The 57,671-nt window shown below is 62.9% G+C and carries 53 protein-coding genes and 1 pseudogene (2 of these 54 cut by a window edge); 44 read left to right on the top strand and 10 right to left on the bottom strand.

What is annotated here, in order from left to right:
• From M2427_RS31115 to M2427_RS31140, 6 genes are all read left to right on the top strand, one after another.
• On the top strand, positions 1–416 hold the 3' portion of the coding sequence (locus M2427_RS31115) for a carbohydrate ABC transporter permease (protein ID WP_280710630.1). 493 nt of this gene lie to the left of the window's left edge; only the last 416 of its 909 coding nucleotides appear in the window; the start codon falls outside the window, past its left edge; it ends in the stop codon at positions 414–416.
• A gap of 6 nt (positions 417–422) precedes the next feature.
• Entirely contained in the window at positions 423–1,508 is a 1,086-nt protein-coding gene (gene ugpC, locus M2427_RS31120) for a sn-glycerol-3-phosphate ABC transporter ATP-binding protein UgpC (protein ID WP_280710631.1), read from the top strand.
• 26 nt (positions 1,509–1,534) lie between these two features.
• Positions 1,535–2,296, top strand: a complete 762-nt coding sequence (locus tag M2427_RS31125) for a sugar phosphate isomerase/epimerase (RefSeq protein ID WP_280710632.1) — start codon at positions 1,535–1,537, stop codon at positions 2,294–2,296.
• Between the two features lie 13 nt (positions 2,297–2,309).
• Positions 2,310–3,470, top strand: coding sequence for a Gfo/Idh/MocA family oxidoreductase (locus M2427_RS31130; protein WP_280710633.1), 1,161 nt, complete (start codon positions 2,310–2,312; stop codon positions 3,468–3,470).
• Positions 3,471–3,623: 153 nt separating this feature from the next.
• Positions 3,624–4,679, top strand: a complete 1,056-nt coding sequence (locus tag M2427_RS31135) for a sugar phosphate isomerase/epimerase (protein ID WP_280710634.1) — start codon at positions 3,624–3,626, stop codon at positions 4,677–4,679.
• Positions 4,680–4,693: 14 nt separating this feature from the next.
• Positions 4,694–5,869, top strand: coding sequence for a Gfo/Idh/MocA family oxidoreductase (locus M2427_RS31140; RefSeq protein ID WP_280710635.1), 1,176 nt, complete (start codon positions 4,694–4,696; stop codon positions 5,867–5,869).
• A 42-nt stretch (positions 5,870–5,911) separates the two neighbouring features.
• On the opposite strand, the gene M2427_RS31145 is transcribed toward M2427_RS31140, so the two are convergent.
• The 7 genes and pseudogenes from M2427_RS31145 to M2427_RS31175 all read right to left on the bottom strand — a co-directional run bounded on the left by M2427_RS31145 (position 5,912) and on the right by M2427_RS31175 (position 12,933).
• Entirely contained in the window at positions 5,912–6,223 is a 312-nt protein-coding gene (locus M2427_RS31145; RefSeq protein WP_280710636.1) for a hypothetical protein, read from the bottom strand.
• 124 nt (positions 6,224–6,347) lie between these two features.
• A pseudogene (locus tag M2427_RS31150) lies at positions 6,348–6,536 on the bottom strand (ABC transporter substrate-binding protein); the annotation flags it as partial.
• Positions 6,537–6,802: 266 nt separating this feature from the next.
• Positions 6,803–7,582 carry an SDR family oxidoreductase gene (locus tag M2427_RS31155; protein WP_280710637.1) on the bottom strand — a complete coding sequence of 260 codons (780 nt, stop codon included), beginning with the start codon at positions 7,580–7,582 and terminating at the stop codon, positions 6,803–6,805.
• Positions 7,583–7,592: 10 nt separating this feature from the next.
• Positions 7,593–9,020, bottom strand: a complete 1,428-nt coding sequence (locus tag M2427_RS31160; RefSeq protein ID WP_280710638.1) for an amidase family protein — start codon at positions 9,018–9,020, stop codon at positions 7,593–7,595.
• A gap of 7 nt (positions 9,021–9,027) precedes the next feature.
• On the bottom strand, positions 9,028–10,617 hold the full coding sequence (locus tag M2427_RS31165) for an ABC transporter substrate-binding protein (protein WP_280710639.1): 1,590 nt from the start codon (positions 10,615–10,617) through the stop codon (positions 9,028–9,030).
• An 82-nt stretch (positions 10,618–10,699) separates the two neighbouring features.
• The gene (locus tag M2427_RS31170) at positions 10,700–12,001 is read right to left on the bottom strand and encodes an amino acid deaminase (protein ID WP_280710640.1); all 1,302 of its coding nucleotides are present in this window, start codon (positions 11,999–12,001) and stop codon (positions 10,700–10,702) included.
• Entirely contained in the window at positions 11,998–12,933 is a 936-nt protein-coding gene (locus M2427_RS31175) for an SMP-30/gluconolactonase/LRE family protein (RefSeq protein ID WP_280710641.1), read from the bottom strand. The genes M2427_RS31170 and M2427_RS31175 overlap by 4 nt, the downstream gene beginning before the upstream one ends.
• A gap of 201 nt (positions 12,934–13,134) precedes the next feature.
• Here M2427_RS31175 and M2427_RS31180 point away from each other — a divergent pair, with 201 nt between their 5' ends.
• From M2427_RS31180 to M2427_RS31315, 28 genes are all read left to right on the top strand, one after another.
• A complete protein-coding gene (locus M2427_RS31180) occupies positions 13,135–13,893 on the top strand; it encodes a GntR family transcriptional regulator (RefSeq protein WP_280710642.1) in 759 nt (252 codons plus the stop codon).
• A 285-nt stretch (positions 13,894–14,178) separates the two neighbouring features.
• Positions 14,179–15,243: a HoxN/HupN/NixA family nickel/cobalt transporter gene (locus M2427_RS31185; RefSeq protein ID WP_280710643.1), complete on the top strand. Its 1,065-nt coding sequence runs from the start codon at positions 14,179–14,181 to the stop codon at positions 15,241–15,243.
• Positions 15,224–17,536: a TonB-dependent receptor gene (locus M2427_RS31190; protein WP_280710644.1), complete on the top strand. Its 2,313-nt coding sequence runs from the start codon at positions 15,224–15,226 to the stop codon at positions 17,534–17,536. Before M2427_RS31185 ends, M2427_RS31190 begins: the two co-directional genes overlap by 20 nt.
• 39 nt (positions 17,537–17,575) lie before the next feature.
• Entirely contained in the window at positions 17,576–18,895 is a 1,320-nt protein-coding gene (locus tag M2427_RS31195; RefSeq protein ID WP_280710645.1) for a DUF3422 domain-containing protein, read from the top strand.
• A gap of 68 nt (positions 18,896–18,963) precedes the next feature.
• Positions 18,964–19,977 carry a HupU protein gene (locus tag M2427_RS31200; RefSeq protein ID WP_280710646.1) on the top strand — a complete coding sequence of 338 codons (1,014 nt, stop codon included), beginning with the start codon at positions 18,964–18,966 and terminating at the stop codon, positions 19,975–19,977.
• Positions 19,974–21,413 (top strand): nickel-dependent hydrogenase large subunit, encoded by a 1,440-nt coding sequence (locus M2427_RS31205; RefSeq protein ID WP_280710647.1) that lies wholly within the window; start codon positions 19,974–19,976, stop codon positions 21,411–21,413. The genes M2427_RS31200 and M2427_RS31205 overlap by 4 nt, the downstream gene beginning before the upstream one ends.
• 199 nt (positions 21,414–21,612) lie before the next feature.
• Complete coding sequence (locus M2427_RS31210) at positions 21,613–22,704, top strand: hydrogenase small subunit (RefSeq protein WP_280710648.1); 1,092 nt, start codon at positions 21,613–21,615, stop codon at positions 22,702–22,704.
• A gap of 29 nt (positions 22,705–22,733) precedes the next feature.
• Positions 22,734–24,524, top strand: a complete 1,791-nt coding sequence (locus M2427_RS31215; protein ID WP_280710649.1) for a nickel-dependent hydrogenase large subunit — start codon at positions 22,734–22,736, stop codon at positions 24,522–24,524.
• Between the two features lie 9 nt (positions 24,525–24,533).
• On the top strand, positions 24,534–25,280 hold the full coding sequence (gene cybH, locus M2427_RS31220; protein WP_280710650.1) for a Ni/Fe-hydrogenase, b-type cytochrome subunit: 747 nt from the start codon (positions 24,534–24,536) through the stop codon (positions 25,278–25,280).
• A gap of 16 nt (positions 25,281–25,296) precedes the next feature.
• Positions 25,297–25,875, top strand: a complete 579-nt coding sequence (locus tag M2427_RS31225) for a HyaD/HybD family hydrogenase maturation endopeptidase (RefSeq protein ID WP_280710651.1) — start codon at positions 25,297–25,299, stop codon at positions 25,873–25,875.
• Positions 25,876–25,902: 27 nt separating this feature from the next.
• Positions 25,903–26,199 (top strand): HypC/HybG/HupF family hydrogenase formation chaperone, encoded by a 297-nt coding sequence (locus M2427_RS31230; protein ID WP_280710652.1) that lies wholly within the window; start codon positions 25,903–25,905, stop codon positions 26,197–26,199.
• 205 nt (positions 26,200–26,404) lie between these two features.
• Entirely contained in the window at positions 26,405–26,851 is a 447-nt protein-coding gene (locus M2427_RS31235; protein WP_280710653.1) for a hydrogenase accessory protein, read from the top strand.
• Complete coding sequence (locus M2427_RS31240) at positions 26,848–27,711, top strand: hydrogenase expression/formation protein (RefSeq protein ID WP_280710654.1); 864 nt, start codon at positions 26,848–26,850, stop codon at positions 27,709–27,711. Before M2427_RS31235 ends, M2427_RS31240 begins: the two co-directional genes overlap by 4 nt.
• A complete protein-coding gene (locus tag M2427_RS31245) occupies positions 27,708–27,917 on the top strand; it encodes a rubredoxin (RefSeq protein ID WP_280710655.1) in 210 nt (69 codons plus the stop codon). The genes M2427_RS31240 and M2427_RS31245 overlap by 4 nt, the downstream gene beginning before the upstream one ends.
• Entirely contained in the window at positions 27,914–28,423 is a 510-nt protein-coding gene (hybE, locus tag M2427_RS31250; protein ID WP_280710656.1) for a [NiFe]-hydrogenase assembly chaperone HybE, read from the top strand. Before M2427_RS31245 ends, hybE begins: the two co-directional genes overlap by 4 nt.
• Positions 28,420–29,511, top strand: a complete 1,092-nt coding sequence (locus M2427_RS31255; RefSeq protein ID WP_280710657.1) for a nickel-dependent hydrogenase large subunit — start codon at positions 28,420–28,422, stop codon at positions 29,509–29,511. The genes hybE and M2427_RS31255 overlap by 4 nt, the downstream gene beginning before the upstream one ends.
• Positions 29,504–29,845 carry a hydrogenase maturation nickel metallochaperone HypA gene (hypA, locus tag M2427_RS31260; protein ID WP_280710658.1) on the top strand — a complete coding sequence of 114 codons (342 nt, stop codon included), beginning with the start codon at positions 29,504–29,506 and terminating at the stop codon, positions 29,843–29,845. The genes M2427_RS31255 and hypA overlap by 8 nt, the downstream gene beginning before the upstream one ends.
• Complete coding sequence (gene hypB, locus M2427_RS31265) at positions 29,845–30,780, top strand: hydrogenase nickel incorporation protein HypB (RefSeq protein ID WP_280710659.1); 936 nt, start codon at positions 29,845–29,847, stop codon at positions 30,778–30,780. Before hypA ends, hypB begins: the two co-directional genes overlap by 1 nt.
• A gap of 2 nt (positions 30,781–30,782) precedes the next feature.
• Complete coding sequence (hypF, locus tag M2427_RS31270; RefSeq protein ID WP_280710660.1) at positions 30,783–33,035, top strand: carbamoyltransferase HypF; 2,253 nt, start codon at positions 30,783–30,785, stop codon at positions 33,033–33,035.
• Positions 33,035–33,271, top strand: coding sequence for a HypC/HybG/HupF family hydrogenase formation chaperone (locus tag M2427_RS31275; RefSeq protein WP_280710661.1), 237 nt, complete (start codon positions 33,035–33,037; stop codon positions 33,269–33,271). The genes hypF and M2427_RS31275 overlap by 1 nt, the downstream gene beginning before the upstream one ends.
• Positions 33,268–34,410, top strand: a complete 1,143-nt coding sequence (hypD, locus tag M2427_RS31280) for a hydrogenase formation protein HypD (protein ID WP_280710662.1) — start codon at positions 33,268–33,270, stop codon at positions 34,408–34,410. The genes M2427_RS31275 and hypD overlap by 4 nt, the downstream gene beginning before the upstream one ends.
• Positions 34,407–35,447 carry a hydrogenase expression/formation protein HypE gene (hypE, locus tag M2427_RS31285; RefSeq protein WP_280710663.1) on the top strand — a complete coding sequence of 347 codons (1,041 nt, stop codon included), beginning with the start codon at positions 34,407–34,409 and terminating at the stop codon, positions 35,445–35,447. Before hypD ends, hypE begins: the two co-directional genes overlap by 4 nt.
• Positions 35,448–35,455: 8 nt before the next feature.
• Complete coding sequence (locus M2427_RS31290; protein WP_280710664.1) at positions 35,456–37,156, top strand: hydrogenase maturation protein; 1,701 nt, start codon at positions 35,456–35,458, stop codon at positions 37,154–37,156.
• Positions 37,153–38,610 (top strand): sigma-54 dependent transcriptional regulator, encoded by a 1,458-nt coding sequence (locus tag M2427_RS31295; protein ID WP_280710665.1) that lies wholly within the window; start codon positions 37,153–37,155, stop codon positions 38,608–38,610. The genes M2427_RS31290 and M2427_RS31295 overlap by 4 nt, the downstream gene beginning before the upstream one ends.
• Complete coding sequence (locus tag M2427_RS31300; RefSeq protein ID WP_280710666.1) at positions 38,585–39,952, top strand: ATP-binding protein; 1,368 nt, start codon at positions 38,585–38,587, stop codon at positions 39,950–39,952. The genes M2427_RS31295 and M2427_RS31300 overlap by 26 nt, the downstream gene beginning before the upstream one ends.
• A 571-nt stretch (positions 39,953–40,523) precedes the next feature.
• Positions 40,524–41,822 (top strand): extracellular solute-binding protein, encoded by a 1,299-nt coding sequence (locus tag M2427_RS31305; protein ID WP_280710667.1) that lies wholly within the window; start codon positions 40,524–40,526, stop codon positions 41,820–41,822.
• Positions 41,822–42,757 (top strand): sugar ABC transporter permease, encoded by a 936-nt coding sequence (locus M2427_RS31310; RefSeq protein WP_280710668.1) that lies wholly within the window; start codon positions 41,822–41,824, stop codon positions 42,755–42,757. Before M2427_RS31305 ends, M2427_RS31310 begins: the two co-directional genes overlap by 1 nt.
• Complete coding sequence (locus tag M2427_RS31315; RefSeq protein ID WP_280710669.1) at positions 42,754–43,599, top strand: carbohydrate ABC transporter permease; 846 nt, start codon at positions 42,754–42,756, stop codon at positions 43,597–43,599. The genes M2427_RS31310 and M2427_RS31315 overlap by 4 nt, the downstream gene beginning before the upstream one ends.
• 41 nt (positions 43,600–43,640) lie before the next feature.
• On the opposite strand, the gene M2427_RS31320 is transcribed toward M2427_RS31315, so the two are convergent.
• Positions 43,641–44,537 carry a LysR family transcriptional regulator gene (locus M2427_RS31320; RefSeq protein ID WP_280710670.1) on the bottom strand — a complete coding sequence of 299 codons (897 nt, stop codon included), beginning with the start codon at positions 44,535–44,537 and terminating at the stop codon, positions 43,641–43,643.
• 132 nt (positions 44,538–44,669) lie between these two features.
• On the opposite strand from M2427_RS31320, the gene M2427_RS31325 reads away from it, so the two are divergent.
• The 10 genes from M2427_RS31325 (at position 44,670) to M2427_RS31370 (ending at position 57,144) form a co-directional block, all read left to right on the top strand.
• Positions 44,670–46,043 (top strand): MFS transporter, encoded by a 1,374-nt coding sequence (locus M2427_RS31325; RefSeq protein WP_280710671.1) that lies wholly within the window; start codon positions 44,670–44,672, stop codon positions 46,041–46,043.
• A 31-nt stretch (positions 46,044–46,074) separates the two neighbouring features.
• Complete coding sequence (locus M2427_RS31330; RefSeq protein ID WP_280710672.1) at positions 46,075–47,775, top strand: FAD-dependent oxidoreductase; 1,701 nt, start codon at positions 46,075–46,077, stop codon at positions 47,773–47,775.
• Positions 47,776–47,829: 54 nt separating this feature from the next.
• Positions 47,830–48,159, top strand: a complete 330-nt coding sequence (locus M2427_RS31335) for a hypothetical protein (RefSeq protein WP_280710673.1) — start codon at positions 47,830–47,832, stop codon at positions 48,157–48,159.
• Between the two features lie 138 nt (positions 48,160–48,297).
• Entirely contained in the window at positions 48,298–50,031 is a 1,734-nt protein-coding gene (locus M2427_RS31340) for a thiamine pyrophosphate-requiring protein (RefSeq protein WP_280710674.1), read from the top strand.
• 86 nt (positions 50,032–50,117) lie between these two features.
• Positions 50,118–51,731, top strand: coding sequence for a tannase/feruloyl esterase family alpha/beta hydrolase (locus tag M2427_RS31345; RefSeq protein WP_280710675.1), 1,614 nt, complete (start codon positions 50,118–50,120; stop codon positions 51,729–51,731).
• Positions 51,732–52,016: 285 nt separating this feature from the next.
• Positions 52,017–52,964 carry a PDR/VanB family oxidoreductase gene (locus tag M2427_RS31350; RefSeq protein WP_280710676.1) on the top strand — a complete coding sequence of 316 codons (948 nt, stop codon included), beginning with the start codon at positions 52,017–52,019 and terminating at the stop codon, positions 52,962–52,964.
• A 17-nt stretch (positions 52,965–52,981) separates the two neighbouring features.
• The gene (locus M2427_RS31355) at positions 52,982–54,322 is read left to right on the top strand and encodes a Rieske 2Fe-2S domain-containing protein (RefSeq protein WP_280710677.1); all 1,341 of its coding nucleotides are present in this window, start codon (positions 52,982–52,984) and stop codon (positions 54,320–54,322) included.
• Positions 54,319–54,795 (top strand): aromatic-ring-hydroxylating dioxygenase subunit beta, encoded by a 477-nt coding sequence (locus tag M2427_RS31360; protein ID WP_280710678.1) that lies wholly within the window; start codon positions 54,319–54,321, stop codon positions 54,793–54,795. The genes M2427_RS31355 and M2427_RS31360 overlap by 4 nt, the downstream gene beginning before the upstream one ends.
• A 7-nt stretch (positions 54,796–54,802) precedes the next feature.
• Entirely contained in the window at positions 54,803–56,413 is a 1,611-nt protein-coding gene (locus M2427_RS31365; RefSeq protein ID WP_280710679.1) for an ATP-dependent acyl-CoA ligase, read from the top strand.
• Positions 56,414–56,415: 2 nt separating this feature from the next.
• Positions 56,416–57,144 carry an SDR family oxidoreductase gene (locus tag M2427_RS31370; RefSeq protein ID WP_280710680.1) on the top strand — a complete coding sequence of 243 codons (729 nt, stop codon included), beginning with the start codon at positions 56,416–56,418 and terminating at the stop codon, positions 57,142–57,144.
• Between the two features lie 4 nt (positions 57,145–57,148).
• On the opposite strand, the gene M2427_RS31375 is transcribed toward M2427_RS31370, so the two are convergent.
• Complete coding sequence (locus M2427_RS31375; protein ID WP_280710681.1) at positions 57,149–57,631, bottom strand: MarR family winged helix-turn-helix transcriptional regulator; 483 nt, start codon at positions 57,629–57,631, stop codon at positions 57,149–57,151.
• On the bottom strand, positions 57,631–57,671 hold the 3' end of the coding sequence (locus tag M2427_RS31380) for a MarR family transcriptional regulator (RefSeq protein ID WP_280710682.1). It continues 454 nt past the right edge of the window; the window shows 41 of its 495 coding nt (coding positions 455–495); its start codon lies beyond the right edge, outside the window; the stop codon is at positions 57,631–57,633. Before M2427_RS31380 ends, M2427_RS31375 begins: the two co-directional genes overlap by 1 nt.

The raw sequence follows: 57,671 nt of genomic DNA on the forward strand, positions 1-57,671 counted from the left end.
CCATCGTGATCATCCACACGATCTTCGGCCTTCCCACCATGACACTGCTGTTCCGCAATTACTTCGCGTCGCTGCCAGTCGAGTTGTTCAAGGCGGCCCGTGTGGACGGTGCCGGCTTCTACCAGATCTACGCGCGGATCATGATGCCGATGGCGACCCCCATGATCGTGGTCGCGGTGATCTTGCAGACCACGGGAATCTGGAACGATTTCATCCTCGGGCTCGTCTTCGCCGGCCGCGATAATCTGCCGATGACGGTACAGCTCAACAACATCGTCAATTCGACGCAAGGCGAGCGCGCCTACAACGTCGACATGGCTGCGACGTTGCTGACTGCGCTGCTGCCGCTCGCCGTCTATTTCGGCTCCGGCCGCTGGTTCGTGCGCGGCATCGCCGCGGGCGCCGTGAAAGGCTGACGCATCATGCAGAAATCGGACGTCGATATCAGAGACCTGCAGATCGGCTTTGGCGGCCTGAAAGTGCTGGAGAATCTCAATCTGCATGTCGGTGAGTCCGAATTCCTCGTGCTGCTCGGGCCCTCCGGCTGCGGCAAGTCGACCTTGCTGAACGCGATCGCCGGGCTGATCGAGGCCAAGGGTGGCGAGATCCATATCGGTGGCCGCGATGTCACATGGGCAGAACCGAAGGACCGCGGCATCGCGATGGTTTTCCAGAGCTACGCGCTCTATCCGCGCATGAGCGTGCGCCGAAACATGTCGTTTGGGCTGACGGTCGCGGGCACACCGCGCGACGAGATCGAGCGCCGAGTCGGAGAGGCCGCGCAGATGCTGCGGCTCACCAATCTCCTCGACCGCCGTCCCGGCGAGTTGTCCGGCGGGCAGCGGCAGCGCGTCGCGATCGGACGGGCGCTGGTGCGCCATGCCGGCGTCTATTTGTTCGACGAGCCGCTCTCCAACCTTGACGCTCAGTTGCGCGCAGAGCTCAGGGTCGAGATCAAGCGGCTGCACGCGCGGTTGGGCGCCACGATGATCTACGTGACGCACGATCAGATCGAGGCGCTGACGCTGGCGGATCGCATCGCGGTGATGCAGGGTGGTGTGATCCAGCAGCTCGACACGCCGAAGAAGATCTATCGCGAGCCCGTCAACCGCTTCGTCGCTTCTTTCGTCGGCTCCCCCGCAATGAACTTCATTCCCGGACGGCTCGCACGCGGCAGCGAGGTGGCGTTCATCGCAGGCGCAAACCGGCTGAGCTTGAGCGGCTATGCCTTCCGCGGCCAGCCGACCGAGGCGCCGGCGGTACTCGGCATCCGGCCCGAGCATGTCGAGTTGACTGAGTCCAGCGACCCGTCCGCAGCGTCCGCGCGCATCGAGATGATCGAGCCGATGGGCGCCGACACGCTGATCTGGTGTCGCCTTGCCGACGGCACCGCATTCTCTCTTCGCCATGATGCCGACGCGCAAGTGCGTGTGGGAGACACGCTATCAGTCCGATTTCTCGCCGATGCCCTGTCGCTGTTCGATGAGACGAGCGGACAGCGCCTCTAGATCCTCCATCCAGCAGAAAGCGAGACATGACCAAGCCGATCGAACGATTTTCCATCCAGCTCTATTCTGCCCGCTCCATCACTCCGCTCGAGGGACAATTCGCGCTGCTATCCAGCCTCGGCTACACGAAGGTGGAGCCCTGGGGCGGACTGTTCAACGATCCCGAGACGCTCAAGAGACTCCTCGATACCCACGGGATGACTGCGCCGAGCGCCCATGTTGGCCTGGACCGGTTGCGCGAGGATGCAGTCGGCACAGCCAAGATGTGCAAGGGACTCGGCATCGAGACCATCTTTGCGCCGGCCCCACCATTGGGTGAGCGCGAGGGCGGAGAAAAGGAATGGCGCGGTATCGGGCGCGAGCTTGCCGAGATCGGAAAGGTGGCGACCGGTGAGGGGCTTAAATTCGGCTGGCACAACCATCACTGGGAATATGGCCGCAGCGATAGCGGCAAGACCTATCTCGAATGCCTGTTCGAGGAGGCCCCCAATCTCGTCTGGGAGGCCGATCTCGCCTGGATCGTGCGCGGCGGCGGGGATCCGGTCGCCGAGATCAGGAAGCATGCACGGCGCCTGGTCGCGTGTCACATCAAGGATCTTGCGCCATCGGGACAGTGCGTCGACGAGGACGGATGGGCCGACCCCGGGCACGGTATCATGGACTGGCCGGCGCTGCGCGCGGCGATGGAGGAGGCCGGGGTCTCTCTGTTCGTCGCCGAGCACGACAAGCCGAACGATGTCGCCCGATTCGCGCGCCGGGCGCGCGAGACCGTGACCGCCTGGACGTAACGGGGAGGGAAGCATGAACAAGCTTGGAGTCGGCATCGTCGGATGCGGCAACATCTCGACGATCTACATGCGCAACATGCCGAAGTTCCGCGATCTCAGGCTCGTCGCCTGCGCCGATCTTCGGTCTGAAGCCGCGCAAGCCCAGGCGGCGCAGTTCGGGATCGAGGCACTATCGATTGACGCGCTATTGGCGCACCCGGACATCCAGATCGTCGTGAACCTGACCACGCCGGACGCACATTTTGCGATCAGCCATGCTGCGTTGACCGCTGGCAAAAACGTGTTCGGCGAGAAGCCGTTCACCGTCGAGGCCGACGACGCAGCGACCTTGGTCGCGGAAGCGACCCGTCGCGGCCTGAAGATCGGCTGCGCGCCGGATACGTTTCTTGGCGGCGGCGGACGGATTGCACGCGAGTTTGTCGATACGGGCCGGATCGGCAGAGTGCTCTACGGCACCTGCTTTCTGATGTCGCATGGCATGGAGCACTGGCACCCCGATCCGACCTTCTTCTTCAAGCGTGGCGGCGGGCCGATCCTCGACATGGGACCCTATTACCTTGCGGCCCTGATCAACCTGTTGGGGCCGGTCGCACGGGTGCAAGGGCGTGCGAGCTCCGGCTTCACCTCGCGACTCGTGACCTCGAAGGGACCGATGAACGGCAGGACCATCGCGGTTGAAACCCCAACGACGGTCATGTCGCTGCTGCATTTCGAGTCAGGCGCCGACATCATCTTTGCGATGAGTTGGGACGTCTGGAAGCATGGACATCCGCCGATCGAGCTATATGGCACCGAGGGCTCCCTGCGGGTCCCTGACCCCAACTTCTTCGGCGGAGCGGTGCAATACACCGAGAAGGGGGGCGACTGGATTTCGGTTCCTGCCGACGACCGGCCGTTTGGCAAGCCCAACTGGCGTTCGCCGAATTGGGCAGATCACATGCCTGATCAGGCCAACTATCGTTGCCTGGGCGTCGCCGAACTCGCAAGTGCAGTGATGCGCAGCACGCCACATCGCTCCTCCGGCGCGCTGGCGAGCCATGCGCTGGAGGTGATGCATGCGATCCTCAAGGCCGGCGTCGAAGGCGGAGAGATCGCAGTGCGCTCGCGCGTCGAGAGGCCAGCGCCACTGTCCGACGTCGATGCAATGTCGTTGTGGGCCGGGGAGACGTTTTGAGGCGCGCAATCCCGGGACGCGCCTGCCAATCTCGCCATCGGAGGGACGTGCGCGTCCTGTCCCTGGAACGACCAAGGGAAGATGAGCTTTGGTGGAGTATCGAACTTTGTGGGCGCTTGCTGCTGGAGAGACCACGGTACAAGGAAGCATTCGATGAAGATGATCAAGGGACCTGCGATATTCCTGGCTCAGTTCGCGGCCGACACGGCGCCATTCAACTCCTTTGAGGAGATCTGCGGATGGGCCGCCTCGCTCGGCTACATCGGGGTTCAGATCCCGACTTGGGATGAGCGGCTCTTCGACCTCAAGAGGGCGTCGGAATCGCAGGACTATGCCGATGAGGTGAAAGGGATCGCGGCGCACCACGGGCTTGCGATCACCGAACTCTCGACCCATCTCCAAGGTCAGCTCGTTGCGGTTCACCCGGCCTATGACGCCGCATTCGACGGCTTTGCCGCTCCGGAAGTGCGTGGCAACGCCAAGGCCCGAACCGAATGGGCCGTCGACCAGGTCAAGCGTGCGATCTTGGCCTCCAGGCGGCTCGGGCTCAATGCTCACGCAACCTTCTCCGGCGCGCTTGCCTGGCCTTACATCTATCCATGGCCGCAACGTCCGGCGGGCCTCGTCGAGGCAGCGTTCGACGAGCTCGCAAAGCGTTGGCGGCCAATCCTTGATCACGCCGACGAGCACGGTGTCGATCTCGCCTACGAGATTCATCCAGGCGAGGACCTTCACGACGGCATCTCCTACGAGATGTTCCTGGAGCGGGTGAACAACCACAAGCGCGCGAATCTCCTTTACGATCCGTCGCACTTCGTTTTGCAGCAGCTCGACTATCTCGACTACATCGACATCTATCACGAGCGCATCAAGGCGTTCCACGTCAAGGACGCGGAGTTCAACCCGACGGGCCGGCAGGGTGTCTATGGCGGGTTCCAGAGCTGGGTCGACCGTGCCGGTCGCTTCCGCTCGCTCGGCGATGGCCAAGTCGATTTCGGCGCAATCTTCTCGAAGCTCACGCAATACGATTACGACAGCTGGGCCGTGCTCGAATGGGAATGCGCGCTGAAGCATCCTGAGCAAGGTGCGCGCGAGGGTGCCGAATTCATCAAAAGCCATATCATACGGGTCACCGAGAAAGCCTTCGACGATTTCGCAGGCTCCGGCACCGACGATGCAGCGAACCGCAAGATGCTCGGCATCTCCTGAGCGGGAGGAACGTTATGGCTATCGAAGCAAGCAATGAAACTGGCGGTCATCGTCGCATCCGGCTCGGCATGGTCGGCGGCGGTCAGGGGGCTTTCATCGGCGCTGTCCACCGCATTGCCGCCCGCATCGACGACCAGTTCGAGCTGGTTGCCGGTGCGCTGGCATCCGATCCGGTTCGCGCCAAGGCCTCCGCAAAGGAGCTCGGCATCGCCGACGACCGTGCCTACGGATCGTTCGAGGAGATGGCGAAGGCGGAAGCTGCGCGTGCGTACGGCATCGAGGCGGTGTCGATCGTGACGCCCAATCACATGCACAGCCCGGTCGCGAAAGTCTTCCTGGAAGCCGGCATTCATGTGATCTGCGACAAGCCCCTCACGACGACCGTCGCCGAGGCCGAGGAGCTGGTGGCCCTGGCCAAAAAGACGGGCAGGGTTTTCGTGGTGACGCACAATTACACGGGATACCCCATGGTCCGGCAGGCTCGGGCCATGATCGCAAACGGCGACCTTGGCGAAATCCGGTTGGTTCAGGCCGAATATCTGCAGGATTGGTTGACGGAGCGATTGGAGGTCAGCGGTCAGAAGCAGGCGGCGTGGCGGACGGATCCAGCCCGGTCCGGCGCCGGCGGATGTATCGGTGACATCGGCACTCACGCTTACAATCTTGCCTGCTTCGTCACCGGGCTTGAGCTCGACGAACTGCTCGCCCAGCTGTCGACGTTTGTCGAGGGGCGACGTCTCGATGATGACGTCCAGATCCTTCTCAAGTGGAAGGGCGGCGCCAAGGGTATGCTGTGGGCGAGCCAGGTTGCCGTCGGCAATGAGAACGGCCTCACGCTGCGCGTCTACGGCAGCAAAGGCGGTCTCGAATGGGCGCAGGAGAATCCGAACCATCTGTGGTTCACGCCCTACGGCCAGCCCAAGCAGCTGCTGACCCGTGGCGGAGCCGGCGCGTTGGGCGAGGCGAGCCGCGCCACGCGCGTCCCCTCGGGCCACCCCGAGGGCTACCTGGAAGGTTTCGCAACAATCTATGCCGAGGCAGCGCGCGCTATCCGGGCGGCAATCGCCGGTGAAAAGCCGGATCCCGAGGTCATCTTCCCGACCGTTGAAGATGGGCTTGCAGGCGTGAAGTTCATCGATGCTGCGGTGAGATCCGCGGCATCCAGAAGCTCCTGGGTTCGGATGACGTGACCGCGCCGCCTTTAACTCGCCTCGAATTTCGATCGAGCGGATCTACCAGCGGATGACTTCCCCGCTACGAACGCTCTCATCGGCGGCAAAGATGATGCGGAGCGAGTTGATCGCGTCCTCGTGATGCTCGGACAGGTCAACCTCGCCACGAACAGCACTCAGGAACAGCCGCTGCTCGCGCTCGCATAACTCCTGATGGCCGGGTTCGTCTGCTGTCGAGATCATCTCGTCCGGCTTTGCAAAATGGCCATCGGCGCCGCGCGCCGCGTGATGGATGCGAAAGGCGTTGGTACGCGTGTGCGTGTCATGGTCCGCCGAATGCGCGGCCGCATCGGTGCTCTCTTTCGCGACCATCGAAACGCTGCCATCAGGGCCGATCAAGTCCTTCACGAAATGAGCGGTCTCGCTCATCATCGGACCCCAGCCGAGCTGGCGCAGTGAAGAGGAGGACGGGACGCGCCCCGTCCTCCTCCTCGGATCACTTCTTCATCGCCTCGATGATGGCGAAGCTGTAGGCGCCTTCGGGCTTCTTGGTGATGACGGGATCGGAACCGCCCGACATCAGGGTCGCCACCGTGCGCTCGTAGTCCTTGACGTCGAGCTTGCCGTCGGCGTCGCCGAGCAGCTTGTCGATCTCGCCCATCATCCGCTTCTGATCCTTCTCGGTTTATCTCAATGCACTCGACCAGGTCGCGGCCTTGCGCCGGTCATTCGATGCGTTGTTCGCGCAGTACGACTTCCTGATCACGCCGTCCGCCGCGGCGATGCCGTGGCCAGCCACCGAATCCCATCCTGCTGCCATCGACGGCCAGCCGCTCGGTTCGCGCGGCCGGGCGCTTGAGGTCCGGCGTCCCGCTTTCGAAATCACCCGCCCGAACGAGGCGGACGCCTCGTCCGATGACAACAGCTTTGGCCGATCATCGACCGGTACGTTCAACGCCGATGGGACAATTGCGTCACTGCGCGACCGGCAGCCGGAATACCCGTCGATAGTCCGCCGTCTACTGCGATGGTCTGGCCGGTGATCATTGATGCCTTCTCGGAGACGAGAAACGCAACCGCGTCGGCAACGTTCGCAGGAACTGAAATTCGGGGCAGCGGGCAGAGCGCTTGCAGCTCGTCGAATACGCTTGGGTTGGCTTCGAGGCGTGCGTTCCAGGCGCGGGTTCGGACAGTACCTGGCGCAACAGTGTTCACTCGGACGCCATGCGGCCCAAGTTCGACGGCCAGGCATTTTGTCAGATGGATCAACGCCGCCTTTCCGGCGCTGTAGCCCGGGAAGCCGTAAACCCCGAGTCCGTTGACGGTTGCGATGCTCACTATGCTTCCTTGCTGCGCAATCAGCTGATCTCGGAAAGCCTGAATGCAAAGAAATGCAGAGTCGAGATTGGCAGCGATGTCTTCACGCCAGGTGGCATAGTCCATCGTGAAGATCGAAGCTCCCTTCGCTCGGCCGACCGTGTTTACGAGAGCCGTGATGTTCCCGAGCTTCATTGCCGCGGCTGCTGCGGCGGAAACCGAAGCAGGATCGGTCGCGTCTACTTTGAACGAAACGGCCTGACCACCTTCGATGCGGATGTTGGAGCAAATTGTTTCCGCTCGCTCTTCATCTAGATCGACGCAGACAATGCCGAACCCATCGCGCGCGAGAGTTTGACAAATGGCGCTGCCGATATCTCCAGCGCCCCCCGTGACGAAAGCCCAGTTGATCATGTCTAGTCCTTTAATGTTGCGTGGGGTGAGGGGGGCGATGTTGCGCCCAAGGTCGCGTCGTCTCGAACCGAGATGACAGCTGCAAGACGCCGAGATCATCGAAACGCCGTCCGACGATCTGCAGCCCGACAGGAAGGCCCTCTGATGTGAATCCGCAAGGGATTGAGGCAGCCGGATTGCCCGACAAGTTGAATGGGTATGAGAACTCCGCCCAGCTCAACCAGTCCCAGGGGTGTTGCGGCCAGTGAGCGGGCTGCAGTCGATCCGCCGGAAATGCGGCGACGGACACGGAGGGTGTGATGAGGAAGTCCCAATTCTCGAAGAAGCGGTGTATGTCGACCGCATAGGCGTACTTCTTCAGCCGCATGCTCTGATACTCAGCAAGGGTGTAGGTCATGCCGGCGCGGATACAAGTCACGAACCCCGGATCCATCTTTGCTTCCCACTCGGGCAGGAGCGATGCATGACGGGCGGCAAAATGTGCCGGCCAGAAGAAGCGAGCGAGTTCTGGACCATGCGGGCCCCAGGCAGGCGTGATTTCCTCGACCGTGAGACCCAATTCGGCTTCGAAGACCTTCACGGCCGCAGAAACTAGTTCGGCGACCTCCCGGTCGACCCGCGCGTGACCGAGATCAGGACTGAAAGCGATGCGCAGGGGCCGAGGAGAAGTGTCATGCAGTCGGCCGGGATAATCCGCCGGGAGGGACTCCAAGCTTGTCTGATCCCATGGATGAGGTCCAGCCATCACCTTCAGCATCAGACTCGCGTCAGCGACGCTGCGCGTGATTGGCCCCAAGTGGAGGGTGTTGTCGCCGGCGGAGGGTGGATAGATTGGAACGCGCCCATACGTCGGTTTCAGCCCAAATACGCCACAGAAGTGCGCAGGCATGCGGATCGAGCCGGCGCCGTCTCCGCCCTGGTGAAGCGGCCCATACCCCGCAGCCGCCCCGACGCCCGCGCCCGACGAAGAGGCCCCGGCATTGTAGCCGTGCTTCCATGGGTTATGTGTGGTCCCGGTCAACGGCCCTTCGCTGACCCCTTTCCAACCAAACTCCGGCGTTGTGGTTTTGCCCAGGATGATCGCCCCCGCATCCCGCAGCCGTGCGACCATCGGCGTGGTGAAGTCCGGCGTTTTGCCCTTGCTTGTGAAGCTGCCGAACTCCGTCGGTAGTCCGGCGATTGCTTCGTGGTCCTTGATCGTGACCGGAATCCCGTGCAGGGGACCGGACCCTTCCCCTCTCATGAGAGCCCGTTCAGCTTCTCGTGCTTGGTCTAGAGCCATCTCCGGGGTCAACCGGGCAAAGGCATTTAGACGTGGCTCCATACGCTCAATGCGTTCGAGAATGGTTCGCACGAGCTCTACCGGGGACAGCGCTCGCGATTGGTAGAAACGCGTTAATTCAGCGGCGGATGCGAAACAAAGATCTTCGGCGTTCATACGACAATCAGCCCTTCTTCAAATTCCAGAAGACCGGCATGCCGTCGACCATACCGGTCAGATTTGAGCGATAGGCGGTCGGTTGGTAGTAAAACCCCAGCGGAATGTACGGCACATCCTCAAAGGCCTGTCTTTGCATCGAGTCGATAATCTTTTTCTGCTCGGCGATATCGGCTGTGTTCATGAAGGCGTCACGGTAGCCTTCCAGAGCAACGCTGGTCGGCCAGCCGGCGCCCGAGAAGCCGTTGGCGCCGATGCCTCTCAGGAAGGTGTGACTGATCGGGTTAAGCCCCAAGATACCGGAAGTATAATTGCACCAGACGCTCCAGCCGCCGTGGTCGACGGGCTGCTGCGAGTTGAGGCGGGGTAGCACCGTTCCCCAGTCCAGCGCTTGATAGTCCAGATTGACGCCGCTGCGCCGGAACATGTCCGCGGCGATTTCGCTCATCGCATTCAGAGATGGGATATCGGTGGGGACCAGAAATACGACCTTCTCGCCGTTGTACCCGGCCGCATGTAGCTCCTTCTTGACCTTCTCGATGCTGCGTGGCTGCTTGAGGACATCGAGGCCGACATCGCTGGCCGAGGGCGAACCCGGTAAGAAGAAGCCGACGTCGTCCTTCCAGAGGCTATGGTCCTCGCCTATTACAGCAGTCATGTAATCGGCTTGATTGACGGCGGCGAGGAATGCGCGGCGAATGGCCGGATTGTTGAACGGCGGCTGCAGGTGGTTGAACTGCAAGAGTGCAAGATAACCAGCCTTGTCTTTTACGTCGACGGTCACGCCGCGCAATGACTTGAGCTGAGGTAGAAGATCGGCAGTAGGCTGCTCCCACCAATCCATCTCGCCGACCCGAAGAGCTGCCGCGGCAGTGGACGCATCGGGCAAGGTGTGCCACTCGACGCGATCGATGTGAACGTTCTTCGCTCCTGCGGTGAAGCCTGGGGCCTCTTGCCGGGGGACATAGCCTGCGAACCGCTCATACACGGCGCGCGTGCCGGCCAGGCGCTCGTCGGCTCGGAAGCGGAAGGGACCACTTCCGATGATTTCAGCTACTTGCTTTGCGGGGTCCGTCTGGGCGAGACGCTCGGGCATAATGAAGCAACACCTTGATGGCTTGCCGAGCGCAAAGGGCAACGACGGAAACGGTTGCTTCAGCCGAAAGCGGATAACCTTATCGGTGGGGGCTGTCAGTTCATCTGTGATAGCGGCGAGCTGCTTGCCCAAGACATCAAGGCGCCACCAGCGCTCGATACTCGCCACTACATCCTTTGCGAGAACCGGAGTGCCGTCGTGAAAAATCAGGCCGTCGCGCAGGTTGATGGTCCAGCGTCGGCCGTCATCCTCCACGAGATGTCCGGCAACCATCTGTGGCTGGATAGTGAACGATGCGTCCATCCCGTACAGGGTGTCAAAGACCATCAGGCCGTGGTTGCGGCTCACCAGGGCTGGGCTTTGGACCGGGTCCAGTAGAGCCAAGTCCGACTGGGGGATGAATTTCACGACCTGTCGGCTCTGTGCTCGACTCACTGCGGGACTGAACGACGGCAGGATCGATGCGCCTGCGCCTTTGAGGAGGGTTCTGCGAGTGACCATGTCGTGCGCTCCGTAAATTCCTGAATTTTGATATAGCAGGGCGGTTAGTCGCAACTCGTGCGGTGCTGGCGGTTGCTGTTCCTCAAAAATAGGTCCTCATGGACCGCGTGATCCGATAATCATCGTCGACCACGTGTACGATCCTCCACTTGTCGAATGTCAAACAAGGGTGAGAGATACCAAGCGCCACCATGTCTCCCACTCTGAGCTGCGAACTCGCTGGTAACGTCATGTGGCAATGCTGATCATTCAGTCCCGTGACTGAGTGTCCTGGAGGGATCGGCAGAGGTCCCGCCATCCCGTTATTCGGTCGAAACCAGCTCAGCGCAACCGGTGGCTCATCATGGGAGATGTCGCGTTTGCCCAATCCAAGGATCGCCTTCTGTGGCTCGGGACGCGACTGGACGTAGCTCCAGACTTCGAGTGCCGGGCGGAGGCCCTCGTCGTTCCCGACGATGGTGGGGCTGCGCTCGCGAAGCCGCTCGAATGCGCGCGTGTACATGATGGCGTCGTGCGTGATGTAGCATCCGGATCTCAGAACCACGTGATGTGACCGACCGAGACGGGCTTGCTTGAGTTTGGCCGCCACGATGTCGAAATAGGATGATCCGCCTGCGCTTAAAATCGGCTCGTCCACTGAGAACAGATGCTCCGCTGCGCACCGCTCCGCGAGATCGATCATGCAGTCGAGAAACGCTTCGACCTTGGCAGCCGCCTCGGCTGGCTGAGGCGAATTGAGCAGGCCCTCGAAGCCTTCGATTCCCGCCAAACTAAGTCCGGCAGTTGCCGCAACCACGCGGGCGAGATCCAAAGCTTGAGCGACGGAGCGACACCCAGTGCGTCCGCCCGGATAACCCAGCTCGACCAGCACATTCACCGCTCGCGGCAATCGCATCATCGATGCTTGTCGCGCGATGGATTTGGCATTCTCGGCGTCGTCGACAAGGCAGTAGAACTCGAAATCCGGATCGTTGCGGATTTCCGAGAGAGCGAATTCGATGGCAGCGCGCCCGACAAGCTGGTTTGCCAGGAATATCCTGCTGTGGCCGAACGCTCTTGCGACCCTGATTTGATGCGTCGTTGATAGAGTAATCGCCCACGCACCGTCCGCAATTTGGAGATCGAACAGATCGGGCGCCATCGTCGTTTTGCCGTGAGGAGCGAACCGGACATTCTGAGCGCTCAAGAACCGCTTCATCCAGGCGCTGTTGTGCCGGAGCGCCGTTTCTCTGATGACGGCCACGGGTAAGGGGAGGTCTTCTCTCAGAATCTCCCAGCTCCGCTTGGGCACATCGTCGAGCAAGATGTTCTCGGAGGTTGGCGGAACGCCCTTTTCCCAGGGCGCCAGACCGGCCTGGGTGATCCCTCTTTTTGACTTGTTCATTGCTCTGCCTCTCGTGCGAAGCGCGCCTCAGTCGCGCAAGAGTCGGCGTCGTCCCGCATATTTCCGAAGACCCCCTCGGAAATGCCCGTAGTATCTGTCCGAAAGGCAATCACTGTCCCGCTCTCTGCTCTCCCCGAACGGTCGGTCGCGAGCGAGGTTACGAAGACGGTTTTTCCGTCAGGTCCGCCGAAGCAAGGCATCGTGGGCGCGGACACCGGCAAAGCTATGCTGTCGACGAGCACGCCGTCGGGTGAGAACCTGTTGATGCAACCCGCTGTCACGCCGGCACTCCAGTACAGGCCATTCACGTCAACGGCTGCACCGTCCGGAAGTCCGTCCCTCTCGGTGAGAACCGCGAACGACTTGGCCCGTCCGAGACGCCCAGATCGAGCGTCGAAGTCGAACGCGCGGATCTCGCCCGAGTTACTGCTCGCGCGACTATCGGCGTGATACATGGTTCGGGCATCGGGACTCCAAGCCAGTCCATTCGATACCTTGAGGCCATCAATGACACGTTCGCAGGAGCCGGTCGGGGTAATTCGGTAGAGGGCTCCGGAGGCCGCGCGTGGGATGGCGTCGTGCATGCTGCCAACCCAAAAGCACCCGTCCGGGCCGATCCTCCCGTCGTTCAGGCGGTTCGTCGTACGGTCAGGCTCAGGGTGAACGAGGAAATCGAGCGTCTCCCTCGAAGGATCGAACAGGTGGATCCCACTCCTCAGAGCGGCGATAAGGCGTCCATCCTGAGCGAAAGCAAGACTGCCGACCGCAGATGGCATGGCGTATGCGGCCGATCTTCTGGTGTTTGGGTCGAGCCAGTGAATCGACGGTGACACGATGTCGACGAACCAGAGGACGTTTCGGGTGGTGTCCCACACCGGGCTTTCACCGATCGCAAGATCAAAATCGATGAGTGTCTCGAAGCTGATAGTCACCGAAAAAGCCCCACTCGTGGATCTCGATGTGGTTCATAAATCTGAGTTTTGATATATCAAAAATGTAGATTTGTCTACCAATTGGCGAAATATTGCGAAATATGGCGTTTTTGATATGCCAAATGCTAATGACGCGGGCGCCGGCTTGCCTTTTGAGGAGCCATAGCCGCAGATGTTCGCCTTGAGGAAATGGGATCGAGAATGAGCGCGGATGTGATCGAGCCCGAGGCTGCGGACCAGGTCGCACGGGACAGCCTGTCGGAGCGCATCTACGCGCAACTGCGTCTCGAATTGATGATGGGCATGTATGAGCCCGGCGCGCGTCTGAACATCCGCGGGATCGCGGCAACCTCCGACATCTCGCCGACGCCGGTCCGCGAAGCCGTGATGCAATTGGTGCGTGAAGGAGCCTTGGAGCTAAAGCTCGGGCATCAAGCTCGAGTCCCGGTGTTGAGCGTGCGTGAATACATCGAAATTCGGGAAACCAGAGCGCCTTTGGAGCGTTTGGCGAGCGAGTTGGCTGCTGTGCACATAACTAAGGATGAAATCGCATCGCTGCGCGATCTGCACCGCCGCTTCGTCGAGGCCGAACGTGAAGGGAGGTGGAAAGACGCACTGGCAGTAAATCAGGCGTTTCATTTCCTCATCTATCGATGCAGTCAAAACGCGACTCTTGTCAGGGTGATCGAGAACCTATGGCTTCTGATCGGGCCGTTCATCAACCATCAGTACCCATTGGTGCAGCGAGCTCACATCGAGCTCCATCCTCACCTCCTCGTCATTGATGCCCTCGAACGACAATCGCCCAGCGAAGCCGGCGAGCTGATCGTGCGGGACTTGCGGGAGGGATCCTATCTTATTCTCTCTCATCTCGAAGACGAAAAGAGCAAGAAGCGACGAGGCCGGAAATCTCGAAGCGAAGGCGCGCATTCCCTCTCTGGAAAATCCCGAACCTCGTAAGCGGTCCGAACCGACGAAGCGCCTCGCCTGGGCGGTGGCGCGCGACGGCAGTCAAACTATGTTTGCGATCTTGGTTAGTTGGTTTCCACAACCGCGCATCATAACCCCGAGTCTGAAGAGGACCGTAAAGACCAATTTGCCTCTAAAGGCAGAGACTTGCGCTGAGATGGAAGACGCCCCGCAGCGCCATTACGATCTGGCCCAAATGTTGCTCCGGGTGTGATGTTTCTATAAAAATATCATACTTGGGGAGTGCTGGTCTTGGCTAAGGGGCATCGCGGGAGGATGCGGTCTCGGCGTACGTTCGATGCCGGCCCCGCCGTTCTGTTCGGCGGGCTCATCGCCGCTAACGTAGCTGCGTGGGCCTGGGCCTTCGCGCTGTTCGCCGATCGGCCCGCGGTGATGGCGACTGCGCTGCTCGCCTGGGTGTTCGGCCTCCGCCATGCCGTCGATGCCGACCACATCGCCGCGATCGACAATGTCGTGCGCAAGCTGATGCAGGCAGGCGGTGCGCCGCGGAGCGTCGGCCTCTATTTTGCGCTCGGCCATTCCACCGTGGTCGTGGTCGCGACCATGTTGCTGGCGCTGGGCGTGGTGAGCCTTGGCGGTGACAGCTTGCTCAAGGATATCGGCGGGCTGATCGGCACGTCGGTGTCGGCGATGTTCCTGTTGGTGATCGCGGCGATCAATCTCGCCATCTTCGCCGGCCTGTGGCGGACGTTTCGAAAGGTGCGCGAGCAGGGCGTTCATGACGCCGAAGGCCTCGATGCGTTGCTCGTCCATCGCGGATTCCTGGCGCGCCTGCTCGGTCCGATGTTCCGCCTGGTGACGAAGCCATGGCACATGTATCCGCTCGGCGTCCTGTTCGGGCTCGGCTTCGATACCGCGACAGAGATCGGCTTGCTCAGCATCTCCGCGACCGAAGCCGCGCGCGGCGTATCGTTCGCGCATGTGCTGGTGTTTCCCGCGCTGTTCGCGGCCGGCATGGCGTTGGTGGATACCGCGGATTCTGCGCTGATGGTCAGCGCCTATCGCTGGGCCTTCGTCGATCCCATGCGCAAGCTCTGGTACAACCTCACCATCACCGGCGCGTCCGTCGCGGTGGCGCTGCTCATCGGCGGCATCGAGGCGCTCGGCCTGATCAGCGACCGCCTCGGCCGTTCCGGAGGTGTGTGGGCGATGGTCGATGCGCTGAACGGGTCGCTTGCAAATGTCGGCTTCGCCGTGATCGCACTGTTCGTGATCGCCTGGCTCGTCTCGGTCATGCTGTATCGCCGCGTGGCTTCGGATGGCCATCGCCGCGCCGTGCTCGATGCGTTGGAATGTGCCGATGCGACCGAGCCGGCTTGAGCTCGGCCATCGCTGGGGTGCGCTGACGATGCTTGCGGCCGTCGCGCTGCTCGCGGACGATGGCGGTGCTATCGCGCAGGACAGAACCACCCACGAACTGCCGCCTGTACAGGTTACGGGCGGCGGGACGTCGCGTCCGCGCAAGAAGCCGCCGACGTCGTTTCGCGCGGCCACATCAGGCCCTGCTGCTCGCCGAATTCTTGTGTATCCGGCCGCGCGAGCAGCGGAAGCGGGCGGCGTCGCGTCCGGCGCGAAGGGCGCGCCGAGCATGGCGAGCGAGCTCACTGTCTCCGGCGAGGCGCTCAACGCGCGGCCTTTCATCCGGCCGGGCGAGGTGCTCGAAGCGGTGCCGGGACTGATCGTCACCCAGCATTCCGGCGAAGGCAAAGCCAACCAGTATTTTCTGCGCGGCTACAATCTCGACCACGGCACCGATCTCGCGATCACCGTCGATGACGTCCCCGTCAACATGCGCACCCACGCGCACGGCCAGGGCTATGCCGATCTCAACTGGCTGATCCCGGAAACCATTTCCGCGATGGACGTGCGCAAGGGGCCGTACTTTGCCGACGAGGGCGATTTCGCCTCGGTCGGCAGCGTGCATATCGGCTTGATCGACCGCACCGAAAAGGGCCTTGCGCAGGTGACGGTCGGCGGTTTCGGTTACCGCCGCCTGCTCGGCATGAATTCTGCCAAGCTCGGTGACGGTTCTTTGCTCGTGGCCGGTGAGATCGGCACTTACAACGGCCCGTGGGACAGTCCGGACAATGTGCGCAAGCTCAATGGCCTCGTGCGCTACAGTCAGGGCACCGCGACCGACGGCGTCTCCGTCACCGGCATGGCTTATGCCAACAAGTGGAATTCGACCGACCAGGTGCCGCAGCGTGCGATCGCGGGCGGTTTCCTGGACCGCTTCGGCTCCGAGGATCCGACCGACGGCGGCAACACCAACCGCTTCGCGCTCTCAGGCCGCGTGGCGCAGAGCGACGATCTCGGCTCCTGGAAGGCGAATGCCTATGTCGTGAACAGCCGGCTCGATCTCTTCAACAACTTCACCTACTTCCTCACCGATCCCGTGCTCGGTGACCAGTTTCACCAGCATGACGACCGCCTGATGCTAGGTGCCAACATCTCGCGGACGCTGAACGGCTCGTTCGCTGGCCTGCCGATGCAGACGACCTTCGGCCTGCAATCGCGCTATGACGCGATCGACCTCGCGCTCTCCAGCACGTTCCAGCGCGGCTTCCTCTCCAATGTCCGCAGCGACAAGGTCGGCGAGGGTAGTGTCGGCGTCTATGCCGAAAACACGGTGCGCTGGACCGACTGGCTGCGGACCACCATCGGCTGGCGCGGCGATTATTACGCCGCCGACGTCACCTCGCTGTTCAATGCCAGCAATTCCGGACATGTCGATGCAGCGCTCGGCAGCCCGAAATTCCGCTTGGTGCTGGGCCCGTTCAGCCAGACCGAATTCTTTTTTGGCGCCGGATATGGCATGCATTCAAACGATGCGCGCGGCGCGACCACGACCGAAGACCCGAGCGATCCCGCGACAAAGCTCTCGCCGTCGCCGCTGCTGGTGCGGACGCGGGGCGCGGAGGTCGGCGTTCGCAGCAGGATCGTTCCCGACCTCGACTCGTCGCTCAGTCTCTTCATCCTCGACCAGGATTCCGAGATCCTGTTTTCGGGCGACGCCGGCGACACCGAAGCCACGCGCGCCAGCCGCCGCTACGGTTTCGAATGGACCAACCATTACCGGCCACGCTCCTGGATCGACATCGATGCCGATCTTGCGATGACCCATGCACGCTTTCGTGGATATGACAGCGACCAGGCGACGGCCTACGCCTCGCTCGCCGGCTATCCAGAGGCGCAGATCGGCAACGCGCCCGGCAACTACATTCCGAACGCACCGCCGATGGTGGCATCCGCCGGCCTCACGCTCGGCGAGAAGACCGGCTGGTTCGGGGCCTTGCGCTGGCGCTATCTCGCTTCAAGCCCGCTGACGGAAGACAACGCGTTCCGATCGTCCGCAATCAGCATCTTCAACGGCCGCCTCGGCTATCGCGCCGACAATGGCTGGCGCATCCAGCTCGACGTGCTCAATCTCTTCGACATCAGGGCAAACCAGATCACCTACGCCTATGGTTCTCTGTTGAAGACTGACTCGCTCTATAATCTCTGCGCCTCGGCCGCGGCGCCGACCGCAGTGTGCCAGAACGGCGTGAAGGATTACGTGCTGCACCCGGTCGAGCCGCTGACGTTTCGCGTGACCGTGGCCGGGACATTCTAGGAGCGGAGTGTGATGCAGCCAAAAGCCGAGGATTTGCCGATGAACCCTGGTTCTGATCTCTTAGGCTTTCGGCTGCATCCGCAGCGCGGCGCGGTGTTGGGTGAGGTGCATGCCCGCCCGTTCACGCGGCTGACCGCTCCGCTCGGCGTGTTGCGCTTTGCGTTTCTCAGCCAGGGCGATGCCGCTGCCGCCGACCGGCAAAGCTTTGTCGAGTTTTGCGCGGCGCATGGACTGCCCGCGCCGGAGCCCTCGGCAAAACACCATCAGATGACGATCGGTGCCATCATGCTGCGCTGGGAGCAGCATTCCGAGTTCACGACGTTCACCTGGATATCGAGCCGTGAGGGCTCTTCCCGTTCATTTGGGGCGGTGGACAAGGAGCTTGCCGCGCTGATCGGCGCGCTGCCGCAGGCCGGGCAATTGCTGGTCGCGCTGAAGCTCGAGGTCGAGCAGACATCGGCCGCGGTCGAGCGCGCCGAGCAGCTGTTCGAGAAGGGCAGCCTCGCCATCGCAACTGTCCGGAGTGGCCCAGCCGTCGTCGCTTCCGACTTCCGCGTCGACGAGCAGGGCTTTGTGCGTCTCCTGGTCTGCAACGACGGCCTGTCGCCGGGCCGTCTGGGTGCGCTGGTACAGCGCGTGCTGGAGATCGAAACCTATCGCACGCTGGCGTTGCTCGGACTGCCGGCCGCGCTCGAGCTTGCCCCGTCGGTCGATCGCATCGGGCATCGACTGGTCGAGGTACTCGAGGAAATGCAGGGTGCGGCGGACCTCAAGCTCAACAATCATCTTCTGACCGAGCTAACCGCGCTCGCCGCCTCGCTCGAGCGCGGCGGCGCCGGCAGCCTGTTCCGGTTCGGCGCCAGCCGGGCCTATTATGACATCGTGCAGGCACGCCTTGCGGTGATCGAAGGCGGCGAGATCGCGGGCTATCCGACCTGGTCGTCGTTTCTCGCCCGCCGGATGGCGCCGGCGATGCGGACCTGCGCTGCCCTGGAGGATCGCCAGGCCAATCTGTCGATCAAGCTTGCGCGCGCCGCCGACCTCCTGCGCACCCGCGTCGATGTCGAATTGGAGGAGCAGAACCGCGACCTATTGCGCTCGATGAACGAGCGTACCAAGCTGCAATTGCGGTTGCAGAGTACGGTCGAGGGTCTGTCGGTGGCGGCGATCGGCTATTATGTCGTCAGCTTGTTCGGCTATCTCGCCAAGGGCGCGCATGACGGCGGCGTGCATGTCGAGCCATCGCTGGCGACCGCGCTGTTCGTGCCGGTGGCCATTGGCGTCACCTGGATCGTCACGCACCGGATTCGCCAACGGCATTTGAAGCACGACGGCGGGACGTCCGCCGGGCATCATTGAATTCCCTCAAGCCAGGGCCTTGCTCATGTGCTAGGAGCGGCTGATGCTTGAGGGCTGAGGGAGGAGCCATGAGCCGATCGGATGGGACCAACGTGCTTTGGCTGCAGGGCGCAAGCTGCGGCGGCTGCACCATGTCGATCCTGGAAAGCGGCGCTTCCGGCTGGTTCGACGAGCTCAGGCAGTTCGGCATCAACCTGCTGTGGCATCCGTCGGTCAGCGAGGAGACCGGCGACGAGGCGGTCGAGGTGCTTCAATCCGTGCTCGAAGGCAAGGTGCGGCTCGACTTGCTCTTGCTGGAAGGTTCCGTCGCCCGGGGTCCGAACGACACCGGCCGCTTTAACATGCTCGCGGGTACCAACCGTTCGGTCTATCGCTGGATGCTCGATCTCTCGCCGCTCGCCGATTATGTCATCGCGGTCGGAAGCTGCGCCGCCTATGGCGGCGTGCCCGCTGCCGGATCGAACCCGACCGATGCCGTCGGCCTGCAGTTCGAAGGGGCCGACAGCGGTGGCGCCCTGGGCGCCAGCTTCCGATCACGGCTCGGCTTGCCGGTGATCAACATCGCGGGGTGCGCGCCGCATCCGGGCTGGATGATGGAAACCATCCTGGCACTGACTACCAAGGATATTGCCGCCACCGACCTCGATGCCTATGGACGGCCGAAATTCGTCGCCAATCACCTTGCCCATCACGGCTGCTCGCGCAACGAGTTCTACGAGTTCAAGGCCAGCGCGGAGACGATGTCGGAGCGCGGCTGCCTGATGGAGCATCTTGGCTGCAAGGCGACGCAGGCGGTCGGCGACTGTAACCAGCGCTCCTGGAACGGCGGTGGTTCCTGCACCAAGGGCGGCTATGCTTGCATCGCCTGCACCTCGCCAGGCTTCGAGGGCACGCAGAATTTTCTGGAGACCGCCAAGCTTGCAGGCATTCCTGTCGGGCTTCCGACCGACATGCCAAAGGCCTGGTTCGTCGCGCTCGCCGCCCTGTCGAAGTCGGCGACGCCGCGTCGCGTGCGGCTGAACGCGACAGCTGATCACGTGGTCGTACCGCCGGGACGCGCGACGACCAAGGGCAAGCCATGACGCGGATCACGATCGGTCCGTTCAACCGCGTTGAAGGCGATCTGGAAGTCCGCCTCGACGTCGAGAGCGGCCGGGTCGTTCGCGCCGAAGTGACGGCGCCGCTCTACCGCGGCTTCGAGCAGATCCTCGAAGGAAGGCCGCCGCTCGATGCGCTGGCGCTGGCGCCTCGAATCTGCGGCATCTGTTCGGTCTCGCAGTCGGTTGCCGCCGCGGCGGCCCTGCGCGATGCCAAGTCGATCGAAGTGGCGGCAAACGGTCTGCTCGCCACGAATATCGCCCATGCCGCGGAGAATGCAGCCGACCATCTGACCCATTTCTACATCTTCTTCATGCCGGACTTCGCCCGCGAAGCCTATGCCGCGCATGGCTGGCACCAGGAAACGCGCGAGCGCTTTGCTGCTACGACAGGCACAGCAGCGCGCGAGGCCTTGCCCGCGCGGGCGCGCCTGTTGGAAACCATGGGCATCATCGCTGGAAAATGGCCGCATAGCTTGGCGTTCCAGCCCGGCGGCACGACGCGCGCCATCGATCTTGGCGAGCGCGTCCGCCTGCTGTCGATCGCGACGTCGTTTCGAGGCTTCCTCGAACGTGTCGTGTTCGCGGATTCGCTGGAGAACGTGCTGGCGATCGCGACCGCTGACGAGCTCGACAATTGGCGCGACGGCCGCGGTGGTGATTTTGCGCATTTCCTGCGGCTTGCCGACAGTCTGGCATTGACCGGGCTCGGCCGAGGCACCGGCCTGTTGATGAGCTATGGCGCCTATCGTGGCGTCGACGGCACGTTGTTTCCGCGCGGTCTGTTCGGCCCGCGCGCGATGGTCGAACCGCTGCCGCTGACACAGATCACCGAGGACGTTTCGCACGCCTGGATGCGGGACACATCCGCTGATCCGGCCCATAGCAGCACGGTCCCCGATCCTGACAAGGCCACCGCCTACAGCTGGTGCAAGGCGCCGCGGCTGTCGGGCCAGCCGATCGAAGTCGGCGCGATCGCGCGTCAGACGGTCGCCGGTCAGGCGCTGATCACCGATCTGGTTGCGCGCGACGGCACCAATGTGCGCAGCCGCGTGATCGCGCGCCTGATAGAGACCGCGCGCATCGCGCTGGCCATGGAGCAGTGGACGCGCGCGCTGCGCCTGTCGGAACCGTTCTGCCACAACTCGCGCGAGCTTCCCGACGGCAGCTATGTCGGGCTGGTCGAGGCCGCGCGCGGCAGCCTCGGACACTGGATGGCCGTTCGCGACGGCAGGATCGCGCGCTACCAGATCATCGCACCAACCACCTGGAATTTCTCGCCGCGCGATTCCTTCGGCGTTGGCGGCCCGCTGGAGCAGGCGCTGGTCGGCACCGATGTCGGCGATGCCGGCCCGCGCTCGGTTGCGATTCAGCACATCGTGCGCTCGTTCGATCCCTGCATGGTGTGCACCGCGCATTGACCGGAAACTTCGTTGCCGCCTGCAAATCGAATTGTTTCCGCTTTTCGTATTCTTGGCGCCCTCACGTACCGCTCATGAGAGCGATTCAAGCACTCAACGTTTTGGAATCTCTCCACTTTTGAATCACTCCAGGCTGTTGGCCTGCTTCTTGCTGTCCTAGGCGTCACTGAAAAGTCAAAGCCGAAGACGGGGAGGATTCATGGGCGCGGCGACGGAAACGTTTTACAGCGTGATCAGGCGGCAAGGCATCACGCGTCGAAGCTTTCACAAATTCTGCAGCCTGACCGCGACGAGCCTCGGGCTCGGACCGCTGGCGGCAAGTCGCATCGCCAACGCACTCGAGACCAAGCCTCGTGTGCCCGTGATCTGGATGCACGGCCTCGAATGCACTTGCTGTTCGGAAAGCTTCATTCGGTCCGCGCATCCGCTGGTCAAGGACGCCGTGCTGTCGATGATCTCGCTCGACTACGACGACACCATCATGGCGGCCGCCGGTCATCAGGCTGAGGCGATCCTCGAAGAGACTCGCGCCAAGCACAAGGGCCAGTACATCCTCGCGGTGGAAGGCAATCCGCCGCTGAACGAGGGCGGCATGTTCTGCATCGACGGCGGCAAGCCGTTCGTCGAGAAGCTGAAGATGATGGCCGAGGACGCGATGGCGGTCATCGCTTGGGGTGCTTGCGCGTCCTGGGGCTGCGTGCAGGCGGCAAAGCCTAATCCGACGCAGGCCACCCCGATCGACAAGGTCATTACCAACAAGCCGATTATCAAGGTGCCGGGATGCCCCCCGATCGCCGAGGTGATGACCGGCGTCGTCACCTTCATCACCACCTTCGGCAAATTGCCCGAGCTCGACCGTCAGGGCCGGCCGAAGATGTTCTACTCGCAGCGCATTCATGACAAATGCTACCGCCGGCCGCATTTCGACGCCGGCCAGTTCGTCGAGGAGTGGGACGACGAAGCCGCCCGCAAGGGCTATTGCCTCTACAAGATGGGCTGCAAGGGCCCGACCACCTACAACGCCTGCTCGACCGTGCGCTGGAACGGCGGCGTATCCTTCCCGATCCAGTCGGGTCACGGCTGCATCGGCTGCTCGGAGGACGGCTTCTGGGACAAGGGCTCGTTCTACGATCGTCTCACCAACATCAAGCAGTTCGGCATCGAGAAGAACGCCGATCAGATCGGCATGGTGGCGGCGGGCGCCGTCGGCGCCGCGGTGGCCGCGCACGCGGCCGTGACCGCGGTGAAGCGGCTCGCGAGCAAGCGTGAAGACGCCGACCACAACAGCTGATCGCAAAGACACATCAGGGCAGGACAACCATGGGTATCCAGACTCCCAACGGCTTCAATCTCGACAATTCCGGCAAGCGCATCGTCGTCGATCCCGTGACCCGCATCGAGGGACACATGCGGGTCGAGGTCAATGTCGACGCCGACAACGTGATCCGCAACGCGGTCTCCACCGGCACGATGTGGCGCGGCATCGAGGTTATCCTGAAGAACCGCGACCCACGTGACGCCTGGGCGTTCACCGAGCGGATCTGCGGCGTCTGCACCGGCACTCATGCTCTGACGTCGGTGCGGGCGGTCGAGAATGCGCTCGGGATCACTATCCCGGAGAACGCCAATTCGATCCGCAACCTGATGCAGCTGGCCCTGCAGGTGCATGACCACATCGTCCACTTCTATCACCTCCATGCGCTGGACTGGGTCGACGTCGTCTCGGCGCTGTCGGCCGACCCGCGGGCGACCTCGACGCTGGCGCAGTCGATTTCGAGCTGGCCGCTGTCGTCGCCCGGCTATTTCAAGGATCTGCAGACCCGGCTGAAAAAGTTCGTCGAGTCCGGGCAGCTCGGTCCGTTCAAGAATGGCTATTGGGGCAGCAAAGCCTACAAGCTGCCGCCCGAAGCTAATCTGATGGCGGTGGCGCATTATCTGGAAGCGCTCGATTTCCAGAAGGACATCGTCAAGGTCCATACCATCTTCGGTGGCAAGAACCCGCATCCGAACTGGCTCGTCGGCGGCGTGCCTTGCCCGATCAACATCGACGGCACCGGCGCCGTCGGCGCCATCAACATGGAACGCCTGAACCTGATCTCGTCGATCATCGACCGGCTGATCGAGTTTAACGAGCAGGTCTATCTGCCCGACGTGGCGGCGATCGGCTCGTTCTACAAGGATTGGCTCTATGGCGGAGGCCTCTCGGGCAAGAGCGTGCTTGCCTATGGTGACGTGCCCGAACATGCCAACGACTATTCCGCCAAGAACCTGAAGCTGCCGCGCGGCGCCATCATCAACGGCAATCTGTCCGAGGTGTTTCCGGTCGACCATACCAACCCCGACGAGATCCAGGAGTTCGTGGTTCACTCCTGGTACAAATACCCTGATGAGACCAAGGGCCTGCATCCCTGGGACGGCGTCACCGAGCCGAACTACGTGCTGGGGCCGAATGCGAAGGGCACCAAGACGTCGATCGAACAGCTCGATGAAGGCGGCAAGTACTCCTGGATCAAGGCGCCACGCTGGAAGGGACACGCGATGGAGGTCGGTCCACTGGCGCGCTGGGTCGTCGGCTACGCGCAGAACAAGGCGGAGTTCAAGGACCCCGTCGACAAGTTCCTTCGGGACCTGAATCTGCCGACGTCGGCGCTGTTCTCGACGCTCGGCCGGACCGCGGCGCGCGCGCTCGAATCCGTCTGGGCCGGACGGCAGATGCGCTACTTCCAGGACAAGCTCATCGCCAACATCAAGGCCGGCGACAGTTCCACCGCCAATGTCGACAAGTGGAAGCCGGAAAGCTGGCCGAAGGAGGCCAAGGGCGTCGGCTTCACCGAAGCGCCGCGCGGCGCGCTCGCGCACTGGATCAAGATCAAGGACACCAAGATCGACAATTACCAGTGCGTGGTGCCGACGACCTGGAACGGCTCGCCCAGGGATCCCAAGGGCAACATCGGCGCCTTCGAGGCGTCGCTGATGAATACGCCGATGGCCAATCCCGAGCAGCCGTTGGAGATCCTGCGCACGATCCATTCTTTCGATCCGTGCCTGGCCTGCTCGACGCATGTCATGAGCCCCGACGGCCAGGAACTCGCCAAGGTCAAGGTCAGGTAGGAGGCGATCATGATGGATGCAGTTGCTCCCGCCTCGGGCGCCAAGCCCGATCTCTCGGCGATCGCAGCGGCCGACGCTTCCGGAGAACGTGTGGTGGGGCGTCCCACCGTCTACGTCTACGAAGCGCCGGTGCGGATCTGCCACTGGGTGAATGCGTTCTCGATCATCGTGCTAATGGTGACGGGCTATCTGATCGGAACGCCGCTGCCGACGGTCGCGGGCGAGGCGTCCGACAATTTCGTGATGGGCTACATCCGCTTTGCCCATTTCGCCGCGGGACAGGTGCTCGCGGTATTCTTCCTCACGCGCATCCTGTGGGCCTTCGTCGGCAACCACCACTCCCGGCAGATCTTTTATATCCCGGTTCACCGCAAGCAGTTCTGGAAGGAAGTGCTGCACGAGATCCGCTGGTACGCCTTCCTGGAGCGCGAGCCGAAGATGTATGTCGGCCACAACCCGCTGGCGCAGACCGCGATGTTCACGGGCTTCACGCTGTTCGTGGCCTTCATGATCATCACCGGCTTTGCGCTTTATTCGGAAGGTCAGGGCATCGATAGCTGGCAGCACAAGCTGTTCGGCTGGGTGTTTGCGATCTGGCCGAACAGCCAGGACGTTCATACTTGGCATCACCTCGGCATGTGGGCGCTGGTCGTGTTCACGATGGTGCACATCTACGCCGCGGTCCGCGAAGACATCATGTCGCGCCAGAGCATCATCTCCTCGATGATCTCGGGCGAGCGGCAATTCCGCGACTGAAACGGGAAGAAGACCGATGCCGACATCCCCGCAAGACGACCGCATCCTGGTGCTCGGCATCGGCAACATCCTGTGGGCCGACGAAGGCTTTGGTGTGCGCGCGGTGGAGGAATTCCACCGCCGCTACGCCGTGCCTGACAACGTCACCATCCTCGACGGCGGCACGCAGGGGCTCTACCTCGTCAACTATCTGGAGGAGGCTGACCGCCTCATTGTGTTCGATGCCATCGACTATGGGCTCGAGCCCGGCCGGCTGAAGCTCGTGCGCGACGACGAGGTGCCGCGATTCACCGGCGCCAAGAAGATGAGCCTGCACCAGACTGGTTTTCAGGAAGTCATCAGCGCCGCCGATTTGCTCGGCCGTTGCCCAAAACATCTTGTGCTGATCGGCTGCCAGCCGCTCGACCTGGAAGACTGGGGCGGACCGTTGACGCCTCCGGTGCGCGACCAGATCGCGCCCGCGATCGACCTCGCCTGCGAGATCCTGGCCGGGTGGGGCGTCGAGGTGACGCGACGCAGCGCGCCATTGGCTGACACCGAGCGACTGCTCGCCAATGACATCGATCACGTCAGTTACGAGATGCGGCCGGCCTGACCGCCGTAGCCTGCCGGAGAAAGCGCGATGTGCCTTGGCCTGCCGATGAAAATTGTCGAGACTGACGGCATGTCGGCGCTGTGCGAATTTCGCGGCGAGCAACGTCGCGTCTCCATGCTTCTGCTCTCCAACCCGCCGGTCGGCGCCCACGTGCTGGTCTATATCGACAGCGCGATCCGGCTCCTCGATGAAGAAGAGGCGCGCCTGATCGGCGCCGCGATCGACGGTCTTGGTGCGGCACTCGACGGCGAGGATTGCGACCGCTTCTTCGCCGATTTGATCGACCGCGAGCCGCAACTGCCGGCGCATCTGCGGTCCGAATAGCGCTGGAAGCGATCTTTCTATCTGCAAAGTTACCTTTCATCAAAAGTGGAAAGTATCCTATCATTGGCGCGTGCGTCGTCTCGCGCGCTCGAAAATACATGATCTAAGTCAAGGAGATAAATCCGGAAAGTCATTAGCTTGTCCTGGCACGTAGCTTGCTAACCCCTATTCCGAGCAAATTCATAAGCTTGTCAGGGGAGGTCTGATGGAATTCCAGGTGGGGAAGCATGATCTGGCGCGGCACGGCCTCAATGAGGTCGACGCCGCGACGGTCGATCAATTTCTCGGCGCGGCTGATGTGGCCGGTGCGGTCGCGGTGCTGCTGTCGGCGGGCGATCCCAACCGCTTTCCGGAGGCGATCGATGTCGCCGTGGTGCTGCCGGAACTGATCGCCGCATTCGGCGGCCGGCTGCGTGGAGCGATCATCGCGCGCGGCGACGAGAGTGCACTCGGCCAGCGCTTTGGCGTCCGCGTGCAGCCGACGCTGATCTTCGTTGCCAGGGGCGAGACGCTGGGACTGATCGCAAAAATCCAGGACTGGTCTGTCTATGTCGACCGCATCACGAAACTGATCGATCGTCCGCGCGGGCAAAGTGCAGGGGTCGCCGTCACCATCGTTCCCCAGCATCGCGCACGAGGTGTTGAGCTATGAAAGTCGGATTCTGGGATGCGCCCGAAGGCGCCGAGCAACCGGTCAGCGTGTTTCCGATCGGCGAGGAGAGTCTCAACGCGTCGAGCGGCAGCCTGACGGCGGCCGGTGCGCTCGCAAGGCTCGCGACGCTCGACAGCGCCGAGCTCGCCAAGAGCTGCCCGAAGGCGGTCGCGCTACTCTCTGATGTCGCCGACGCCATCGCGGGCCAGAAGGCGGACGCGCCGTCGCAACTGTTCCGGCTCGGCAATCTCAATGAGCTCGAGAGCAAGCTCGTCGCCGACGTGCTCGGCGAAGGCGAGGTCGGCGGCGTCGTCGCGCTGCCGGACGGATCGCTGGCCCAGATCCAGGAATCGGTGCTGGCGGGAATCTGGCGCGTGCGGCTCGAGACCGACGCGAGCCACGAATATCTCGAGATCGGGGCAATTCCCGAGATCGTCAGGCGCGCGGCGGCCGACCTGACCGCCGCCGATTTCGAGATCGGACAGGTGCCGGAGGGCGCCATGAACGTGCTGCCGGTGCTCGCGGAAATCCGCGAACGGGCGCAGGCCTTTCGGCCTGGAATCCGATCGCAGATCATCAATTTCACGCTGCTGCCGATGAGCCCTGTCGACATGAGCTTCCTGCAGGACACGATCGGAAACGGACCGATCCAGCTCGTGTCACGCGGTTACGGCACCTGCCGTGTGCTCTCTACCGGCATCCGCAATGTCTGGTCGGTGCAGTTCTTCAACGCCATGGACACCATCATCCTCGACACGCTGGAAGTCGGCGGCGTGCCGACGGTCGCGCTTGCCGCGGACGAGGACTTTGAGGATTCCGCTGAGCGGCTACAGGAAATCATCGAGGCCTACTTCAAATGAGCGCCTTCGAGAATTTTGGCGTGCGCCAGGACGTCACTGAGGTTACGCGACTGGAATGCGGCATCTGCTGGACCGTCTATGATCCGGCCGATGGCGACGAGGTCGCGCAGATCGCGCCGGGAACGCCGTTCGCGGCGCTGCCGGAAGATTGGCACTGCCCGAATTGCGACGCCCCGAAATCCAAATTCATGGCAGTCGAATCGTGACCGCAAGCGCGCCAGCCCTGATCGATGACGCCGATGCCGCGGCATGGGGCGAGCTTCTGGCCGAAAGCTATCGGGAGATCGGTGAGCGCGCGATGCGCGATCTTCCGATCTACAACGACGCACTCGGCGTTGAAGCGATCGGTTTCCGCCGCTTCAACGGCACCATCGTCGGCATCATGGTGACGCCATGGTTCATGAACGTGGTGATGCCGGCGAGCGTGGTGGCGCAGGCGGGCGCGACACAGCGCTTGCGTTTCCCGACGGGCGAGATCGAGTTCGTCGTGAGCGAGGTCGCTCCGATCGGCCAGATCGCGAGTTGTTCGCTGTTCTCGCCGATGTCCGAGTTCGCAGACATTGAAGCCGTGCGGGCGACGGCTGAAGCCGCGCTGGCCGAGCTGATGCTGGCAGCCGACAGCGAGGAGGCGCTTCGCCGTCGCGAGCCTCCGACACCTCCGATCGATCGGCGCAACTTCCTGCGGGGCGCCCTGACGGAGCGGCGCGGATGAGCCTTTCGTTCCGTAATGAAATTGACATTACGGTGTGGCTCGCCGGCGCCACCATCGCCGACGTTGCCATCAAGCCGCGCAGCCGGCCGCCGCTGACGCGCCTGTTTGCCGGCAAGCCGGCGGCATCGCTGCTCCCGGTGCTGCCGCGGCTGTTTTCGCTGTGCTCGGGCGCCCATCAGGTTGCGTACCTGTCGGCGATGGAAGCTGCGCAAGGGCACGAGCCGACGCCCGCGAAGTTGCGGAGCCGCATCACTGCGGTGATCGGCGAACGGCTGACGGAATTGCTGCGTGGTCTGTTCGTTGGACGGGCTGCGCTCGACGGCATCAGCGCTGCTGCGGTACGTGCCGTCATGCAGGCGAGCGCGCTCCTCGGAGGCGTGGACGAGGCCGTCCCCGAGGCTTTGCACCGCGAAGCGGTCGCGCAGATCAAGACCGCGCTCGGTGCGCTGGGGATATCGCGCGAAGCTCCGGCCTTTGAGCCGGGAAGTGCGCTGGGTGCATCCGTTGCGGGATGCGGTGGTAAGCTCGTGGCACCGCCGGTCGTCGAGCCATCGTTCCTGACCTCGGCGGACGATATCGAGATCGTCGCGCGTCTGCTGGCGGACGGCGCAGCTTATTCCGATGCGCCCGATCTCTGTGGCCGGATTCCGGAAACCGGCGTCTGGGCGCGCAGCATGCGCGGGAAGGAACTGTCCTCGTCATCGGGCGACCCCGCCGCGCGTCTGAAGGCACGTATTGTCGAGGTCGGGCGGCTCTGCGCCTGGCTCGATCACGGCGTCACCGATCTCGAGGACGGCGTCGTCGCGAGCTATCGGCTTGGCGCGGGCAAGGGCGCAGCCGCAGTCGAATGCGCGCGCGGCCGGCTCTACCACGCTGTCGTGCTCGACGACGAAGACCGCATCGTCAGCTTCGAGTTCCTCGCACCGACAGAGTGGAATTTTCATGCCCGCGGGCCGTTGGTCCGGAGCCTCAAGGGCGCGACGCTCGCTGCCGGCCGGCAGGGGCAGGATGCGGTTCGCGCGCTGGTCGGCTCGTTCGATCCCTGCGTCGGCTTCAGCCTCGGCTTTTGCGAGGTCGGCCATGCATGAGATGGCGCTGTGCGAAGGCATCATCGGAATCGTGGAGGAGGAAGCGCGCAAGCGCGCCTTCGCCAAGGTCAAGGTCGTCTGCCTCGAGATCGGCGCGCTCAGCCACGTCGCGCCGGAGGCGTTGAAATTCTGCTTCGAGGCCGTCGCCGCGCGAACCATCGCGCAAGGAGCAAAGCTCGAGATCGTCGAGACGCCCGGCACGGCCTGGTGCATGGCCTGCTCGGAGAGCGTCGAGATCAAGCAGCGCTACGAGCCGTGCCCGTCCTGCGGCGGCTATCAATTGCAGGTGACGGGCGGTGAAGAGATGCGGGTCAGGGAACTGGAGGTCGACTGATGTGTACGGTCTGCGGCTGCGGCGACGGCAAGGCATCGATCGAACATGCGCATGATCATCATCATGATCACGGCCATGGTCACGGCGGGAACTATCACCACCACCATCACGGTCATGGGCACGATCACGGGCATGCCCATGATCACCAGCACGACCACCACCATCACCACGCCGATGATCGCGCCTCCGGCGATGCCGGATTGCTCGACTGCAGCGCCAATCCGGCGGGGCAGAGCATCGCCGGCATGAGCAGCGACCGCATCATCCAGGTCGAGCGCGACATCCTCGGCAAGAACGACAGGCTTGCAGCCGACAACCGCGCCCGCTTTGCCGCCGATGGGGTGCTCGCCTTCAACCTGGTGTCGAGCCCCGGCGCTGGCAAGACCTCGCTGCTGGTCCGAGCCGTGTCGGAGTTGAAGTCCAGTTGCCCGATCGGCGTGATCGAAGGCGACCAGCAGACTTCCAACGATGCTGAGCGGATTCGCGCGACCGGCGTGTCGGCGATCCAGGTCAACACCGGCAAGGGCTGTCACCTCGATGCCGCGATGGTCGGCGAGGCCTATGACCGGCTGCCGTGGTTGAACGGCGGCCTGCTCTTCATCGAGAATGTTGGCAATCTGGTCTGCCCGGCAGCGTTCGATCTCGGCGAAGCCTGCAAGATCGTGGTGTTCTCGACCACCGAGGGCGAGGACAAGCCGCTGAAGTACCCCGACATGTTCGCAGCCTCGTCCCTGATGCTGATCAACAAGATCGATCTTGCGCCCGTGCTCGATTTCGATCTGGCGAAGACGGTCGAATATGCGCGGCGGGTCAACCCGAACATCGAGGTGCTGACGGTGTCGGCGCGCACCGGCGAGGGCTTTGAGGCGTTCTTCGCCTGGATCCGCAAGCGGATGGCGGCGACGGCGTCCAACGCGATGACGGCAGCGGAGTGACAATGGGCGGCGAAGCCACGGCACGGGATGGACGGCGACTGCGCCTGCACGTGCGCGGCGCGGTGCAGGGCGTTGGTTTTCGCCCCTATGTCTATGGCCTCGCCACCCGCTATCGCCTCGGCGGCTTCGTCGCCAACGATCCCCACGGCGTCGTCATCGAGGTGGAGGGCGATCGCGCCTCCGACTTCGTCATGGCGCTGCCGCTGGAAACGCCACCGCTCGCCAGGATCGACGAGATCTCGGTGCAACCGGTCGGCGCGGTGGCGAGCGAAGAGTTCTGCATCTGCACCAGCGAGCAGGGACGGGTGTCGACGCGCATCGTCGCCGATGCCGCGACCTGCCCGGAATGCCTGAGCGAACTGTTCGATCCGGCCAGCCGTTTCTATCATTACCCCTTCGTCAACTGCACCCATTGCGGCCCGCGCTACACGATCGCCGAGCGGCTGCCCTACGATCGCCAGACCACGGCGATGAAGCGCTTTGCGATGTGCGGGGCCTGCGCGGGCGACTACGCTGATCCCAGGAGCCGCCGTTTCCATGCCGAGGCGATCGCCTGCCCGCAATGCGGCCCAAAGCTCAGCCATGGGGTCGCGGACATCGCCGCGGTGATTGCCGCTGGCGGGATCGTCGCGATCAAGGGGCTCGGCGGCTATCAGCTCATCTGCGATGCCCGCGACGAGGCGGTCATACGACGGCTGCGGCAGCGCAAGCAGCGCGACCAGAAGCCCTTTGCGGTGATGGTCGGGTCGCGGGACACGGTTGCCGACATCGCGGACGCCGATGCCGCCGAGCTCGCGTTGTTCGAAACGTCGCCGCGGCCGATCGTACTGATGACGTCGCGCCATCGGCTCGCGCCCTCGATCGCACCTGAATTGTCGCGCCTCGGCGTCATGCTGCCGGTCGCCCCGCTCCATCACCTGATCTTCGAAGCGCTGGAATCGGCCCATCCGCGGACCGATGGACGCTGGGTGATTGTCGCCACCAGCGCCAATCCCGGCGGCGCGCCACTTCTGACCGACAATCGCCAGGCGGAACGAATGCTGGCCGGCATCGCCGACCTCATCGTCTCCCATGACCGCGACATCGTCACCCGCGCCGACGATTCCGTGGCCGCAGTCTTTGCCGGCCAGACGCAAATGATCCGCCGTGCCCGCGGCTACGTGCCCGAGCCGGTTCGCCTCGCGCGGTCGGTGCCGCCGATCCTCGCCGTCGGCGGTGCGCTGAAATCGACGGTGACGGTCACGCGCGGCAACGAGGCCTTCGTCTCTCAGCACATTGGTGACCTCGACACCGCCGAAGGCATCCGCTTCTTCGAGGAGACTATCAAGCACCTGCTCTCGACGCTGGATGTCGAGCCGGTTGTCGTGGCTCATGACCGACATCCGAACATGGGATCGACCCGTTTTGCCGAGGCGAGCGGAAAGAGGTTGGCTGCGGTCCAGCACCATCACGCCCATGCGGCTGCCGTGATGGCGGAACATGGCATCACGGGAGCGGCGTTGGCGCTCGTGCTCGACGGCTTCGGCCAGGGCAGCGACGGCGGCATTTGGGGCGGCGAACTCCTGCTGTGCGAGGGCGCGCAGTTCCGGCGGCTCGGTCATCTCGCGCCGATGAAGATGCCAGGCGGCGATCGCGCCGCGCGCGAGCCGTGGCGCATGGCTGCCGGCGTGCTGCATGAACTGCATCAGGCTGATACGATCGCAACCCGGTTTGCCGCGCAGCCGCAGGCCGCGTCCCTCGCCGCCATGCTGGAGCAGCCGGGCATGCCGGTGACGACGAGCGCCGGCCGCCTGTTCGATGCCGCAGCGGGGCTGCTCGATCTTTGCCCAGTGCAAGGTTACGAGGGCGAAGCCGCGATGAAGCTGGAAGCGCGCGTTCGCACGCCGCGCGTCATGAACGACGGCTGGACGGTCGAGCACGGCGTGCTGTCGCTCTTTCCGCTGCTCGCGCGCCTTGCAGCCGAGACGGGCGATCCGGTCGATGGCGCCGAGCTGTTCCATGGCACGCTGGCTGCCGCCTGCGTCGACTGGATCGCGCGCGCGGCGCGGGCGTCTGGCATCACGACCGTCACACTGAGTGGTGGCTGCTTCCTTAATGCGATCCTCAGTTCCGGGATCGTGCGCGGCTGCATTGCCGCCGGGCTCACGCCATTGCAGCCGCGGCAATTGCCGCCCAATGACGGCGGTCTCAGCCTCGGGCAGGCCTGGATCGCCGCGCTCCAACTCGAACAGTCCGGCCTGGAAGGAATTGCCTGATGTGTCTTGCGATACCGGCTGAGGTCACCAAGCTCCTGCCCGACGAGATGGCGACTGTCTCGATTGACGGCGTCTCCAAGGAGATCTCCGTCGCCCTGATCGAGGATCTCGCCGTCGGCGACTATGTGATCATCCATGTCGGCTACGCCCTGACCAAGATCGATCCGGAGGAGGCGAAGCGGACGCTCGAGGTGCTGCGCGAGCTCAGCGCCGAGGGACAGGGAGCCGTGTCATGAAATATGCCGACGAGTTTCGCGACAAGGAAATCGCGCTCGGGCTTGCGAGGGTGATCCGCACGGAGGCCGATCCGCAAAGACCCTATCGCCTGATGGAATTCTGTGGCGGTCACACGCATGCGATCTCGCGTTACGGCCTCGAGGACATGCTGCCGAAGAACGTACGTATGATCCACGGGCCAGGCTGTCCGGTCTGCGTGCTGCCGGCCGGCCGGATCGACATGGCGATTGCGCTTTCGATGCGGCCCGAGGTCATCTTGTGCATCTATGGCGACCTGATGCGGGTTCCCGGCTCGCAGGGCGGCTCGCTCCTGAAAGCAAAGGCGCGTGGCGCCGACATCCGCATGGTCTATTCCACCATCGACGCTGTCAGGATCGCCGAGGACAATCCCGCCCGCGAGATCGTGTTCTTCGCCATCGGCTTCGAGACCACGACGCCGCCGACGGCTGTCATGATCCGGCTGGCGGAGAAGAGGAAACTCCAGAACTTCACGGTGTTCTGCAACCACGTGCTGACGCCGCCGGCGATGCAGAACATCCTAGAGAGTCCTGATATTCGCAACATCGGCCGGGTCGAGATCGACGGCTTCGTCGGGCCGGCGCATGTCTCCACCATCATCGGCACCGCCCCTTACGAGTTCTTTGCCGAGGAGTTCGGCAAGCCGGTGGTGATCGCGGGCTTCGAGCCGCTCGACATGATGCAGGCGATCCTGATGCTGGTGCGCCAGGTCAACGAGCACAGGCACGAGGTCGAGAACCAGTATAGCCGCGCCGTGAACCGCGACGGCAATCTGCGCGCCAAGGAGGAAGTGTCCGACATTTTCGAGCTGCGCGACCAGTTCGAATGGCGCGGGCTCGGCCAGGTGCCCTATAGCGGGCTGAAGCTCAAGCGCGCCTATGCGAAATACGACGCCGAAATCCGCTTCGACATGAGCGAGCTGCGCGTCGACGACAATCCCGCCTGCGAATGCGGCGCCATCCTGCGCGGCGTCAAGAATCCGGTCGACTGCAAGCTGTTCGGGACGGTCTGCACGCCGGAGACGCCGATGGGGTCGTGCATGGTCTCCTCCGAAGGCGCCTGCGCGGCGCATTGGACTTACGGTCGCTTCCGCGACCGCCAATTGAGGCAGGCGTCATGAAGGCCTACCAGCGCAAGCTCGACATCAGAAACGGCTGCGTCGACCTGTCCCACGGCTCGGGCGGCCGGGCCATGGCGCAGTTGATCTCGGGCCTGTTCCACGAGGCTTTCGGCAACGAATGGCTGGCGCGCGGCAACGACCAGTCGGCTTTCGACGTCGGCGCCGGGCGCATGGTGATGACGACCGACGGCTATGTAGTCTCGCCGCTGTTCTTTCCCGGCGGCAATATCGGCTCGCTCGCGGTGCACGGCACCGTCAACGATATCGCCATGGCCGGAGCGCGGCCGCTCTATCTCTCGGCGAGCTTCATCATCGAGGAGGGCTTTCGGTTCGCCGACCTCAAGATAATCGCGGAGTCGATGGGGGAAGCGGCGCGCATGGCCGGCGTCCACATCATCACCGGCGACACCAAGGTGGTCGAGCGCGGTAAGGCCGATGGCCTGTTCATCTCGACCGCCGGCGTCGGGGTCGTGCCTGACGGGCTCGAGCTCTCGGCCGAAAACGCGCGTGTCGGCGATCGCGTCCTGATCTCGGGCACGCTCGGCGATCACGGCGTAGCTATCATGTCGAAGCGGCAGAACCTCGCCTTCGAGACCGAGATCGTCTCGGATTCTGCGTCATTGAACAGTCTCGTCGCGAACATGGTCGAAGCCGGTGGTCGCAGCATCCGCCTGATGCGCGATCCTACCCGCGGCGGACTCGCGGCTACGCTGAACGAGATCGCCCAGCAGTCCAGCCTCGGTTTCCATCTCATCGAGGAGGCGATCCCGGTCAAGCCTGGCGTCGCGGCGGCGTGCGAGCTGCTTGGACTTGATCCGCTCCACGTCGCCAACGAGGGCAAGCTGGTCGCGATCGTCGCGCCGGAGGCTGCCGGTGCGGTGCTGGCCGCGATGCGGGCGCACCCGCTTGGCCGCGAGGCTGCCGACATCGGTGAGGCCGTTGCCGACGATCATCATTTCGTGCAGATGGCAACGAGCTTTGGCGGCGGCCGAATTGTCGATTGGTTGTCGGGCGAGCAACTGCCCCGTATCTGCTGAGGCCCACGATGCGCATTCTGCTCCTGTCGCATTCCTTCAACAGCCTGACGCAGCGGCTCCACGTCGAGCTTAGGGAGCGAGGCCACCATGTCTCGGTCGAGCTCGACATCCATGCCGATGTCACGCGCGAGAGCGTGGCGCTCTATCGGCCGGATCTGGTGATCGCGCCGTTCCTGAAGCGAGCGATTCCAGACGATATCTGGCGCAGCGTGCGTTGCCTGATCGTTCATCCCGGGCCGCCCGGTGACCGTGGTCCGGCTGCGCTCGACTGGGCGATTCTCGAAGATGCACGCGAGTGGGGCGTCACGGTGCTGCAGGCGGATGGTGAGTTCGATGCCGGTCCGGTCTGGGCGTTTCGCACCTTTCCGATGCGGCCCGCCGCGAAGTCCAGCATCTACCGCAACGAGGTGACATCGTGTGCCGTCGAGGCGGTGCTCGAAGCCGTCGCGGCGATCGAAGCCACAACCGCTGCTCCACAGCCGCTGCGTGCGGACGACCCGCGCATTCGCACGCGTGGACCGTGCCGCCAGGCGGATCGGACGATCGACTGGCAGCACGACACCACTGCGACCATCCTGCGCAAGATCCGCAGCGCCGACGGCATGCCGGGACTCGCCGACAGCCTGTTCTTCCAGGACGTCAGGCTGTTTGACGCGCATGAAGCGCGCGGCATCTCCGGCGTGCCCGGAACCGTCGTCGCACAATGCGATGGCGCGCTGGCGCGGGCCACGATCGATGGCGCGGTCTGGATCGGCCATGTCAGGCGGCTTGCGCCGAAGAGTCTGAAACGGCCGGCGGCAAAAATCTTCGCGGAGGAGGCGGCGCAGCTGCCGCACAGGCCCGGTTGCGGCTACACCCCGATACGATATCGCGAGTATGGCGAGGTGGGCGAGCTCGCGTTCTCGTTCTACAACGGCGCCATGAGCACCGGCGACTGCGAATCTCTGCTCGGCGCCTATCGCGCCGCGCTGACGCGCCCAACCAGGGTGCTGCTGCTGACGGGCGGCCAGGACTATTGGTCCAACGGCATTCATCTTGCCGAGATCGAGGCGGCCGAAAGCGCTGCGGATGAGTCCTGGCGCAACATCAATGCGATCGACGATCTCGCCCGCGCGATCATCCAAACCACCGATCGTCTGGTCGTCTCGGTCATGCGCGGCAACGCTGGCGCGGGGGGAGTGTTCCTCAGTCTCGCCGCCGACGAGGTCTGGGCAAGCGACCAGATCGTCCTCAATCCGCATTATAAGGACATGGGCAATCTCTACGGCTCGGAATATTGGAGCTACCTGTTACCTCGGCGGTCGGGAGCTGCGAACGCTGGACGGATCACGCAATGCCGCCTCCCAATTGGCGTGGCGGAGGCACGACGTCTCGGCATCGTCGATCGGGTGCTGTCGGACGGGGAGCTCGCAGACGCGAGCCTTGTAATGCGCGGCGCCGCCATGGCGTTGCATGCCGACTTCGCCATTCGCCTCGCCGACAAGCAAAAGCGGCGTGCGACTGATGAGGCCGAGAAGCCCTTGCAGGCTTATCGCGACGAGGAGTTGCGGCGGATGAAATTGAATTTCTACGGTTTCGATCCGAGCTATCACGTCGCGCGCTACAACTTCATTCACAAGGTGCCGAAATCGCGCACGCCGCTGACCATCGCGAGCCATCGGTCCCGGCGTGCACCGGACCGGCCAATCGGCATGGCGGTGCCATCGTGAGCATTCAGGGAACCATCCTCGTCGTCGACGACGAAGTCCGCTCGCAGGAAGCGCTGCGGCGCGTGCTCAGGGAGGATTTCGAGGTGCTCTGCGTCGGCAATGCGACCGATGCGGAGAAGCTGCTGGAGGGCGAGATCGTCCACGCGATCCTGTGCGACCAGCGGATGCCGCATGAGTCCGGCGTGAGCTTCCTCAAGCGCGTCCGCGAGCTCTGGCCGGATCCGGTACGGATGATCATCTCGGGCTATTCGGACTCCGAGGACATCATCGCCGGTCTGAACGAGGCCGGCATCTACCAGTACATCACCAAGCCCTGGCAGCCGGACCAGCTCGTCGAGACCGTCAAGGAGGCAGTCCAGCTCTATCGGTTGCAGAAGGAGACCGAAACCGCCGGCGTCGATGTCAAGGCGATCTCGGAGCATATCAAGAAGGTGGTCTCGGTCAAGCGCGGCGCGGCCAAGCAGCTCTACGACTTCGACCGTATCGTGCATTCGGCGGAGAGCCCAATGCACAACGTGATCGAACTCGGCAGGCGCGCCGCCGACTACGATATCTCGGTTCTGATCACTGGCGAGTCCGGCACCGGCAAGGAGCTTTTGGCGCGCGCCATCCACTACGGCTCGGCGCGGGCCAGCAATGCGTTCGTGGTCGAGAACTGCGGCGCACTGCCGGACGAGCTCCTGGAGAGCGAGCTGTTCGGTTGCAAGAAGGGCGCCTTTACCGGCGCCTATCAGGATCGCATTGGCCTGTTCGAGGTCGCCGATGGCGGCACGATTTTCCTCGACGAGATCGGTGAGACTTCGCCGGCGTTCCAGGTCAAGCTCCTGCGGGTGCTGCAGGAGAGCGAGATCCGGCCGCTCGGTGCACAGCGCGTGCGCAAGGTCGACGTGCGTGTGGTTGCGGCAACCAATCGCGACCTGGAGGCCGAGGTCGAAGCCGGCCGCTTTCGGCGCGATCTTTACTATCGCCTCGCTGCATTCCCGGTGCACATGCCAGCGCTGCGTGAGCGTCCGATGGATATCTCGCTGATCGCCGAGGGTGTGCTGTCGGCGGTCAAGATCTCGTTCAACCGGCCGAACCTGCGCTTCGCGCGTTCGGCACTGGATGAATTCGCGAAATATCACTGGCCCGGCAACGTGCGCGAGCTCCAGAACGAGATCCAGCGCATGGCGGTCCTTGCCGATCAGGATGAGCTGCGAGCCCCGCCGCTCTTGGGGCGGCGCAACGGGAAGCGATCCGCGCCGATCCCGGTGCACGGCAAGTTGAATGGATCGGCCTCCTTGAAAGATAAAGTGGAGGATCTCGAGAAGTCGGTTATCATGAATTGCCTGGAGAGGTACGACGGAAATATCAGCCGTGTCGCCAGCGAGCTGGGTCTGTCACGGGTGGGACTCAGGAACAAGCTGTCCAGGTATGATCTGAGAAAAAATGCCAAAGGCGACGCACTCTCCTGAAGCGAGCGAGCCGGACTCGCTTCTCAAGCTGGTCACCAGCAGCGGAGCGATCGAGTTCGATCGCGAGCGCGAAGGCGCCTGGATCGAAGTCATCCGCAAGATGGACGAGGTCTATTCGGACCTGTTGCGCTACGAAGTCGACCTCGAGCACAAGAACGCGGAGCTGGAGGAGGCCCAGGCCTTTGTCACCAACGTCATCGAGTCCGTCTCGGACATCCTCGTTGTCTGCGACGCCAGGGGTCTGGTGCAACAGGTCAATTCCGCGTTCCAGCATGCGCTTGGCCGAAGCGTCCAGGACGTGGTGGGTAAGAACATCGCCGACGTTATCGATGCTGCCGACGCTGCCAAGCTCGTACCGCTCCTGAAGCCGCGCGGCACGCCCGACGTCGTCGATGGCGAATTGAGATTCTCGACGGATGGCGGCAGCACCGATCTGTTCGCGATCAACAGCTCCCCGCGCCAGGATCATCGTGGCCGTTTCATCGGTGTGGTTCTTACTGGCCGGCCGATCGGCGAGCTGCGCCGTGCCTATGAGGCGCTGCACAAGGCGCATCATGAATTGCAGCGTGCGCAGCGGCAACTTGTCGAGCAGGAGAAGATGGCGAGCCTCGGCCGACTCGTCGCCGGCGTCGCGCACGAGCTGAACAATCCGATCAGCTTCGTCTACGGCAACATCCACACCCTGATACGTTACCGCGCTGCCATCGTCGCCTATCTCGACGCGGTTCACGGCAAGAGCCGGGCGGTCGACCTCGTGGCGTTGAAGAAGAGCCTGCGCATCGACGATGTTCTCGAGGATTTCGGTCCGCTGATCGAGGGCACCATGGAGGGTGCGGTCCGCATAAGCGAGATCGTCAAAAACCTGCGCCGGCTCTCGTTCAGCAAACTCGGCGAGGTCGAGCGCGTCAATATCGAGCGGTTGATCAACACCGCTGTGCTGTGGGCCGTCCGCACCAAGCAGGTGCGCATCGACCTGCAGATGGAGCTCGAACCGGAGCTCTGGATCTCCGGCAACGAGAGCCAACTACATCAGGTCATCGTCAATCTCGTGGAGAATGCGATCGACGCGATGCGAGGCACCGAATTGCCCCGGTTGGTCGTCTCGGCTGCACGCGAGGGCAACGAAATCTTGTTCCGGATTTCGGACAACGGTCCGGGAATCGACAAGGATCACATCAGCCATATCTTCGAACCGTTCTTTACCACTAAGCGGGTCGGCGAGGGTACGGGGCTCGGCCTGTGGATCAGCTATGGCATCGTGCGCGAGCACGGCGGCGAGCTCGTTGCCGCCAACGACCCGGAAGGTGGCGCGACCTTTTCTTTTGTGCTGCCGGCAGCATAGGCCGCTGACGGCAATCATGCACGAAGTTAGCTCCCCTGAAGCTGACCGGAGGCAGCCCATTACATCCGGCTGGACTTGGTAGGGAGCCCCTACCAATCCTGGCGCGAGCTGAACTCCGTCCACTCGTCGTTCAGAGCTGCAATCCGTCGACTCCCTCGTGCGCAAGCTGCTCGGTAACCTGTCGGTCGGCGTGATCGATCTCGTCAATTGTTCGAAGTGGGATGATCGAAGACCGTGGGTTTGACTCCCACTCTCTCCGCCTGCTCGGCGGTCCTTCGGGGAAGCTATGGGCGACCTCTGCAAAGCGTTGGCGGATAGAGAGCGCGTGCGTTGCGCAGGCCGGGCATACCCGTGCAGGGTCTAATATGCCTAGCCAGCTCGCGAGCAGGAATCAGGGTCGGTCAGTCTCATCTCAGCGGTATCGATTCCTAAGGAAAACTCATAAATGCATCACAAAATTAGGGCTAATCCAGCAAATTGGAACCTGCAATAGTTTGCGCTGAGACGCCCAAGGATCGAAGAAAACAAGACCGGGCGTTCGCCGGCGGATGCGGGACATTGGGAGGATGCGATGGTGCTTTCCGGAAGAGCCACGTTCACTTCACGTCGCCAGGTTCTGAAGGCAGCTGCCGCCGGGGCTGCGGCGTCGCTGATCGGGGCGCCGCGCGGCCACGCTGCGGCCAAGAGTCTGACTCTGATCCACGAAAGCTCCTTCATCAAGACCTTCGACGGCTATTTCCAGAATACCCTCGCCCCTGCCTACGAGAAACTCACCGGCGTGAAAGTCAATTATGAGCTCGCAAGCGTTGGCAGCCTTCAGACCCGCGTCACCACGATCGCGGAAACCGGGAGTGGCGCTGACCTGACGCTCAACTTCTTCAACTGGCCCTTCCTGTACGGCGAGAAATACATTGACGTGAGCGATATCGCCGAGAGCGTCGGCAAAGACCAGGGCGGCTGGTACGAGCCAGCCAAGGAGGCCTGTGTCGTCAACGGCAAGTGGAAAGCCATTCCCTTCGGCAATGTCGGTCAACTGATGAACTGGCGCATGGACTGGTTCAAGGAGGTGGGCTTCGACAAGTTTCCAGACACCTGGGACGAGCTCTTGGAAGCCGGCACCAAGCTCAAGGCGAAGGGACACCCGTTCGGCTTCGAACTCGGTCACGGCTTTGGCGACAATCACGGCTGGCTCTATCCGCTGCTGTGGTCGTACGGCGGCCACGAGGTCGAGCCCGACGGCAAAACAATCGTGCTGGACTCCGACGAAACCGCGCGCGCCGTGGACTTCGCCCGCAAATTCTTCCAGCAAACCATGCTGGAGGACGTGCTCGGGTGGACCGACGTCAACAACAACAAGGCCTGGCTCAGCGAGCAGATCTCCTGCACCAACAACGCCGAGAGCATCCTGTGGGTCGCCAAGCGCGATTTCCCCGACATCGCCAAGGTCACCGGACAAGCGCAGAATCCACAAGGCCCGAAAGGGCGCTTCCACACGCTTAATTCCTGGAGCCATTCCATCTTGAGCCACACGCCCGATCACGAGGCGGCGAAGGCTTTCTTGCGGTGGCTCTGCGAAAAGCCGCAGCTTGGCGCTTGGTATGCGTCCGCCGATACGTACTACCAGCCATTCCTGCACGGCTATGACGACGCGCCGATGTGGAACGTCGAACCACGCAATCTGCCTTTCCGAGACGCGCTTGCGACGGCGCATCTGCCGGGATGGCCCGCTCCCGTGAGCCGCGCCCAGTCCGAGGTGATCGCAAAATATGTGGTGATCGACATGTTCGCCAAGGCTTGCGCAGGCGCTTCGACGAAGGAGGTCATCGCCAACGCGGTCGCTCAGCTCAAGCAGATCTACAGTCAGACCTGATGGCAACGATCACATCGGAACGGGTCGTTCATCCTCGGTCGCTGCCGCTCCGACGCGCAGTCGCGCGATGGCTCGACCGTGAAGCCGTGTTCAGTTGGTTCATGATGGCGCTGCCGCTGCTTTTTCTCTTCGCGCTGGTCGGTTACCCCTTCATTTATGGCATTTGGCTGAGCCTGGAGAATCGACCGGTGGCCCAACCGGGGACCTTCGTCGGCCTTGGCAACTTCATTGAGGATGCCCGCGATCCCGTCTTCTGGCAGGTGGCGCGAAATACGTTCATCTATACTGGCGTTGCCACGCTGCTGAAAATGGTCGGCGGGTTGGCGCTTGCTTTGGTCATCAACCAGAACTTCCGGATGAAGAACTTCGTCCGGGCCGCGCTGCTGCTTCCGTTCATAGTGCCGACGGTGTTGAGCACGGTGGCCTGGATGTGGATGCTCGATCCTGCGTTCAGCGTCGTCAATTGGATGCTGGTGCATATGGGCCTCGCCAGCCGTGGTCCGTCCTGGCTCGGCAATCCAGCGCTGGCGATGGCCTCGATCATCATGATCAATACCTGGCGCGGATTGCCGTTCTACGGTATCACGCTTCTCGCCGGACTGCAGACGATACCGCAAGATCTCCATGAAGCCGCGGCCATCGACGGCGCCGGCAGCTGGACGCGCTTTTGGCACATCACGCTGCCGCTTCTGAAGCCGGTGATTCTGATCGTCACCGTATTCTCGGTCATTTTCACTTTCGCCGACTTTCAACTGGTTTATGTCCTGACCCACGGGGGGCCTGCGAATGCGACGCAGCTGTTTGCGACCTACGCATTCGACATCGCCATGAGCGGCGGCCAGCTCGGCCGCGGCGCTTCGGTGGCGCTCGCCATGCTGCCGATCCTGGGTCTCCTGATCATCGGCCTGACGACCTACATGCGGAGCCACGAATGATCGAGCGTCGTGGATGGCGTTGGCGCGCCTTGCGGCTGTGGCTGCCACTCGGCTTCTTTCTGGTGACCGGGCTTGCGCCGTTCTACTGGATGGCGGTGACCTCGCTGAAACCGAATGCCGAGCTCTACAACACGCGCATCATGCCGCTGATGGTGTATCACCCGACACTCAAGCACTATGTCGATCTCTTGACAGAAACCAGCTTTCTCACCTGGACCTGGAACACGACCGTGGTCGCGGTCGCCTCGACCGCGATCTCGCTGGTGCTGGGCATTATGCTGGCCTATCCGCTGGCGCGAATGCGCTTTGCGGGCGCCGGATTGATCGCCGCAACCGTAGCGGCGACCTATCTCGTGCCGCAGCCCTTCCTGTTCATCCCGCTCGCCGACATCATCAACAGTCTTGGTCTCTCAAACACCCTAACTTCGCTGATCCTCACATACCCGACGATGCTGATCCCGTTCTGCGCCTGGCTGCTGATCGGCTACTTCAAGACCGTGCCGCGGGAGCTCGAGGAGGCTGCAAGGATCGACGGCGCGAACCGGTTTCAGACTATGACGCGGGTCGTTCTGCCGCTCTGCGTTCCCGGCTTCATCTCGGCGGGCATCTTCGCCTTCACCCTTTCGCAGAATGAATTTCTCTACGCCCTGATCTTCCTCACCAAGACCGATGTGCGCACGGTGCCGGTGGGGGCAATCGCCGAACTCATACGCGGTGACGTGTTCTATTGGGGCCAGCTGATGGCGGCTGCCTTGCTCGGCTCGTTGCCGGTCGCTCTGATCTACTCCTTCTTCGTGGAGCACTACGTGGCCGGTCTGACCGCTGGCTCGGTGAAGGCTTAAAGCGCGATGTGATCGGGATGAATCGTCAGGCGCTCAGGTCGCTATTTCGTCGACAAGGCGCGCCTGGCGATCTCGGCGAACTGTTCCGCTGCGGGCGAGAGTGTAAAATCGGCCCGGCTCAACAGCGAAACATGCCGTTTGACCATCGGCTGGCTCAGTGGAACGGCTGCAAGGGTTGGAAACTGCGCCTTGGGTAGCATGTGCGCTGGCAGAATGCTGATTCCGGCACCCTCGGCGGTCAATGCCAGGGCCGTCGTAATGAGCGAGACTTCGAGGGCCGGCTTGAGCTCCTGGCCCGTCAGCGCCAAGGCCTCGTCGATCTGGGTACGGATTCGCGTTCCGCGGCGCATGACGATCAGGTCGGAGGCGGTGAGCTCGTCCCAGGTCAGGCGCCGACGCTTCTCGAACCGGCCGTTCTTGATGCCGATCGCCGAAAGCGGGCTTTGCATCAGTGTTTCGATCCGCGCCTCCGACGTGCCATCGTCTTCGAAGCTGCCGATTCCGAACTCGGCGTGGCCGGCCATGACGAACGGCAGCAGTTCGTCAGGAGCGATATCGAACAGATCAATCTTTACCTCGGGAGAGCGGGACCGAAATCTGGCCAGGATGCGCGGGAGCAGGGCCGAGGCTACACCAGCGGAGACTGCAAGGGCGATCCGCCCGGACCTCACCTCGACGAGGTCGCGCATATGCTGCGCGAGTCCTCGTGCGCCCGACAGGATGCGCTCCGCCGCGGGGATTGCTTCCCTGCACGCAGCCGTCGGGTGCAGTGTGCGCGTCGTCCGGTCGAACAGCTTGAGTTGGAACTTCTCCTCGATCTGCCGGATGAGGAGGCTGATCGCCGACTGCGTGACGCGCAGCTCGGCCGCCGCCTTCGTGATGCTGCCGAGGCGATAGACCAGGACCAGCGCCTCGAGCTGCCGCATGGTCGGATTCATAAGCTGACCTCGTGAATTTATGAGAATTTTGTGGCTAATCGAAAGACTTGAGGTGTGCAAGATAATTCTCACCGGCATCGCCGCCCAAGCGGCGAGTGTCGTCGGATAATACGAAACGCAGGGGAGGGAGATTTGGCGCAGACGATCAACATTGGCCGTTACATCGACGACCGTCCACTTTCGGCCTTCCAGGTCCGAGTGATCTGTTTGTGTGCCCTCGTCATCGGGTTAGACGGCTTCGATGCCCAGGCGCTCGGCTTCGTCGCGCCGGCGCTCAGTAAGGACCTACATCTGGCACCCGGCGCGCTTGGTCCTGTATTCGGCGCCTCGTTGTTCGGCGTGATGATCGGTTCGCTGCTGTTCGGCGCCCTGGCCGACTATTTCGGGCGGAAGTGGCTGGTGATTGCGGGCGTGATCGTATTTGCGCTGGGGTCGCTGGCCACCAGCAGGGCCGGAAGTGTTCCCGACCTGGTGGTCCTGCGCTTCCTGACCGGCCTCGGTCTTGGTGGCGTCCTGCCGAATGCGATCGCACTGACCGGCGAGTATTCACCGCAGCGACGCCGGACGCTGCTGATCATGCTGATGTTCATGACGGTATCGCTGGGATCGGCGATCGGCGGTTCGGTCGCGGCCAAGCTGATTTCGGCTTACGGCTGGCAGGCCATCTTCGTGATCGGTGGCGTCCTTCCGCTCCTTCTCTGCCCGGTCCTGATTGTATGGCTCCCGGAATCGCTGTCGCTACTGGCGCTCGACGAGCGCAACAACGGCCGCGTCCGCTCACTCCTGGGGCAGATCGACCCGTCGGCGAAGTTCGCGGATGCCGCACGCTTCGCCGTCATCGAGGAAAGCGGCAAGGGATTCCTGTTGCCGCAGCTCTTCACCAACCGGCGGCTCGTCCCGACATTGCTCTTGTGGATCATGTTCTTCATGAACATGCTCGACATCTATTTCCTCAACAGCTGGCTGCCGACGCTGACGCATGGCGTCGGCCTCGACGTCGAGGCTGCGATCGCCGTCGGGATCGCGTTCCAGCTCGGTGGAATGGTCGGCACGGTCGCGCTCGGATTGCTCATCGAGCGGCTCGGCTTCCATCGCGTCCTGTTTCTGACCTACGTCGCCGGCTTCGTCTCGATCGTTACCATCGGATTTGCCGGAGCCGTGCTGCCGATCCTGGTGCCGGCGGTCTTCATCGCGGGCGTCGCGGTCATCGGCGGCCAGATCGGTTGCAACGCATACGCGGCGCGCCTCTATCCGACCTACATCCGCGCCACCGGAATCGGTTGGGCGCTCGGCATCGGCCGTTTCGGTTCGATTCTCGGCGTGACCGTCGGCGGACTGATGCTCGCGGCGCACTGGAGCATCCCGTCTCTGTTCCAGACCAGCGCGGTGCCGCAGCTTTGCTCCGCGCTGGTGATCCTTGGTCTTGCCTTCGTCGGCATGCGCCGCGGCGGCGCGGTCAGCGGCCAGGCACAGCATGACGAGCTTTCGGTGCCCGAGCGAGCCTGAGCCAGCTCGCGAAAACGCCAGAGAACATGACATGAAAAACATCCAGACCCAGGTCCTGATCGTCGGCGCGGGGCCAGTCGGCTTGACCGCCGCCATGGATCTCGCCTCCCGCGGTATCGACGTCGTCGTCGCCGAAATCCGCCCGGCGGGCGAGCCACCGAACGTCAAATGCAACCACGTCTCTGCGCGCTCGATGGAGGTGTTCCGCCGCCTCGGCATCGTGCGCGAGGTGCGGGAAGGCGGATTGCCGGCCGACTTTCCGAATGACTGCGCCTATCGCACCGCCGTCGTCGGTCGCGAGCTGACGCGGATCCCCATTCCCTGTCGCGCGGATCGCTACACCGCGACCGGCGGCCCGGATACCGATTGGCCCACTCCCGAGCCGCCGCACCGGATCAACCAGATCTATCTCGAGCCGATCCTGTTTGCGGCCGCCGAGGCCCGGTCGGGAATCAGGATTCTCAATCGCGTTCAGGTCGAGCATTTCGAGCAGGGCGCAGACGGCGTTGTCGCGCGGGCGCTGGACCTCGACAATGACCGGAATATCACCATCGCTGCCGACTATCTGATCGGCTGCGACGGCGGCCGGTCGACCGTGCGCAGGCTGATCGGCTCGCGCCTCGCCGGCACCGACGTCGTGCAGCGCGTGCAGTCCACCTATATCCACGCTCCCGCGCTGAAGGATCTGATCACCCAGAAGCCCGCCTGGATGACCATGTCGCTCAATCCGCGCCGCTGCGGCACGACGGTCTCGATCGACGGCCGCGACAACTGGCTGATCCACAACCATCTCGCGCCGGAAGAGCTCGAGTTTGACAGCGTCGATCGCGACTGGGCGCTGCGCACCATTCTCGGCGTCGACGATCGCTTTCAATATGACATCATCAGCAAGGAGGATTGGGTCGGGCGGCGCCTGGTGGCCGATCGCTTCCGGGACGGCCGTGCATTCATTTGCGGCGATGCAGCCCATCTGTGGATTCCCTATGCCGGCTACGGCATGAACGCCGGCATTGCCGACGCCGTCGACCTCTGCTGGATCCTTGCGGGCGTGCTGCAGGGATGGGCGAGCCCCGCGCTGCTCGACGCCTACGAGGCCGAGCGCCAGCCGATCACCGAGCAGGTCTCGCATTTCGCGATGAACCACGCTCTTGCCGTCATGGGGCAGCGGCGCGCTGTGCCGCCCGAGGTCGAGATGGAAGGGCCCGCCGGTGATGCCGCGCGCAGCAAGATCGGCCAGGCCGCCTACGATCTCAACGTCCAGCAATATTGCTGCGCCGGCCTGAACTTCGGCTATTACTACGACCGGTCGCCGATCATTGCCTATGACGGAGCGGCGCCACCGCCCTACAGCATGGGCAGCTTCACAGCCTCGACCGTGCCTGGCGCCCGCGCGCCGCACGTCTGGCTGGCCGATGGACGCTCGCTGCTCGATGCGCTCGGTCCCGCCTATACGCTGGTGCGATTCGATCGGACCATCGATGCTGCACCGCTGGTGGACGCAGCCGCGCGTTCGGGCGTCCCCTTGACGCTCCTCGACGTCGATCGGGCTGAGGCAGGATACGATTTTCCTGAGGCGCTCCTGATGGTGCGCCCGGATTCGCACATTGCCTGGCGCGGCAATGATGTTCCGCGCGAGATCCGGCGATTGCTGGACCGCCTGCGCGGCGCGATCTCCGAGCCGGAACAGGGCCGGAAAAACCTCGCAAGTGAGATGAATACGGTTGCGGAGTGAATCGTCGAATCCGCAACGCGACAAGATGGCTGGGCTCCAGGTGAGGGGAAATACATGTACAAGAGGGCGAAGCTGGCCGTCATCGGTGCCGCGATCATTATCGTCGGCGCGCTTCTCGCGCATTTCACTCACTATGCCACGATCATCCTGTCGCTTTCGCTGGGTTTCATCATCCTGGTCGGTGGCCAATACCTTGCGATGTGGCTGGGTGGAAAACTGATCAATCCCGTTCCGACATCGCCCGTCGTGCCGCTATCGACGATCATCGCCATCCAGTTCATCCCGCTTCTCGCCATCATCGGTGTCATTTCAACATTCACCTGGCGGCGCACCGGGACATCGCTTCCGGGAGCACTTATCTGTGGCCTCCTCGTCACGTGGTAGGGCAGGCAACCCAGGCTGCGATCTGAGGCTTCGGTCGTTAATCTTGCCTGGAGCGCGGATTTGGCCGTCCAAAATTCAGGCGACTTGCAAGGTGGAAATCCCGGAATCGGAAGTCCCGGCGCGGATGAAGAACAACAGATGACCAAATATAGCGCTGCACACTATTTTCTTGAGGGGTTGTTGGACATCGGCGTCGATTATATCTTCGCGAATCTCGGCACCGATCATGTATCGCTCATCGAAGAGATCGCGCGCTGGGACCGCGAGGGGCGGCAACATTCCCGGGTTGTGCTGTGTCCACACGAAGTGGTCGCCGTTCATATGGCCGCAGGCTACGCGCTCGCAACCGGGCGCGGTCAAGCAGTCTTCGTTCACGTCGATGCCGGAACCGCGAACGCCAGCATGGCTGTGCAGAACGCCTTCCGTTATCGTCTCCCGGTGATGCTGTTTGCCGGTCGGGCGCCATTTACCCTGCATGGTGAATTGCTGGGGTCGCGCGATACCTATGTCCATTTTATCCAGGACAGCTTCGATCCCGCGAGCATCGTACGGCCCTACGTAAAGTGGGAATATTCGCTACCGTCGGGCGTCGTAGTCAAGGAGGCGCTTTCGCGGGGAGCCGCCTTCATGCAGAGTGATCCTGCAGGGCCGGTGTACATGACGCTGCCGCGGGAAACGCTGGCCGAGTGCTGGGATGAGGCGGCCGTGCGATCCTATCCGCCGGCGCGCTACGGCGCCGTGCGCGCGGGCGGCATAGAGACAAACCGCGCGATCCAGATCGCTGAAGAATTGATGGCCGCGGAAAATCCCATTGCTGTTACGGCTTATCTGGGTCGCAAGCCGGAAGCTGTTGCCGTGCTCGATCGCCTTGCGAGAATCTGCGGCATACGCGTGGTCGAGTTCAACGCGATCGACATGAACATTTCTCGGGACTCACCCTGTTTTGCCGGATTCGACTTGGCGCCGGTGATTGCGGATGCTGATCTCGGCTTGATGCTCGATGTCGACGTTCCCTTTATCCCCCAAGCTCTGCCCGTCGCTTCATCGCTGCGTTGGATTCAGGTTGATGTCGACCCCCTGAAATCCGATCTCCCGATGTGGGGCTTTGCGACCGACCTGCGTGTAGCGGGCGACTGCGCCACGGTGTTGCAACAGGTGCTGGAAATCGTCGAAGCGCGCGCGAGCAATGGCTTCAGATCCAGGGTTGAAGCGCGAATTGCTTCTTGGAGGACCGTCCGCGAGATAGCCGAAGCGAAGAGGAAAGCCGCTGCGGCGGAGCCGGGCAGGCACGGAGAGATCAATCCGGCTTACCTGTTCGCGCGCCTTGCCGCTCTGATCTCGCCAAACGACGTGGTCGTCAACGAGGCTATTCGGAACGCCCAATTGCTGCAGCAGCAACTTCGACGAACCGTTCCTGGTACCTACGTGGGGTTAGCCGGCGGTGGTCTCGGGTTCAGCGGCGGCATGGCGCTTGGTCTCAAGCTGGCGGAGCCTGATAGACGCGTGATACAGGTCATCGGAGACGGCGCGCTCCATTTTTCTTCGCCGGATTCCGTCTTCGCAGTTTCCCAGCGGTACAAGCTGCCAATCTTCACTGTTGTGGTCGACAACGGCGGGTGGCAGGCCGTTAAAGCTTCGGTCCAGCGCGTCTATCCAAACGGTGAGGCGCAACGCAGTGATTCCTTTCAGTCACGGCTTGCGAATTATGGGCAGGGTGAGAAACGAAGCTTCGCCGACATCGCTCGCGCATTCGGCGCCTATGGCGAAGATGTAGCCGACCCGGGTGAACTTGACGCGGCCATCAAGAACTGTCTTGCGGCAGTCGACGGAGGCCGTGCCGCGCTTCTCCATGTGCAAATTGAACCACTCTAGATGCCGCCGGTGCGACGCCGGCGGGTTGACACATCCAGTGGTCGTTCGACAATGCGATGACTGATTGCCATCCAGGAGAGCTACACGTGTCCAGAACGACATCCTTGCTGATGCCTGCGGTTTCAGCTGCGATTTATGTTGCTGCGGTCTCGTCAGCAATCGCCCAGACAACTGATATCGCGTCGCCTTCGATCGCTCCGGCGCGCGAATGTTCGGCTCTGGCCGGCCTGAAAATTCAGGATACCACCATTATCACCAAGGCTCTCCACGTGCCGGAAGCGCCCCCTGGAACGGTGCGCCCGCTGCCGCGCTATCCCGATACGGTGGCTGTTGCACTCCCGTCGAATTGCCTCGTGAACGGCACGATCGATGAGCGCGTCGGCGTGGACGGCAAGCCTTATGCGATCGGTTTTGCAATCGCCCTGCCGGATCGTTGGAATGGACGATTTCTTTTTCAAGGCGGAGGTGGTTTGAACGGCACGGTACGCCCGCCGATCGGAGCGCAGGCGGCGGGAGACGTGCCCGCGCTTGCTCGCGGCTTCGCTGTGGTCACGACGGACAGCGGACATCAAGCTGCCGAGTTCGATGCGTCGTTCATGAAGGATCAGGAAGCCGCGCTGAACTTCGCCAATGCGTCCGTGGGAAAGGTCACTTCAGCCGCAAAGGCGATCGTCGGTCTCTATTACGGCCAATCAGCAAGTCATTCGTATTTTATCGGCTGCTCGACAGGCGGTCGTGAGGGCATGCTGGCCTCCCAGCGCTATCCGCAAGAGTTTGATGGCATTGTTTCCGGCGATCCGGCCATGCGTACAGGTCGCTCCAATCTCGGCCTCGCCTGGGCCAATGCCGCCTTTACCGAAATCGCGCCTAAGGATGCATCCGGAAAGCCGGCTCCGTCCGAGGCATTCTCGGTCGATGAGAGGAAGCTGATCACGGATGCCATACTGGACACCTGCGATGGCAAGGATGGCATCAAGGACGGAATGATATTTGATCGCAATGCGTGCCGGTTCGATCCCGCCGTGCTGGCCTGCACCAGTGACAAGCATGATTCCTGCCTCTCTCCGGTCAAGGTGAGCGCGTTGAAAAAAGCGTTCTCTGGCCCTAAGAACGCCCGTGGAAACCAAGTCTATCCTCCCTTTCCATGGGATGCCGGCGTCGCTGCGGAGGGTGTTTCCATTCCCGGTATTCTGGTGACCGGCGGACGTAGTCCGGTTGGACCGCCCTACCGGGAAAGCATCAATCTTGATCAGCTTGAAGATGCCGTCGATGCAAGCGGAATGGAGCGCCTGACGAACACGGCATACTGGACAAATCTCACGAGCTTCTTCGGGCGCGGTGGCAAACTGTTATTCTATCACGGATGGAGCGATCCTTGGTTTTCTCCTTTGGACACCCTGGACTACTATGAGCGTATGGCGAGGGATTCCGGCGGCCTGGAGCAGGTGAGGACAACCTCGAGCCGATTTTTTGCGGTGCCGGGGATGGGGCACTGCCGCAGCGGAGCAACGCTGGAGCGCTTCGACCTTCTCGGCGCGATTGTGAACTGGGTGGAGCAAGGCAAGGCGCCCGATCTGGTTATCGCGAGCGGTCCCGGGTTTCCCGGCCGCACCCGTCCACTCTGCCCCTACCCCAAACACGCCAAATACAAAGGCGAAGGTGATCCAGAGTCTGCCGCGAATTTCGCATGCGTGGAGTGATGGTATGCGAGCAACAGGCAATCTCGGGATGCTGAATTCAACGGCGGATTGGCTCTGGCTTAAGCCTGCCAGATCCCTCCAGTGACGGCGCATACGGCGGTCGTTCCTGTGTCATCGACCTCTACGCAGGCGCGGGCCGTCGGGAGTTGGGCCGGCGCTAACCTTCCGGCACCAATTTGGCGGGCCTCGGACCGGCAATAGGGGCCTGTCTCCGTACGGACGATTGACAGGCAATTATTACATGTCTAAAAATATGCAAATTCATATAATTCGTGAGATGCCTGAATGGACGCCCATCCGCTCAAGCTCAAGGTCAGATCGTGTGCCGCGGAGACGCCGTTCATACGGAGCCTTGTGTTCGACGTGGAGGACGGGGTCGTGCCGCGATGGCAGGCCGGCGCACATGTGCGCGTGGCGCTTCCCGATGGAGGCGACCGGCCGTACTCGCTGATGGCTCTGCCGGGCCTGCCCGGGGGCGCCCTGGCGCTCGGGGTGCTGCGCGAAGAGGCTTCGACCGGCGGCTCGCAGTTCATGCACGCGCTGAAGGTCGGCGATGTCGTCAAGGCAAGTGCGCCGGTCAACAATTTTCATCTGCATGAGAACGCGGCGCCCGCGCTGCTGTTTGCCGGCGGCATCGGCATCACGCCGATCCTGTCGATGGCGGCGGAGCTCACCGCCCGCGCAACTCCGTTTCGCCTGCACTACGCCGGCCGCGCGCAAGGACTGTTGGCGTTTCTGCCGCATCTCCAGGAGATTTGCACGAGAGAACTGTCCATTCACTATGACAGCGACGAGTCGCGTCTGGACATCGCAACGGCGCTCGGAGACGCAGCCGCGAACTGCCATATCTATGTCTGCGGTCCGGCGGGCATGATCGAAGCGGTGAGGGCGGCCGCGCGTGCCAGCATCCCGACCGAGCGCATGCACTACGAGCTCTTCAAGGCGGAGCAGCCAGGTTCGCCCGACCGGCCGTTCGAGGTCGAACTCAAATCGTCGGGGCAGATCGTCAGCGTTGCAGCCGGTCAGACCATCATCCAGGCGCTGGAAGCGGCGGGGCTCGACGTGCTCTACGACTGCCAGCGCGGCGATTGCGGCATCTGCCAGTGCGGCGTGCTCGAAGGGGTGCCTGACCATCGCGACGTCATCCTCAGCGACGACGAGAAGGCGTCCAACAAAGTCATGCAGATCTGCGTGTCACGCGCCAAATCGGCGCGTCTGGTGCTGGATCTATGAGGGAGACGAGGCTCGCCATGGCGAAATACGGACGGAATGCCCACGCGATTGTGGCACTGGTGCGCGACGCCGAAGTGCATCGCGACGTCTATGTCGATCCTGAGATCTTCGAGCTCGAGATGGAGCATCTGTTCCCGAACAGCTGGGTCTATGTCGGGCATGCGAGCCAATTGTCGAAGCCCGGCGATTTCATCACCGCCAATATCGGCCGGCAACCAGTGCTGGCGAGCCGCCATACCGATGGCTCCATCCATGTGTTCTACAATCGCTGTCCGCACAAGGGTGTGAAGATCGCGTCCGAGCCCTGCGGCAACACCGGAAAGTTCTTCCGCTGCCCTTATCACGCCTGGTCCTTCAAGACCGACGGCGCACTGCTCGCGATCCCGCTGAAGAAGGGCTACGAGGGCACCGGCTTTGGCGACACCCAGGCAAATGGGGGGCTGTCGAAAGTCAGGAACGTCGTGATTTATCGCGATTTCATCTTCGCCCGCCTGAACGAGGACGGCGTCTCCTTCGAGGACTATTTCGGCGAGAGCCTCTCGACCATCGACAACATGGTCGATCGCTCGCCGGAGGGCAAGCTCGCAGTCCAGGCCACGCCGATCCGTTACATGCACACCTGCAACTGGAAGATGCTGGTCGAAAACCAGACCGACACCTGCCATCCGATGGTCGCGCATGAGAGTTCGGCCGGCACCGCGGTCAAGGTCTGGAAGCGCGAGCAGGGCGATTCCACGGAGACGCCGATGGCGGTGCAGCTCTACGGTCCCTTCATGAGCCCCTACGAGTTCTACGAGCAGAGCGGCATCAGGATCTGGCCGAACGGCCACGGCCACACCGGCGTCGCCAACTCCATCCATTCGAACTACTCTGATGTCCCGGGCTATCTCGACCAGATGGTCGCGGCCTACGGCGATGCGCGCGCACACGAGATCCTCGGCGAGGTCAGGCACAACACCGTGTATTTTCCGAACATCATGGTGAAAGGTGCCGTCCAGATCCTGCGCAACTTCATCCCGATCGCGGTCGACAGGACACTGGTTGAGAGCTGGGTCTATCGCCTGGTCGGCGCGCCCGACAAGCTCTACGAGCGCGCGCTGATGTACAACCGTTTCATTAACGCGCCGACCTCGATCGTGGGCCACGACGATCTGGAAATGTACGAGCGGGCGCAGGAAGGGCTGAAATCCAACGGCAATCAATGGGTCAATCTGCGCAGGCTCTACGACAGCCATGAAGAGCAGGACGTGACCGCGGTGATCAATGGCACCTCTGAGCGGCAGATGCGGAACCAGTTTCATGCTTGGGCGAAATTCATGACCATGGATATGGACAAGCGCGTCGAGGCCGCCGAATGATCACCGAAAAGACGATCACCGACCTGGTCTATCGGGAGGCCGAGCTTCTCGACACGATGCAATGGCAGCAATGGCTCGATCTGTTTCACCCTGAAGGGCGCTACTGGATGCCGCTGGAATGGCAGCAGCAGGATCCGGTGCTGCAGCCGTCGTTGATGTACGAGGATATGCTGCTGCTCAAGGTGCGGGTCGAGCGCCTGGCCGGCGAGCGGACCTTCAGCCAGAAGCCGAAGAGCCGCTGCCATCATCTGCTGCAGGCGCCGCAGATCGTGGCGTGCGATCCCGCTGCGGGCGTCTTCAAGGCGCGGACGTCCTATATCTATACCGAGACGCGCGGCGATCTGCTGGAGCGATATTCGGGATGGGCGTCGCATGAGTTCGTCGAGATGGGCGATACCCTGAAGATCAAGCTCAAGCGGGTCGATCTCGTCAATTTCGACGCGCCGTTCGGAAACATTCAACTCTTCATGTGAGTATGCCTTGACCGCTACAGTCTATGCCCGCTTTCGTGAAACTGCGCTGCGCCGAGGCGAGGCCGGTTTCTTCAACGTGTTGCCGGAGACGGCCGACATCTACGGCATCGCGGGGGGCGAGATTTCCTATCGCGCCATGCTTGATCGTGTGGAGCACTGGCGAGCGGCTTTCGCGCGCCGCGGCTATGGCGAAGGCCACCGGGTCGGGCTGCTGCTCCAGAACAGGCCGGTGTTCGTCGAGCTATGGTTCGCGCTCAACGCGCTCGGCGTCTCCGTGGTGCCGATCAATCCGGACCTGCGGCTGAGCGAGCTCGAATACATTATCTCGCATTCCGAGATGAACGCGGTCTTTGTCCTCGCGGAACGACGTGATGAGGTGGAACTGGCGGCGCGTCAGGCCGGCCGGCCGATCTCGGTCGTGACGGATCAGGACGAGGTTCCCGCGCCCTTCGGCGGTGCGCGGCCTTCGACCGTGGGAGGCGAGGCGAGCGAATGCGCGCTGCTCTATACATCCGGGACAACCGGGCAGCCCAAGGGCTGCGTGCTCACCAACACCTATTTCCTGCATTCCGGAAACTGGTATCGCGACGTCGGCGGATTGATTGATCTCAAGAATGACGGCGAGCGCATGATCACGCCGCTGCCGCTGTTTCACATGAACGCGATGGCCGTGTCGCTGATGGCCATGCTGTCGGTCGGCGGCAGCCTGACCATGCTTGATCGCTTCCATCCGCGCACCTGGTGGGCGTCGGTGCGCGACAGCCGCGCCACCTGCCTGCATTATCTCGGCGTGATGCCGTCGATGCTGATGAGCGCGCCCGCATCGGAGCAGGACAAGGCGCACACCGTGCGCTTCGGCTTCGGCGCCGGCGTCGACAAGCTCCTGCATGCGCCATTCGAAGAGCGTTTCGGCTTCCCGCTGCTGGAGGCCTGGGCGATGACCGAGACGGGCAGCGGCGGCGTCATCGCCGCCAACGTCGAGCCACGCAAGATCGGCACCAGCTGTTTTGGTCGCCCGGCACCGGAGGTTGACGTTCGCATCGTCGATGACAGCGGCCATGATGCGCCGGTCGGGACGCCGGGCGAGCTGCTGGTGCGGCGGGCGGGCGCGGATCCGCGCTACGGCTTCTTCCGGGAGTACCTGAAGAATCCGGAGGCCACCGCCGAGGCGTGGGACGGTGGCTGGCTCCACACCGGGGATATCGTGTCGCGCGATGCTGACGGCGATCTCCATTTCGTCGATCGCAAGAAGAACGTGATCCGCCGGTCCGGCGAGAACATTGCCGCGGTCGAGGTCGAGTCCGTCCTCAACCGCCATCCCGCCATCCGGCAAGCCGCGGTTGCGGCAACGCCCGACCAGGTGCGCGGTGACGAGGTTGCGGCGGTCATCATCGCGGAACAAGGCGGTGCTGACCGCGCGCTCGCCGAGGACATCGTGCGCTGGAGCCTGGAGCAGATGGCGTATTACAAGGCGCCGGGCTGGATCTCTTTCGTCGACAGCCTGCCGCTGACCGCGACCGAGAAGATCCAGCGTGGCGGCCTGAAGGATTTTGTTGGCAAGTTGATGCATGACGGTGCGTTTTTCGATCTGCGTGACCTCAAGAAGCGGCAAGTTTGACCATGGCCCAGATCCGCACGACGCTCATCACCGGCGGCAATTCCGGAATCGGCGAGGCGCTGGCGAAAAGGCTCGTCGAGAGCGGACAACGCGTGGTCTCGGTCGGGCTGGAGAAGCCCACCTGGACGCATGATCTGCTCGCGGCCTATCGCGCTGATCTCTCCAATATCGAAGAGACACGCGCGATCGCAGAGGAAATCTGCCGCGATCATGCAGTCGATCGCCTCGTGCACAATGCGGGTGTCATCCTGCCGAACCTGCTGCCCGATGCGAAGCCGGAAGACATTCTGATGCTGGCGCAGCTGCACCTGGGCGCGCCGATGCTGCTGACCCAGGCGGCGCTGGAGGGAATGCGTTCGCGCCGCTTCGGGCGCATCGTCTTCGTCTCTTCGCGCGCCGCGATGGGGGCGGCGACGCGTTCGGCTTATTCGGCGACCAAGGCCGGCGTGCATGGCATGGCGCGCACCTGGGCGCTGGAGCTCGCCTCCGGTGGCATCACCGTGAACGTGGTCGCGCCGGGCCCGATCCTGACCGACAATTTCTGGGGCATCATCCCGAAGGGCTCCGAGCAGCAGGAGCGGATGGCGCGCAACGTTCCGGTCGGGCGGCTCGGCTCGCGCGAGGACGTGGCTCACGCGATCGAATTCTTCCTCGACGAACGCTCGGACTTCGTGACCGGGCAGGTGCTCTACGTCTGCGGTGGCACCAGCCTCGTCGGCCTCGGCCCTTAAATCATCAGATCTGGTTTTGCCGGATATTCTCGACCATCTTGGCCAGCACGCGCGCGCAGACCTCGATGTCGTCAGGCTCAATGCCTTCGATCAGCTTGTCGTAATTGTTAGCCATGATCGGCCAGATCTTGCGCAGCAGGGCCTCGCCTTCAGGCGTTAGTCCCACGACGCGACGGCGTTGGTCTTCCTCGGCGATCTCACGCTTCACGAGGCCCGACGACACCATGGATTCGACCATGCGGCTCGCCGTCGACTGCTCGGTCACCGCGAGAACGGCGATCTCGTTGACCGTCAGGGTCTTGTAGATGAACAGCACCGACAACGTCCGGAACACGACATTGTTGATGCCGTGCTCGCTGAGATCGCGGTTCTGGTCGAGGTTCCAGCGATTGGCGAGCCGGTTGAACAGATACGGGATGTAGGTTTGCAGCTGGTCCCTGGTCCTCGGCGGACCTGACTTCCATCGGCTCTTGGATTCTCTGGCCATTATCTCTTGCGACTTTGCTTCTTGCTCTCGGTATGAAGTT

The sequence above is a fragment of the Bradyrhizobium sp. BR13661 genome, assembly GCF_029892425.1.
Taxonomy (GTDB): Bacteria; Pseudomonadota; Alphaproteobacteria; order Rhizobiales; family Xanthobacteraceae; genus Bradyrhizobium.

Excerpts from the sequence above, each read along its gene's own strand:
- ugpC (WP_280710631.1), top strand. The coding sequence starts at position 423 with ATGCAGAAATCGGACGTCGATATCAGAGACCTGCAGATCGGCTTTGGC.
- hypD (WP_280710662.1), top strand. The coding sequence starts at position 33,268 with ATGAAATATGCCGACGAGTTTCGCGACAAGGAAATCGCGCTCGGGCTT.
- M2427_RS31305 (WP_280710667.1), top strand. The coding sequence starts at position 40,524 with ATGGTGCTTTCCGGAAGAGCCACGTTCACTTCACGTCGCCAGGTTCTG.
- M2427_RS31180 (WP_280710642.1), top strand. The coding sequence starts at position 13,135 with ATGAGCGCGGATGTGATCGAGCCCGAGGCTGCGGACCAGGTCGCACGG.
- hypF (WP_280710660.1), top strand. The coding sequence starts at position 30,783 with ATGGGCGGCGAAGCCACGGCACGGGATGGACGGCGACTGCGCCTGCAC.
- M2427_RS31340 (WP_280710674.1), top strand. The coding sequence starts at position 48,298 with ATGACCAAATATAGCGCTGCACACTATTTTCTTGAGGGGTTGTTGGAC.
- M2427_RS31135 (WP_280710634.1), top strand. The coding sequence starts at position 3,624 with ATGAAGATGATCAAGGGACCTGCGATATTCCTGGCTCAGTTCGCGGCC.
- M2427_RS31240 (WP_280710654.1), top strand. The coding sequence starts at position 26,848 with ATGAAAGTCGGATTCTGGGATGCGCCCGAAGGCGCCGAGCAACCGGTC.
- M2427_RS31330 (WP_280710672.1), top strand. The coding sequence starts at position 46,075 with ATGAAAAACATCCAGACCCAGGTCCTGATCGTCGGCGCGGGGCCAGTC.
- M2427_RS31255 (WP_280710657.1), top strand. The coding sequence starts at position 28,420 with ATGAGCCTTTCGTTCCGTAATGAAATTGACATTACGGTGTGGCTCGCC.
- hypE (WP_280710663.1), top strand. The coding sequence starts at position 34,407 with ATGAAGGCCTACCAGCGCAAGCTCGACATCAGAAACGGCTGCGTCGAC.
- M2427_RS31320 (WP_280710670.1), bottom strand. The coding sequence starts at position 44,537 with ATGAATCCGACCATGCGGCAGCTCGAGGCGCTGGTCCTGGTCTATCGC.
- cybH (WP_280710650.1), top strand. The coding sequence starts at position 24,534 with ATGATGGATGCAGTTGCTCCCGCCTCGGGCGCCAAGCCCGATCTCTCG.
- M2427_RS31140 (WP_280710635.1), top strand. The coding sequence starts at position 4,694 with ATGGCTATCGAAGCAAGCAATGAAACTGGCGGTCATCGTCGCATCCGG.
- M2427_RS31160 (WP_280710638.1), bottom strand. The coding sequence starts at position 9,020 with ATGAACGCCGAAGATCTTTGTTTCGCATCCGCCGCTGAATTAACGCGT.
- M2427_RS31360 (WP_280710678.1), top strand. The coding sequence starts at position 54,319 with ATGATCACCGAAAAGACGATCACCGACCTGGTCTATCGGGAGGCCGAG.
- M2427_RS31130 (WP_280710633.1), top strand. The coding sequence starts at position 2,310 with ATGAACAAGCTTGGAGTCGGCATCGTCGGATGCGGCAACATCTCGACG.
- M2427_RS31165 (WP_280710639.1), bottom strand. The coding sequence starts at position 10,617 with ATGGTCACTCGCAGAACCCTCCTCAAAGGCGCAGGCGCATCGATCCTG.
- M2427_RS31125 (WP_280710632.1), top strand. The coding sequence starts at position 1,535 with ATGACCAAGCCGATCGAACGATTTTCCATCCAGCTCTATTCTGCCCGC.
- M2427_RS31310 (WP_280710668.1), top strand. The coding sequence starts at position 41,822 with ATGGCAACGATCACATCGGAACGGGTCGTTCATCCTCGGTCGCTGCCG.
- M2427_RS31350 (WP_280710676.1), top strand. The coding sequence starts at position 52,017 with ATGGACGCCCATCCGCTCAAGCTCAAGGTCAGATCGTGTGCCGCGGAG.
- M2427_RS31275 (WP_280710661.1), top strand. The coding sequence starts at position 33,035 with ATGTGTCTTGCGATACCGGCTGAGGTCACCAAGCTCCTGCCCGACGAG.
- M2427_RS31145 (WP_280710636.1), bottom strand. The coding sequence starts at position 6,223 with ATGGTCGCGAAAGAGAGCACCGATGCGGCCGCGCATTCGGCGGACCAT.
- M2427_RS31210 (WP_280710648.1), top strand. The coding sequence starts at position 21,613 with ATGGGCGCGGCGACGGAAACGTTTTACAGCGTGATCAGGCGGCAAGGC.
- M2427_RS31375 (WP_280710681.1), bottom strand. The coding sequence starts at position 57,631 with ATGGCCAGAGAATCCAAGAGCCGATGGAAGTCAGGTCCGCCGAGGACC.
- M2427_RS31190 (WP_280710644.1), top strand. The coding sequence starts at position 15,224 with ATGCGACCGAGCCGGCTTGAGCTCGGCCATCGCTGGGGTGCGCTGACG.
- hypA (WP_280710658.1), top strand. The coding sequence starts at position 29,504 with ATGCATGAGATGGCGCTGTGCGAAGGCATCATCGGAATCGTGGAGGAG.
- hypB (WP_280710659.1), top strand. The coding sequence starts at position 29,845 with ATGTGTACGGTCTGCGGCTGCGGCGACGGCAAGGCATCGATCGAACAT.
- M2427_RS31215 (WP_280710649.1), top strand. The coding sequence starts at position 22,734 with ATGGGTATCCAGACTCCCAACGGCTTCAATCTCGACAATTCCGGCAAG.
- M2427_RS31335 (WP_280710673.1), top strand. The coding sequence starts at position 47,830 with ATGTACAAGAGGGCGAAGCTGGCCGTCATCGGTGCCGCGATCATTATC.
- M2427_RS31230 (WP_280710652.1), top strand. The coding sequence starts at position 25,903 with ATGTGCCTTGGCCTGCCGATGAAAATTGTCGAGACTGACGGCATGTCG.
- M2427_RS31225 (WP_280710651.1), top strand. The coding sequence starts at position 25,297 with ATGCCGACATCCCCGCAAGACGACCGCATCCTGGTGCTCGGCATCGGC.
- M2427_RS31195 (WP_280710645.1), top strand. The coding sequence starts at position 17,576 with ATGAACCCTGGTTCTGATCTCTTAGGCTTTCGGCTGCATCCGCAGCGC.
- M2427_RS31290 (WP_280710664.1), top strand. The coding sequence starts at position 35,456 with ATGCGCATTCTGCTCCTGTCGCATTCCTTCAACAGCCTGACGCAGCGG.
- M2427_RS31200 (WP_280710646.1), top strand. The coding sequence starts at position 18,964 with ATGAGCCGATCGGATGGGACCAACGTGCTTTGGCTGCAGGGCGCAAGC.
- M2427_RS31245 (WP_280710655.1), top strand. The coding sequence starts at position 27,708 with ATGAGCGCCTTCGAGAATTTTGGCGTGCGCCAGGACGTCACTGAGGTT.
- M2427_RS31235 (WP_280710653.1), top strand. The coding sequence starts at position 26,405 with ATGGAATTCCAGGTGGGGAAGCATGATCTGGCGCGGCACGGCCTCAAT.
- M2427_RS31205 (WP_280710647.1), top strand. The coding sequence starts at position 19,974 with ATGACGCGGATCACGATCGGTCCGTTCAACCGCGTTGAAGGCGATCTG.
- M2427_RS31370 (WP_280710680.1), top strand. The coding sequence starts at position 56,416 with ATGGCCCAGATCCGCACGACGCTCATCACCGGCGGCAATTCCGGAATC.
- M2427_RS31300 (WP_280710666.1), top strand. The coding sequence starts at position 38,585 with ATGCCAAAGGCGACGCACTCTCCTGAAGCGAGCGAGCCGGACTCGCTT.
- M2427_RS31315 (WP_280710669.1), top strand. The coding sequence starts at position 42,754 with ATGATCGAGCGTCGTGGATGGCGTTGGCGCGCCTTGCGGCTGTGGCTG.
- M2427_RS31355 (WP_280710677.1), top strand. The coding sequence starts at position 52,982 with ATGGCGAAATACGGACGGAATGCCCACGCGATTGTGGCACTGGTGCGC.
- M2427_RS31155 (WP_280710637.1), bottom strand. The coding sequence starts at position 7,582 with ATGATCAACTGGGCTTTCGTCACGGGGGGCGCTGGAGATATCGGCAGC.
- M2427_RS31185 (WP_280710643.1), top strand. The coding sequence starts at position 14,179 with ATGCGGTCTCGGCGTACGTTCGATGCCGGCCCCGCCGTTCTGTTCGGC.
- M2427_RS31170 (WP_280710640.1), bottom strand. The coding sequence starts at position 12,001 with ATGAACAAGTCAAAAAGAGGGATCACCCAGGCCGGTCTGGCGCCCTGG.